Origin of the sequence: Paracoccus versutus (assembly GCF_000763885.1) — a bacterium.
Classification (GTDB): domain Bacteria; phylum Pseudomonadota; class Alphaproteobacteria; order Rhodobacterales; family Rhodobacteraceae; genus Paracoccus; species Paracoccus versutus.
The window spans coordinates 1-57,671 of the sequence record NZ_JRKO01000003.1 but is presented as its reverse complement, the minus strand read 5'-3'; the positions used below and the strand labels follow the sequence as shown (position 1 = coordinate 57,671).

Sequence of the window (57,671 nt, the reverse complement as noted above, 5' to 3'; positions counted from 1 at the left end):
AGCTTCCATCTGAAAACGAGATGGATCGATGACCGTATCGCTGGACCAGCTGGAAGCTTTCGTCGCCGCCGCGCAGCACGGCTCGTTCTCGGCCGCGGGGCGGGCGCTGCGCAAGGCGCAATCCGCGATCAGCACCCAGGTCTCGAACCTGGAGGACGACCTGGGCGTCGCGCTGTTCAGCCGCGAGGGGCGCAACCCGGTGCTGACCCCGGCGGGCGAGCGGCTGCTGGCCGAGGCCAGGGTGGTGCTGGACCGCCGCGAACACCTGATCGGCGTCGCCGCCAGCCTGACCGCGCATGTCGAGCATCGGCTGGCCGTCGCCATCGACGAGCTTTACCCCGAACAGCCGCTGGCCACGCTTTTCGCCGATTTCGCCGCGCATTTCCCGCATGTCGAGCTGGAGCTGCTGTTCCCGATGATGGAGGACGTCAGCCGGCTGGTGCTGGACGGCAAGGCCGACATCGGCGTGATGTGGCGCCAGGAAATCCTGCCGACCGAGATCGCCTTTCACACCCTGGGCTGGGTGCCCCTGAAGCTGGTCTGCGGCAAGGACCACCCGCTGGCGAACACGCTGGTCGATTGGGAGGAACTCAAGCGCCACCGCCAGCTGATGGTGGCGGTGCGCAGCGAGGGGCCGGAAAAGCAGCGCCTGCGCACGGCGGCCGAGGTCTGGTGGGTCGAAAGCCACTGGGTGATCCTGCAAATGGTCCGGCAGGGCATCGGCTGGGCGCTGGTCCCGGACCATATCATCGACAACTCTCCGGTCCGCGACGAGCTGGTGACGCCGCCGCTGCAATTCGACGGCGCCGACTGGCCGGTGGCGCTGGAACTGGTCTGGCACAAGCAGCGCCCCAGCGGCCCCGCCGCGCGCTGGCTGCGCGAGCGCTTTGCCGCCATGCGGATCAACGGCCTGCCGGGCCGGGACGCGGTCTAGCGGCCGCGCGCCCGGCAATCCCGATAAAAACCCAAGGTCAAAGCTTGACCCCGTCCCCGCCGGGCATTTACCTGCGCCCGACGATCCGCAGGAGGCAGGCATGTTTGGCAGATTGATCGCAGCGACCGCAACGGCGCTTGTCCTGGGGGCCGCGGCCTGGGCCCAGCCGATGACCATCGCCCATTCCCAGGGCGAAACGGTCCTGCCGGCGCCGCCCGAAAAGGTGCTGATCCTGGACATCAACGCGCTGGATATCGCCCATGCCCTGGGCGCACAGCCGGCCGGCGTGCTGGGCAGCAACCTGCCGGATTACCTGCAGGACTATGCCGACCCCCTGCCCAAGGTCGGCACGATCTTCGAGCCGGATTACGAGGCCATCGCCGCCTCGGGCGCCGCGCTGATGATCGTCGGCACCCGCACCGCACCGGCCTATGCGGAAATGTCGCGGATCCTGCCGACCGTGGACCTGAGCCTGGGCGACGACCTCTTCGCCTCGGTCCGCGGCAATGTCGAGACGCTGGGCCGGATCTTCGGCAAGCCCGAGCAGGCGGCCCGGATGGTCGAGGCGCTGGACGCCAAGATCGCGCATCTGAAGGAAATCGCGCCGGGGGCCGGGACCGCGCTGATCCTGGTCACGAACGGCGGCAAGCTGGGCGCCTATGGGCCCAAGTCGCGGGTGGGCTGGATCCACAGCCAGCTGGGCTTTGCCACCGTCGCCCCGGACATCGACGACCGCTTCCACGGCGGCGACGTGATCTCGTTCGAATATATCCTGGAACGCGACCCCGACTGGATCTTCGTCATCGACCGCGATGCCGGCGTGGGCGAGGCGGGCGCGGGCGCCCGCGCCGCGCTGGACAATCCGCTGATGGCGCGGACCAGGGCGGTGCGGGACGGGCATGTCGTGCATCTGGACCCGCATGCCGCCTATATCGCCTTCGGCGGCTATACCGCGCTGAACCGGCTGCTGGACCAGTTGACCGAGGCGCTGGCGGCGCGATCCTGAGATGTCCCGGCTTGCGGCAGCGGTGGCCCTGACCGCCGGGCTTGCGCTGGCAAGCCTGTTCGTCGGCATGTCCCATGTCAGCCTGCGCGGCATCCTGGCGGGGCAGGAGCTCGACTGGCTGGTGCTGGTCGAAAGCCGGCTGCCGCGGATGCTGGCCCTGCTGCTGTCGGGCGCCTCGATGGCGATCGCCGGGCTGCTGACGCAGATCGTGATCCGCAACCGCTTCGTCGAGCCGGCCAATACCGGCACGATGGAATCGGCGGGGCTGGGGCTGCTGGTGATGACGCTGGTCGCGCCCGGCGCACCGGTCATCGCCAAGATGGCCGCCGGCGCGGGCTTTGCCATGGCGGGCACGGCGCTGTTCCTGGCCATCCTGCGCCGCGTGCCGCTGCGCGACCCGATGCTGGTGCCGCTGGTCGGCATCCTGCTGAGCGGGGTGATCTATGCCGGCACCGCCTTTGTCGCCTATCGCTTCGACCTGATCCAGACCGTGCTGGCCTGGACCCAGGGCGACCTGTCGGGCGTGCTGCGCGGCCGCTATGAACTCTTGTGGCTGGGCGCAGCCATGGCCGCCCTTGCCTGGCTGGCCGCAGACCGCTTTACCGTCGCCGGGCTGGGGCGGGACATCGCCAGCTCGCTGGGCCTTGCGCATGGGCGGGTGGTGGCGCTGGGGCTGGCCATCGTCGCGCTGGTCACGGCGGTCGTGGTGGTGACGGTGGGGATGATCCCCTTCCTGGGGCTGATCGTGCCGAACATCGTCAGCCTGGCGCTTGGCGACAACATGCGCCGGGCGGTGCCCTGGGTCGCGGTCTCGGGCGCGGCGCTGGTCCTGGCCTGCGACATCCTGGGCCGGGTGATCCGCGCGCCCTACGAGGTGCCGCTGGGCACGGTGCTGGGCGTGCTGGGCAGCGGCGTCTTCCTGGTCCTGATCCTGCGGAGCCGCGACCGTGCCGCATGAGCGCCGCGCCAGGCTGGCCCTGCTGGTCCTGGGCCTGCTGGCCCTGGGCGCGATCCTGGCCTTCATGACGCTGGGCGCGCGCGGCAACTGGGGCTTCGTGCTGCCGTTTCGCGGCAGGAAACTGCTGGGCCTGCTGCTGGTCGGCCATGCCGTCGCCTGCTCGACCGTGCTGTTCCAGACCGTGACGGCGAACCGCATCCTGACCCCGGCGATCATGGGCTTCGATTCGCTTTTCGTGCTGTGCAGCACCGTGCTGGTGGCGCTGTTCGGCTCGGCCGCGGTGGCGGGGCTGGACCCGCGGCTGGTCTTCGGCCTCAACGTCCTGCTGATGGTCGGGGCCTCGATGGCGCTTTACCTGTGGCTTTTCGGCGGCGAGGAGCGCAGCCTGCACCGCCTGCTGCTGATCGGCGTGGTCTTCGGCATCTTCCTGCGCATGCTGGCGGAATTCGTCCAGCGCCTGCTGGACCCGAACGAGTTCATGGTGCTGTCCGACATGCTGTTCGCCAGCTTCGGCACCATCCCCCCGACGCTGCTGGGCATTGCCGTCGCCGCGGTCGCGGGGGTGACGCTGTGGCTGGTCCCGCGCCTGTCGCGGCTGGACGTCATCGCGCTTGGCCGGCCGGTGGCGGTGAACCTGGGCATCCGCTGGCGGGCCGAGGTGCTCTCGGTGCTGGCGGCGGTTTCGGTCCTGGTCGCGGTCTCGGCGGCGCTGGTCGGGCCGGTGCTGTTCTTCGGCCTGATCGCGGCCAGCCTGGCGCATCTGGCGGTCGGGCAATCGGCGCATCGCTACCTGCTGCCCGCCGCCTCGCTGGTCGGCATCATCATGCTGGTCGGCGGCCAGACCGTGCTGGAGCGGGTCTTTGCCTTCAACATCGCGCTTGGCATCCTGGTCGAATTCGCCGGCGGCATCACCTTCATCGCGCTATTGATCGGAAAGGGCCGCCGATGATCGAGATCAGCAACCTCTGCAAGAGCTATGGCGCGGCCCCCGTGCTGCACGATGTGTCGCTGAGCCTGCCAAGGGGCGGGATCACCTCGTTGATCGGGCCGAACGGGGCGGGGAAATCCACGCTGCTGTCGCTGATCGCCCGGCTGATCGCGCCGGATTCGGGCAGCGTGACGGTGGACGGGCTGGACGTGACCCGCGCGCCCGGCCCGGTGCTGGCGCGGCGGCTGGCGATCCTGCGGCAGGAAAACCACCTCGTCGCCCGGCTGACCGTGCGCGAACTGGTGGGCTTCGGCCGCTTCCCGCATTCCGCCGGCCGGCTGACGCCCCAGGACCGCGCCGCCATCGACCGGGCGCTGGACTATCTGGAGCTGGCGCCGCTGGCCGACCGCTTCATCGACCAGCTGTCGGGCGGGCAGCGCCAGCGTGCCTTCGTCGCCATGGTGCTGGCGCAGGACACCGACTATCTGCTGCTGGACGAGCCGCTGAACAACCTGGACATGAAGCACGCCCAGGCGATGATGCGGCTGCTGGCCAGCGCCGCGCGGGAACTGGGCAAGACGGTGATCCTGGTGCTGCACGACATCAACTTCGCCTCGTGCCATTCCGACCGCATCGTCGCCATGCGGCAGGGCCGCATCTTCGCCGCCGGCACCCCGGCCCAGATCGTCACCCCCGACCTGCTGGGCGAGCTTTACGAGATGCAGATCGCCGTGCGCGAGATCGACGGGCAACGCATCGCGCTTTTCTACGGATGAGTCTAAACATGCAGTTGCATGTTTAAGCCGGAACCGCTATCCGGCGGTGGAAAAGCCAGGGCCGCGGGCCTCAGCCAGCCTTTCCCGGAACGGAGCTTGCTGATGGCCGCACCCTTTTCCCCCCGCCTGATCATGGCCGCCACCGCGGCGCTTGCCCTGCCCGCCGCGGCCCAGGAGACGGCAGAGACCGTGGTCCTGCTGGACCCGATCACCCTGCAGGCGCTGGATGCCGACGGCAGCGCCGCCGACCGCGGCGCCAGCCAATATGTCGCTGCGGCCGAGCTGGAGCGGGCGCGGATGGGCGATCTGAAGGATCTGTTCACCGGCATCGCCTCGGTCTCGGTCGGGGGCGCGATCCCGGTGGCGCAAAAGATCTTCATCAACGGCGTGGACATGCTGAACCTGTCGGTGACGGTGGACGGGGTCGAACAGAACAACCGCGCCTTCCACCATGTCAGCGCCAATGCCATCGACCCCGGCCTGCTGAAATTCGTCCGCGTCGATGCCGGCGTCGCGGCGGCGGATGCCGGCCCGCATGCCGTCGCCGGCGCCGTGGTGATGGAGACGGTGGACGCCGCCGACATCCTCGAGGACGGGCGCAGCTTCGGCGGCAACATCCGCCTGTCCTATGGCGACAACGGCCGGACCTTCGGCCGTGCGGCGACGCTGGCCGGGCAGGCGGGCGGCTTCGAATGGCTGGGTTATCTGAAATCCGCGACCGGCGACGACTACAAGGCCGGCGGCGGCGACAGGATCACCGGCTCGGCCGCCGACCTGCAAAGCGCGCTGCTGAAGCTGGCCTACGAGACGCCCGAGGGCCACCGGATCGAGCTGTCCGGCCAGCGGCTGCACGACGATGCGCTGCGCCCCTATCGCGCCAACATCGGCCATATCGATGGCGGCCGCCCGGTCCCCGAGCTGCGCCGCTACGACACCTCCCGAACCAGCTGGTCGCTGTCCTATGAAAACACCCAGGCCAGCGGCTTCTGGGATCCCCGATTCGTCATCGGCCGCTCGGAAAGCCGGGTGCACGTCGACCAGCCGACCGCTGCGCCGCCCTATGTCAGCAAAGGCGACAGCGACACCTTCTCGGCCAAGCTGGAGAACCGCTTCCACCTGAACGACGCCGACAGCGTGACGGCGGGGATCGACTGGTACGACCGTTCAAGCACCTACAGCGATCCCGCCAGCGCGCTGGACGAGAACGCCCGCAACATCGGGCTTTACGCCCAGGCCCGGCTGGAGCCGGTCGAGCGGCTGGACCTGTCCTTCGGCCTGCGCTGGGACCGGCAGGAGTTTACCGGCACCAGCGGCTGGAAGGACCGGAACGCCGGCTTCAGCGGCAATGCCTCGGTCGCCTATGGCGTCACCGATGCGCTGGTGCTGCGCGCCGGGGCCTCGACCGTCTTCGGCGGCATCGCCATCGAGGACAACTACATCTTCAACGGCGCCTGGGACTACGACGTGCTGCGGCCGGCGCGGGCGCGCAACTATACGCTGGGCTTCGACTATCAGGCCGGCGACCTGCGGCTGGATGGCGAGCTGTTCCTGACCCAGGTCGACAATGCCCGCGGCGGGGCCTATGCCGGCATCGAGAATTTCGACTTCGAAAGCCGGGGCTACAACCTGGGCCTGGGCTATGGCTGGGACGGCGGCTATCTGCGCGCCAGCATGTCGGACAGCCGGGTCAGCGTGAACGGCGACCCGGCCTCCAGCTACCAGGCGCTGGATTTCGGCGCGCCGCTGGGCCGGGTGTTTTCCATCGAGGCGCAGCACACGCCGCTGGGCAGCCCCTTCACCTATGGCGGCAGCATCGAGGCGGCGGCGAAATACGACCGCATCGAGGGCGATTCCGACCGCACCATCCCCGGCTATGCCGTGCTGAACCTGTTCGCGGAATATGCGCCGACCGCGGTGCCGGGGCTGGTGCTGCGGGCCGAGGTCGCGAATCTCTTCGACAAGGATTACGCCGACCGCGCCACCTATGGCGGCGACTATGCCACCGTCACCCCGCTGCGCGAGCCGGGGCGCACCCTTTCGCTGGTGGCGACGAAACGGTTCTGACGGGCCGTCCCGCCGGTCAGCGGTAAAGCCGGTTCAGCACCCGCACCAGGTCATAGGCCTCGTCCGTGGTCAGGGCGGGGGCGAAGGCGGAGCGGATCTTGTCGGCATAGATCTGCCAGATCCGTGCCGGCAGGCCCCTGCCCGCCTCGGCGATGTAAAGGATCTGCCCGCGCCCGGCGCCACCCGCCGCGGCGCGCCGGATCAGGCCCGCCTTCTCGATCCGGGCGACATGGCGCGACAGCGCATATTGCGGCACGAACAGCCGCCGCTCCAGCACCTGCATCTGCACGCCGGCCTCGCCCGCCTCCTCGGTGGCAAGCAGGATCTCGTACCAGATCGGGTCGGCGATGCCGACCTCGCGCAGCGCCTTCTCGATCTGCGGCATCAGGGTGCGATGGATGCGCAGGATGGCGAAGAAGACCCGGTTATAGGCGGTCCGCGGGTCGTCGTCGCCGAATTGCGGCTGGGCGTCGGAGTTGGTCGTCACGGTCAGGGCAAGCTCCCGGAGGAATGGCGTCGGCTGCCCCTGCCTAGTCGAGAACACGGGGCCATGCCAACCGCCCCCTTCCCGCGCCGGGCCCGGCCCGCGGGCGCCCGCATCAGCCCTGGCCCGTCGCCTGCCGCCGCGCCGCAAAGGCCGCCTCCAGCCGCTTGCGGTGGGCGCGGGGCACGGTGACGGTGGTCCCGTTCCACAGCGTCAGCAGCAGCCGGCTGTCGGGCAGCGGCGCATGCTCGACGATGGCGTCGTAGCTCAGCCAATAAGAGCGATGCACCCGCATCCCCGCATCCTCGGGCAGTTGCGTGACCGCGTCCGACAGGCGATAGCGCACCAGCACCTCCTGCTCCTTGGTGACGACGCGGATGTAATGCTCCTCGGCCCGGATCAGCCGCAGGGCGGTGATGGGCCAGCTGTAGCTGCCGAATCGCACCGCGCGGGGCGGAGGCGGCACCGGCGGCTGCGGCGGCCGCGGCGGCTGCCGCAGTATCGGCACCGGCAGGTGACGCGTCATCGGCGCCGGCAGCGGTGCAGCCTGCGGCGCCGCGGGCGGCTGCGGGGCGGGCGGCTGCAGCACGACCTGCGGCGGCCTGGGCAGCGCCTCGGCCGGGTCGGCCGCGACCCGCAGCTCGGCCGCGGCCGGCGCTTCGCGTTGGGACTGGAGCTGGGTGGCCTGGATGAAAACCTTTGTATGCGGCAGCACGAAGATCGAGAACAGGATTTCCAGGTTCAGGATGACGAAATAGATCAGCACGAACTCTTCCGTCAGCGGCCTGAAGTTGGACCAGACCGGGCCGACCATGATCGGGTTGTAGACCCGCGCGAATCCCAGCGTCGCCAGCAGGGCGATCAGGGTGATCAACGGCACCGGCACGATCAGCCGCGGCCAGCGGCGGCAACACTTTTCTATCAGCAGCAATGTCCCGACCAGGATGCAGTAAAAGAACAGGGCCATGGCGGAAAACACGATCACGAACTCCCACCACGGCGGCGATGGCTGGAGCTGCACCGGGTAAAGATAGGTGATCAAGACGCTGGAAATCCCAAAATAGATCAGGAAATGCTGATCTGTCATTAGACGCCAAATCTGAATCGGCGTAAGCGAAAGCCTCCGCCCCGTCACCAAGACGAAATTGATCTGGGAATCGGCCGCCCGGCCGTTTCGCATGCTCCGTGCCGATCGATCCGCATTCGGCATGTCCGTCGTCACCCGGCCCGTTTTCTCATGAGTCATGGGGCGGCTGTTTAACCCATTTGTGCCGGCACTCAACCTATAGGCAGATTCGGCTGGGACCTGAGCCGGGGTCTTGGCCGGATTCGCAAGGGGATTCGCACCCGAATCTCTGGCGGCACCGTCGTTTGACGACAAGAGGCGGGACATCTTTCACCAGCATATACCATTTCACGTCACATGAACTGTAGCAGAAGAGTCTTTACCTACCGTTACCGTCATTCCATGACAATCGAACTGCAATCGGCGACATTTTAGTCATTCGGCATGTCGATCCACGGCTTCGCGCTGGGAAGCCCGCCCCCCCTCCGCTAGCAAGTTTTCATCATAGGCTGGACGCATCCCGAGTGCGGCCAGCTTTCATCGTGAAAACTGGTTGGAGCCCCTGCCGTGTCGGAAGTTGGTATTTTTTTCAGAGTTTTCAGACAGACCGCCCCCTCCTTGCCCGCTGTTCGTATTGCCGCGAGCCGGATCCATACCGGAGATGAGAAATGACAAACCGGATCAACAACGTCTTCTATATCGGAAACCGGCCGATCCTGGACACGGTCCAGGGCAATGGCGTCATGGAAGGCGCCGCAGATCTTCTGGGCCGTTACGACCTTGGCTCGGGTTTCACATATTACAACCTTCAGACCCAGCATGATCCAAGTGTTGTGGACGGGTTGCTGGCAACCAATGATTACGGCGCCACCGTGGCAAACCCCGGCGCCGGCTGGTATGATGAAGGCTTTGCCAATACGCCTTCCGGCGGCTATAGCCGACTGGACGAGGAGCAGCTTTATCGTGGCGATGTTCACTATCGGGACATCGACGGCCTTGAAAAGGTGTTGTCCAATGTTTCCTTCACCGCCTATCAGACCGAGAATGGCGATACCTTCGTCGTTCCGTCGGCCGAAATTGTGGGCGGAACTGGAAACGGTGTCTACGGGGATCCCGGCGAGCTTACGCCCAGCATACTGAGCGGCCTCGATATTCTCGGCTTTGAATTGCACACCGTGCGCAACGATGCGATCGGCCAGGATAAGCTCATTTATGACTGGGAATCCGTCCACGACACGGTCAAGACCTTCTATCTGGGCAACAAGTCGATCCTGGATACCGTGCAGGGCAACGGGACCATGGAAAACGCCGCCAACCTGCTGGGCGGGTATGACGCCACCAGCAGCACGCCGGGCGACAATCAGTTCAAGCTGCACACGCTTTGGGTCCGCCATGATCCGGCGGTGCGGGATGGGTTGCTGGCGACGAATGATTATGGCCGCGGTGCCAGCCACCCCGACGGCTATTATGACGAAGGCTTCGCCAACACCCCCTCGGGCGGCCAGGGCGGCACCAGCTTCAGCGAACTCGACTCGCAACAGCTGTTCTGGGGCAATGTCCATTACATCGACGACAATGGTCAGGCGCAGGTTCTGAACGATGTCGCGCTGAACGTCTATCAGCTTGAAAACGGCGATGTCTTCGCGGTGCCCACGCATGAAATCAAGGGCGGCGACGGGAAGTATGGCGATCCGGGAGAGTTGAAGCCCAGCCAATTGGCGGGCCTGAATATCTCGCGCATCGAGCTGGTGTCGCTGCGCGACAATGCCATCGGCAAGGACAGCCTGCTTTACGATTGGGAATCGCTGGATCCCGAGGGCGCCGAAGAATGGCAGGGCGGTCCGGGCGACGGAATCGTGGATGGCACCGACGGCGACGACACCATGGTCCCCGGCTATCGCGACGCCCAGGGCGATGAGATCGACGACGCCGACGGGCTAGACGATTTCATCAACGCTGGTGCGGGCCACGATTCCGTTAACGGCGGTGAAGGTGACGACAATATCGACGGCGGCACGGGCAACGACATCCTGGAAGGCGGGGCCGGCAATGACGTCCTGTTCGGCCGCGAGGGCGAGGACTTCATGTATGGTGGCGCCGGCAACGACATGCTGGACGGTGGCCTTGACGGCGACGTCATGTGGGGTGACGAGGGCAACGACCTGCTGAATGGCGGCGAGGGCGACGACATCCTGGTGGGCGGGACCGGCGAGGACACGCTGCTCGGCGGCGCCGGCGCGGATGTCCTGTCCGGCGGCGAGGACGACGACCTGCTGGACGGCGGCGCAGGCGACGACTCGCTTGACGGCGGCAACGGCAATGACACGCTGCTGGGCGGCGACGGCAAGGACACGTTGTTGGGCGGCGAGGGCGACGACTCGCTGGACGGCGGTCTGGGCAACGACTCGCTCGAAGGCGGCGAAGGCAACGACACGCTGGACGGCGGTGCCGGCCATGACAGCCTGTTTGGGAGCCACGGCAACGACGTCCTGGAGGGTGGCGACGGCAATGACACGCTGATCGGTTGGGGTGGCAACGACACCTTGGAAGGCGGCCTGGGCGATGACTTGCTGGACGGTGGCGCCGATCAGGATCTTCTGAAAGGCGGCGACGGAAACGACACCCTGTTGGGTGGCGCGGGCAGCGATACCCTCGACGGCGGCCATGGCGACGACCGCCTGGAGGGCGGCGAGGACAACGATACCCTGGTCGGCTGGGGCGGAAGCGACACCCTGGTCGGCGGCCTGGGCGACGACTCGCTGGAAGGTGGCGCCGATGACGACGTCCTGGAAGGCGGCGAGGGCAACGATACCCTGTTCGGCGGCGATGAGAACGACCTGCTCGATGGCGGCGCCGGGGATGACTCCCTGCTCGGCGGGTTCGGCAACGACACCCTGTTGGGTGGCGCGGGCAGCGATACCCTCGACGGCGGCCATGGCGACGACCGCCTGGAGGGCGGCGAGGACAACGATACCCTGGTCGGCTGGGGCGGAAGCGACACCCTGGTCGGCGGCCTGGGCGACGACTCGCTGGAAGGTGGCGCCGATGACGACGTCCTGGAAGGCGGCGAGGGCAACGATACCCTGTTCGGCGGCGATGAGAACGACCTGCTCGACGGCGGCACCGGGGACGATTCCCTGCTGGGCGGAAACGGCAACGACACCCTGCTGGGCGGCGCGGGCAGCGATGCGCTCGACGGCGGCCATGGCGACGACCGCCTGGAGGGCGGCGACGGCAACGATACCCTGATCGGCTGGGGCGACAAGGACACTCTGATCGGTGGCTTGGGCGACGACTCGCTGCACGGTGGCGCGGATGACGACCTTCTGGAAGGCAGCGAGGGCCACGACACGCTGCTTGGTGGCGATGGCAACGATACCTTGCTTGGCGGCGAGGACGACGACGTGCTCGATGGTGGCAAGGGGGATGATTCCCTCCACGGCGGCTACGGCAACGACGCCTTGGAAGGCGGAGACGGCAACGACACGCTGATCGGATGGGGCGGCAACGACACCCTGGTCGGCGGCCTGGGCGACGACTCGCTGGACGGCGGCGCCGATGACGACGTCCTGGACGGCGGCGAGGGTAACGACACCCTGTCCGGCGGCGATGAGAACGACCTGCTCGATGGCGGCGCTGGGGATGACTCCCTGAGCGGTGGATACGGCAACGACACCCTGCTGGGTGGCGCGGGCAGCGATACGCTCAACGGCGGCCATGGCGACGACAGCCTGGAGGGCGGCGAGGACAACGATACCCTGATCGGCTGGGGTGGCAACGACACCCTGGTCGGCGGCCTAGGCGACGACTCGCTGGACGGTGGCGCCGATAACGACGTCCTGGACGGCGGCGACGGGGACGATTCCCTGTTCGGCGGCGATAGCGACGACACCCTGCTGGGCGGCGCGGGTAACGATACCCTCGACGGCGGCTACGGCGATGACCTTCTGGAGGGCGGCGAGGGCAACGATACCCTGATCGGCTGGGGCGGCAAGGACACCCTGATCGGTGGCCTGGGCGACGACTCGCTGCATGGTGGCGCGGATGACGACCATCTGGAAGGCGGCGAGGGCCACGACACGCTGCTTGGTGGCGATGGCAACGATACCTTGCTTGGCGGCGAGGGCGACGACGTGCTCGAGGGCGGCCTGGGCGACGATTCGCTGGTGGCCGGCGAGGGCAAGAACACCCTGGTGGGCGGCGCCGGCAACGACACGCTGATCAGCGGCAACGACGACGACGCGCTTTACGGCGGCGAGGGCAACGATTCCCTTGATGCCGGCCATGGCAACAACCTCATCGATGGCGGGGACGGCGACGACTACCTGATCGGCCGCTCGGAAAACGACACGCTTTACGGTGGCGCCGGCAACGATACGCTGCTCGCCGGCACCGGCGACGACCTCCTGGAGGGCGGCGAGGGCAACGACAGCCTGGAAGCCAGTGCCGGCACCGACACCCTGCTGGGCGGCGGGGGCAACGACACGCTGCATGGCGGGGCCGGCGACGACCTGCTGGATGGTGGGGCCGGCGCCGATAGGCTGACCGGCGGCCAGGGCATCGACCGCTTCGTCGTCGATGCCGGGGGCGATGTGATCACCGATTTCGACGCCAACACCGGCATGGGCGACGGGCAGGCCAACAACAACGAATTCGTCGATCTTGCCGCCTTCTACAACGAGACCACGCTGGCCGCCTGGAACGCCGCCAATCCGGGGCAGACCTACAAGAACGCCCTGCATTGGCTGCGCGCGGACCAGGGCGACGGTGTGCTGGATGCGGTCGGCGGGCTGCGCATTCTGGACGGCACCGGCAATGCCGTCCAGGCCGACAAGCTGACCACCGAGAACACCGGCGTCGTCTGCTTCCTGCGCGGCACCCTGATCAAGACCGAGGATGGCGAGGTTCCTGTCGAGAAGCTGGAACCGGGCATGAAGGTGATGACGCTGGACCACGGCTACAAGGAGCTTTCCTGGATCGGCAAGCGCGTGCTGTCGGCCGCGGAACTGGCCGAGCAGCCCAAGCTGCGCCCGATCCGCATCCGCGCCGAGGCCCTGGGCGAGAACCTGCCCGAGCGCGACCTGATCGTCTCGCCCCAGCACCGGGTGCTGCTGCGCTCGGTCGTGGCGCGGCGGATGGTCGGCGAGGCCGAGGTTCTGCTGGCCGCGCGCCATCTGATCGGGCTGGAAGGCGTCGAGGTGGTCGAGGACATGCAGGAGGTGGAATACTGGCACTTCATGTTTGACCGGCACGAGGTGGTCTTCTCGAACGGGGCGCCCACGGAAAGCCTGTTCACCGGCCCCGAGGCGATGAAGGCGCTTGGGGCGGAGGCTCGGGAAGAGATCTTCACGCTCTTCCCGGAACTGGCCGAGCCCGAACGCGAGGTGCCCGTCGCGGCCCGGCTGCTGTTGCGCGGCCGGCAGGGGCGGCACCTGGTGCAGCGCTTGGTCGTCAATGGCAAGCAACCGTTCACCTGGGGCAAGGTGGGCTGATGCCGACCGGGGCGCGGGCCCAGCGCCACGCCCCGGACCATGGCGACCTGGCGGGCGGATGGGACGGAAACAACCGTCGCGCCGACCGCAAGGCCCTGGCGGTGGCCGAGCAGCGCCGACAGGGCCCCAATCACCGAAGCGGCAGGGGCATCTTGCCGCCTGGACCAGGAAGGCCGGCAGCACCGCCCCGCGCGGGGCGGTTCTGGAACGGCTGCACCAAAGCGTCACGGTGCGAACCGGCTGCGGCACGCTCCTCGCATCGCCTTGCGGCGGAGACCGGCGCGGCGCGGCAGACCGTGGCTGTCACGGAACAGATCCGCAGAGCCGATACGGAACCGGAGGCCGACATGCTTGCAGAACACACCCCCGTCCAGATCCGCCGCAGCGGGGCCATGGTGCCCGTGCAATCCCTGCGCGCCGGAGATGTCCTTTACGACCCGCTGTCCGACGATCATGTCGAGATCCTGGGCATTTTCGGCTGCTGCTCGCTTGAGGCGCAGGGCCTGCTTTTCGGCGTCGCGCAGGGCCGCCTGGGTCCGGGCTGCCCCACGCACGGGCTTGCGCTATCGCGGCGCCGGCCGATCCTGGTTCCGGGAGCGCCGGAGGGGAATGAGGACCAGCCCCGCCTTGGCCCGCCGACCGCCCAGCGGATCGGCATCCCGCTGCCAGAGGACGCCATGCTGTTCGCCATCTTTCCCGAACGCGACCGCTTCGTGATGTCCTGCGGGTTCTGCCTGCGCGTCCTGGCGCCCTGTCCATCCCATTTGCATTGAAGGAGCCACCCCATGGAAAAGGTCATGCGCGATGAATTCTGCCGATTCGACAGCGATCACGCGGGCGGCTTTCCGATGGGGACCGTCATCCTTGCGGTTCTGACGGCCCTTGCGGCCGGTGGACTGGCCTGGTGGATGGGCTGGGGGCTGGTATGGATCATCGCCGCCTATTGCCTGACCGGCTCGGCGACGTTGGTGGCGCTTGCCTGGCACAACGCGAACCATGTCCCCGACGATCATGCCGGGTGCTGCGGGCGTCTTTGCGCGGGAGAGGCCGAAGAGCCGGCCCGCCCCGCCGTCGCAGGAAGCCGGTTGCGATAACGTCCCGCAAGCAGGGCCGCGACAGCGGGGGCGCGCCGACTGCGCAACGATACCGCCTGTTGCCTGGCCCGCCAGACGCGCAACGGGGCGCCCCTTGGTCGTCACCCGCAAGCCCTTCGGCAGCCCGGCCCAGGCGCCGGTCGAAAGGGTCCGCCCAACATCAACATGGCTATGCGGTCCTGCGTGCCGCCGCAGCCGGCGCCGTCGTCGCGGCGGGGCTGCATCCCGCCGCATCGGGCACGCGCGCGCCAAGGGCGATGTCCAGATCTTGCGCCTGGCGAACCGCCGGTGTCCGGGACAGGCGGCGGCCCCTCGCTTTTGCCGGGCTGAAATTTGCCTTGGCGATCCCGGAACTTCATGGGCTCGGCCTTTGCCGCAGCCTGAGTTCCCGGTGAGGGTCGAAGGGCGGCGATCCGCCCTTTCAGCCCCCCGAAGGGCAAGACAGTGATTGCGGGGGCGGCGGTGAAATCATAACATTCCTGCCTATCGACAGGATTGCCTTGGTCTTCGCTCATGACAATATGGACCCCCGACCCCAGCGCCTTGCATCGCCCGGCCTATCTTTCCTTGGCCGAGCAATATGCGCGGGCGATCCGCGATGGCCAATTGCCCGCCGGAACCCGCCTGCCGCCCCAGCGCCGGCTGGCCGACGATCTGGGCCTGTCGGTCCAGACCGTCTCGCGCGCCTATGAGGAGCTGATCCGCCGCGGCCTGGTGGTGGGAGAGGTCGGGCGCGGTTCCTTCGTGCTGCCCCCCGGCTCGGAAAATACCCCGCCCTACCTGGCCGAGCGGCTGGGCGAGCTGGTGGACCTGTCGATCCTCAAGCCCGTCACCGAGCGGATGCATGTCGAGACCTTTCGCGAGGGGCTGCATTGGGTCGCCGAGAACCTGCCCGTCCCGGCGGCGTTGTCGTTCCGGCCGAACTCGGTCCTGCCGCAGCACCGGCAGATCGCCGCGGACTGGCTGCGCCGCAAGGGGATCGAGGCGGCGCCCGAAAACATCACCCTTACCGACGGCGCCACATCCGCCATCACCACCGCGGTGATGAGCGCGGTGCCCGCGGGCGGCACGCTGGCCGCCGCCGCGCTGACCCATCACCTGCTGATGCCGCTGTGCAAATACCTGGGCCTGCACCTGGAAGGGCTGCCGGTGGACGAGGACGGCATCGTGCCCGAGGCGCTGGACCACCTGGCGCGCAAGGGCAGCCTGCGCGCGCTTTACATGCAGCCGGCCGCGATCAACCCCATGGCGATCATGAGCAGCGCCGAGCGGCGCGCCGAACTGGCCGCCATCGCCCGCCGCCACGACCTGCTGATCGTCGAGAACGACATGCTGAACGCGATGATCCCGGACCGGCCGCCGCCCATGGCGGTGCTGGCGCCCGAGCGGGTGCTGCATATCAACGGCTTCACCAAGACCACGCTGCCGGGGCTGCGGGTGGCCTGGCTGCTGTCGCCGCCGCGGCTTGCCTCGGCCACCGCCAACCGGCACCTGGTGACGAACTGGATGGCCACCCCCGCCATGGTCGAATTGCTGAGCCATTGGATCGGCGACGGCACCGTGGACCGGCTGATCCTGTGGCAGCGCGAGGCGCTGGCCATCCGCCATGGCATCGCGCGCGAGGTTCTGGGCGCGGCCCCCTTCCGCAGCCATCCGCAAAGCCTGCACATCTGGCTGGAACTGCCCCCCGGCCGCGACGAAGAGGAATTCGTGGCCCAGGCCCGACAGCGCGGCGTCGCCGTCGCCTCGGGCCGCGCCTTCCGGCTGAGCGAGCGGGGTCGGCGCGACGCGGTGCGAATCGCGCTGGGTTCGACCGGGACGGAAGAGCTGCGCCGCGGCCTTGCCCTGGTGGCCGAAACCCTGGGCGGCAGCGCGGAACCCCTGCTGCCGCTGATTTGACAGGCAGATTGCCCCGGAAAATTGTCATGATATTATTTAAATATTGACCTGATTTAATCTCGCTGCAAAGTTCCTCTGGACAGCAAGGGGGACGCTTTTGGACCAGCCGATCATTCGCATCCAGAACCTGCGAAAGTCCTTCGGGACGCTGACCGTCATTGACGGGCTGAACTTCGACGTGATGAAGGGCGAAAAGCTGGCGCTGATCGGCCCCTCGGGCTCGGGCAAGACCACCATCCTGCGCATCCTGATGACGCTGGAGGACATCTCGGGCGGGCGCATCGAGGTCTGCGGCGAGCCGCTTTACCACATGCAGCGGAACGGCGCCGAGGTGCCGGCGGACGAGGCGCATCTGCACAGGATGCGCCGCCATATCGGCATGGTCTTCCAGCATTTCAACCTGTTCCCGCACAAGTCGGTCTTGCAGAACATCACGCTGGCGCCGATGCTGACCAAGGGCGAGGCCCGCGCCGCGGCCGACAGGCGGGCGCGCGATCTGCTGGACATGGTGGGGCTGGCCGACAAGGCGGATTACATGCCAAGCCAGCTTTCCGGCGGCCAGAAGCAGCGCGTCGCCATCGCCCGCGCCCTGGCCTTGCAGCCGCAGATCATGCTGTTCGACGAGGTGACTTCGGCACTCGACCCCGAGTTGGTCGAGGAAGTGCTGGAGGTGATGAAGCGCCTGGCCGCCGAGACCGACATGACCATGCTTCTGGTCACGCATGAGATGGGCTTCGCCCGTGATTTCGCCGACCGCGTCCTGTTCTTCGACAAGGGCCGCATCGTCGAACAGGGCCCGCCTGCCCAGCTATTCACCGCGCCGCAAGAGGACCGCACGAAGTCCTTCCTGCGCAAGATCATCGCCGCCGGACAGCGCGTGTGATGCCAACCCGACAGGAGAGAACGATGAAGAAATGCCTGATTGCCGTGGCCTTGCTGGCCGCACCGCTGCCCGCCATGGCCGACAAGCTGGAAGACCTGCAAAAGCAGGGCTATGTCCGCATCGCCATCGGCAACGAGCCGCCCTATACCGCCGTCGCCTCGGACGGCAAGGTCTCGGGGGCGGCGCCGGACGTGGCGCGCGCGGTGTTCGAAAAGCTGGGGATCAAGGACCTAGAGGCCTCGATCGCCGAATATGGCGCGATGATCCCCAGCCTGCAGGCCGGCCGCGTCGATGCGATCACCGCGGGCCTGTTCATGAAGCCCGAACGCTGCAACGCGGTCGCCTATTCCCAGCCGATCCTGTGCGATGCCGAGGCGCTGCTGGTGCCCAAGGGCAATCCCAAGGGCTTCAAGTCCTATGCCGACATCGCCAACGACGCCTCGGCCAGGATGGGCGCCCCCGGCGGCGGGACCGAGGAAAAGCTGGCGCTGGATGCCGGCGTGCCGCGCGACCGGCTGGTCGTGGTGCCCGACCCGCAATCGGGGCTGAAGATGGTGCAGGACGGCCGCATCGACGCCTATTCGCTGCCGGTCCTGTCACTGAACGACCTGCTGGCGAAATCGGGCGACGCCAACCTGGAAGTCTTTGCCCCGGTCGAAGGCGCCCCGGTCTATTGCGACGGCGCCGCCTTCAACAAGAAGGACACCGCGCTGCGCGACGCCTTCGACGTGGAACTGGCCAAGCTGAAGGAATCGGGCGAATTCGCCCAGATCGTCGAGCCCTACGGCTTCTCGGCGGCCGCGGCCATGTCCACCACCCGCGACGCGCTCTGCGCCGCGCAGTAATATCCGGGGCGGGGGCCGACCCCGCCCATCCCGACAACGGCAAAGGCAGGCTTCGGCGCATGGGCGACTGGGCAGGATATCTGACACTCATCCTTATGGGGGCCTGGGTCACGGTCAAGCTGACCCTGATGGGTTCGGCCCTGGCGTTGGTCGTGGCCTTCATCGCCGGGCTCGGCCGCATCTCGCGCCACGCCTGGGTCCGCTGGCTCGCGACCGCCTATATCGAGTTCTTCCGCGGCACCTCGATCTTCGTGCAGCTGTTCTGGATCTATTTCGTGCTGCCGATGACCGGCGCGGAACTGACGCCGATGCAGGCCGGGGTGATGGCCCTAGGGCTGAACGTCGGCGCCTATGGGGCCGAGGTGGTGCGCGGCGCCATCCTGGCCGTGCCGCGCGACCAGCACGAGGCCTGCGTGGCCGTCAACCTGACCCGGTTCCAGCGCATGCGCCACGTCATCCTGCCGCAGGCGCTGCCCCTGATGCTGCCGACCTTCGGCAACAACGCCATCGAGCTTTTGAAGGCTACCTCGGTCGTGTCGCTGATCTCGCTGTCGGACATGACCTTCCAGGCGCAGGTGGTGCGGTCGCAGACCGGCAGCACGCTGATGCCCTTCGTCACCATCCTGCTGCTGTATTTCGCCATGTCCTCGGCGCTTTCCTTCGGCATGCGCCGGCTGGAGCGGCGGGTGACGCGCGGCCTGGACGGGGTGCGCTGAGATGGAATGGGATTGGGATTTCGCCTGGTCGATCATGCCGACCCTGCTGGCCGGCTTTCGGATCACCCTGATCGCCACCGCGCTTGGCGCCGTGGTCGCTGCCGTGCTGGGGCTGGTCTTCGCCATCCTGCGCCGCTCGGCCAACCGCGCCGTCGCCCGCACCACCGGCTTCGTGGTCGAGTTCATCCGCGGCACGCCGCTGCTGGTGCAGCTTTACTTCATCTTCTACGTGCTGCCCGACCTGGGGCTGCGCCTGCCGGCGCTGACTGCGGGCGTGATCGGCATGGGCCTGCATTACGCCACCTATGCCGCCGAGGTCTATCGCGGCGGCATCGAGGGGGTGCCCCGCGGGCAATGGGAGGCGGCCAAGGCCACCAACCTGACCACGCGCCAGACCTGGCTGCACGTGGTGCTGCCGCAGGCGGTGCCGCCGATGATCCCGGCGATGGCCAATTATCTGCTGGCCATGTTCAAGGAAACGCCGCTGCTGTCGGCCATCACCGTGCTTGAGCTGATGAACCAGGCCAAGTCGGTGGCCAACAGCTCCTATCGCTATGTCGAGCCGATGACGCTGGTCGGCGTGATGTTCCTGGTCGTCAGCCTGATCTCGGTGGTGGCGCTGCGCTGGCTGGAACGCCGTTATGGGAGGATTTCGCGGTGACTGTCCTGTCCGTTCCGGTCGCGCTGGACGACCGCCCCCTGCCCCGCCGCCTGGGCCTGGTGACGCTGGCGACCGACCACACGACCGAAGTCGATTTCGCCGCCCTGCCGGCGCATGGCGTGGGCGTCTATGCCAGCCGCATCCCCTTTGCCAACCCGGTGACGCCCGAGACGCTGGCCGCCATGGCCAAGGACGTGACCGCGGCGGCGGCGCTGATCCTGCCGGAAGAGGATCTGGATGCGGTGGTCTACAGCTGCACTTCGGCCTCGGTGGTGATCGGCGACCAGGCGGTGCGCGACGCGATCCGGCTGGGCAAGCCCTCGGCGGAACCGATCACGCCGATCTCGGCCGGCTTCGCGGCGCTGCGGGCGCTGGGGGCGGACAGGATCACCCTGCTGACGCCCTATACCCCGCGCACCACCCAGCCGATGGCGGAATGCTTCGAGGCCGGCGGCTTTGCCCTGCAGGGCGTCTCTTGCCTGAACCTGACCGATGATCGCGAGATGGCGCGGATCTCGCACGCCACCATCATCGAGGCGGCGCGTGCCGCGCTGGTGCCGGGCAGCCAGGCGCTGTTCATCGCCTGCACCGCCGTCCGCGCTTGCGCGATCATCGACCGGATCGAGGATGCGGTCGGCGTGCCTGTGGTCTCGGCCAATTCCGCGACGCTCTGGGCCGCCGCGCGGGCCTGCGGCGTGACCGGGCCGGTGGCTCCGGGCCAGTTGATGAGGCTGGCATGACCGTGACCCTGGACGACATCCGCGCCGCCGCCGAACGCATCCGCGGCCATGTGGTGGAAACGCCGCTGCTGCGCGATGAGCTGCTGTCGGCGCGGCTGGGCCAGCCGGTCTGGCTGAAATGCGAATACCGCCAGACCACCGGCGCCTTCAAGCTGCGCGGCGCGACCAATGCGATCCTGTCGCTGCCGCCCGAGGCGCTGACGCGCGGCGTCGTCACCGCCTCGACCGGCAACCATGGCCGGGCGCTGGCCCATGCCGCCCGCGCGCTGGACGTGCCGGCCACCGTCTGCCTGTCGCGGCTGGTGCCGGGCAACAAGGTGCAGGCGATCCGAGATCTGGGCGCGCAGGTCCGCATCGCCGGCGCCAGCCAGGACGAGGCCATGGCCGAGGTCGCCCGCGCCGTCGCGCAGGAAGGCATGACCGAGATCCCGCCCTTCGACCACAAGGCGGTGGTGGCGGGCCAGGGCACCATCGGCCTGGAAATCGGCACGGCCGAGGCGGTGCTGGTGCCGCTGTCCGGCGGTGGCCTTGCCGCCGGGGTCGCGGTGGCGATCAAGGCGCTGGCCCCCGGCACGCGGGTCATCGGCCTGACCATGGAAAACGGCGCCGCCATGGCCGCGAGCCTGGCCGCCGGCCATCCGGTCGAGGTCACGGAAACCGCCAGCCTGGCCGACAGCCTGGGCGGCGGCATCGGCTTGCAGAACCGCGTGACCTTCGCGCTCTGCCGCGCGTTGCTGGACGATGTGATCCTGCTGACCGAGGCCGAGATCGCCCAGGGCATCCGCCATCTCGGCCGCGCCGGCCATGTCGTCGAGGGTGCGGCCAGCGTCGGCACCGCCGCGCTGCTGGCGGGCAAGGTCGTCCCGCAGGGCCCGACCGTCTGCATCCTTTCCGGCGCGAATATCGACCCCGCGCTGCACGCGCGCATCATGGCGGAGGCCGCATGAGACCGCCCGTAACCATCCTGACCGAGACCGATCTGCGCGCCCTGGTGCCGCTGGACGCCGAGGCCGTGGCCTGCATCCGCGACGCCTTCGTGGCGCTGGCGACCAAGGCGGTGGCGATGCCGCCGATCCTGCGCCTGGACATCCCCGAACACCGGGGCGAGGTCGATGTGAAGACCGCCTATGTCCCCGGCCTCACGCATTTCGCGATCAAGATCTCGCCCGGCTTTTTCGGCAACCCGGCGCTTGGCCTGCCCTCGACCAACGGCATGATGGTGGTGCTGTCCGCGACGACCGGGCTGGTCGAGGCGCTGCTGCTGGACAACGGCTATCTGACCGACGTGCGCACCGCCGCCGCCGGGGCGGTGGCCGCCGATGCGCTGGCCCGGCCGGATGCGGCGACGGCGGCGATCCTGGGCGCCGGGATGCAGGCGCGGATGCAGCTGCAGGCGCTGGCGCTGGTGCGGCCGCTGGCCGGCGCGCGGGTCTGGGCGCGCGATCCCGCCAAGGCGCAAGCCTTCGCGGCCGAGATGACCGCCGCCCTGCGCATTCCGGTGATCGCCGCCGCGACTGTGGCCGGGGCTGCGCGCGGCGCAGATCTGGTAGTCACGACCACGCCCGCGGAAAAGCCCATCCTGGCCGCCGCCGATGTGGCGCCCGGCACCCATGTCACCGCCATGGGCTCGGATGCCCAGCACAAGAACGAGATCGCGCCGGACCTGATCGAGCGTGCCTATTATGTCGCCGACCGCCTGTCGCAGACCCGCGAGCTGGGGGAACTCCACCACGCGCCGCTGGCCGGGCAGGATTTCCCCGAGCTGGGCCAGATCCTGGCAGGGCAGCGCCCCGGCCGGACCAGCCCCGAACAGATCACCCTGGCCGACCTGACCGGCACCGGCATCCAGGACACCGCCATCGCCACCCTGGCGCTTGCCCGCGCGGGCAAGGCCGGGGCCGGCCGCAGCTTCACCCTGTAAGAGAAACCGCCATGACAGACGTCGCATTGAAGTTCACCCGCGAGGAATATGCCGACCGCCTCGCCAAGACCCGCCGGGCGATGGACAAGGCGGGGGTCGATCTGCTGATCGTCACCGATCCGTCGAACATGAACTGGCTGACCGGCTATGACGGCTGGTCCTTCTATGTCCATCAATGCGTCGTGGTGCCGCCGGATGGCGAGCCGATCTGGTATGGCCGCGGACAGGACGCGAACGGCGCGAAGCTGACGGCCTATCTGAAGCCCGAAAACATCATCGGCTATCCCGACCATTACGTGCAGAACCCCCAGATGCACCCGATGGACTACCTGTCCGGCATCCTGCGGGACCGCGGCTGGGGCACGAAGCGCATCGGGGTCGAGATGGACAATTACTGGTTCACCGCCGCCGCCTTTGCCAGCCTGACCCGGAACCTGCCCGACGCGACGCTCAGCGATTGCACGGCGCTGGTGAACTGGCAGCGCGCGGTGAAATCGCCGCAGGAGATCGCCTATATGCGCAACGCCGCCCGCATCGTCGAGGCGATGCACGCCCGCATCCTCGACAAGGTGCAGGTCGGGATGCGCAAATGCGACCTGGTCGCGGAAATCTACGACGCCGGCACCCGCGGCGTGGACGGGATCGGCGGCGACTATCCGGCCATCGTGCCGCTGCTGCCCTCGGGGCGCGATGCCTCGGCCCCGCACCTGACCTGGGACGACAGGCCGATGAAGGCCGGCGAAGGCACCTTCTTCGAGATCGCCGGCTGCTATCACCGCTATCACGTCCCGCTGTCGCGCACGGTGTTCCTGGGCCAGCCGACGCAGGCCTTCCTGGACGCCGAAAAGGCCACGCTGGAGGGGATGGAGGCCGGGCTGGCCGCCGCGAAGCCCGGCAACACCTGCGAGGACATCGCCAAGGGTTTCTTCGACGTGCTGGCGAAATACGGCATCGTCAAGGACAACCGCACCGGCTACGGCATCGGCGTCAGCTATCCCCCGGACTGGGGCGAGCGCACCATGTCGCTGCGCCCCGGCGACCGCACCGTGCTGCAACCCGGCATGACCTTCCATTTCATGACCGGGCTCTGGCTCGAGGACATGGGGCTGGAGATCACCGAGTCGATCCTGATCACCGAGACCGGCGTGGAATGCCTTGCCGATGTCCCGCGCCAGCTGTTCGTGAAGGACTAGCGCCATGTTGCAGATGCAGCTTGCGCCCTCGCCCATCGCGGCGACGGTGGATTTCGCGGCGCCGGGGGTGCAGCACGGCTTCCTGCGCCTGCCCTATTCGCGCGACGATGCGGCCTGGGGGTCGATCATGACCCCGATCACCGTGGTCAACAACGGCGAGGGGCCGACGGCGCTGTTGACCGGCGCCAACCACGGCGACGAATACGAGGGGCCGATCGCGCTTTTCGACCTGGCCGCGACCATCCGGGCCAAGGACGTCACCGGCCGCATCATCATCGTGCCGGCAATGAACTACCCGGCCTTCGCGGCCGGCACCCGCACCTCGCCCATCGACCGCGGCAACCTGAACCGCAGCTTTCCGGGCCGGCCGGACGGCTCGGTCACGCAGAAGCTTGCGGATTATTTCCAGCGCGTGCTGCTGCCGATGGCGGATGTGGTGCTGGATTTCCATTCCGGCGGCAAGACGCTGGATTTCCTGCCCTATTGCGCCGCCCATATCCTGCCCGACAAGCGGCAGGAGGCGGCGGCCTTCGACCTGGTGCGCGCCTTCGGGGCGCCCTGGTCGGTCAGGATGCTCGAGATCGACGCGGTCGGCATGTATGACACCGCGGCCGAGGAAATGGGCAAGACCTTCGTCACCACCGAACTGGGCGGCGGCGGCACCGCCACCGCCCACACCGCCGGGATCGCCCGGCGGGGGTTGCGCGACCTGCTGGTCGCGGCCGGGGTGATGCGCGGCGAGGTCGAAGCCCGGCCGACGCGCTGGCTCGACATGCCCGATGCGGATTGCTTCACCTTTGCCGAGGATGGCGGGCTGATCGAGTTCCTGGCCGACCTGGGCGATGCCGTGGAACAAGGCCAGCCCGTCGCCCGCATCTTTCCGGTTACGCGCACCGGCCTGGCCCCGGTCGCGGTCCATGCCCGCCGCACCGGGCTGATGATGGCGCGGCATTTCCCCGGCATCGTGAAACCCGGCGATTGCGTCGCCGTCATCGGCGAGGAGGTTCAGCCATGATCACCGACAAGACCCTGATGCGCGAGGATGCCTTCGTGAACGGCGCCTGGGTGGGCGGGGCGCGCTTTGCCGTCACCGATCCCGCGACCGGGCAGCCGGTGGCGCAGGTGGCGCGGCTGAATGCGGCGCAGGCCCGCGCGGCGGTCGATGCGGCGCAGGCGGCCTTTGCCGGCTGGTCGGCGCTCTTGCCGCAGGAACGGGCCGCCGTGCTGATGCGCTGGCACCGGCTGATCGTCGATGCGCGCGAGGATCTGGCGCGGATCATGACCGCCGAGCAGGGCAAGCCCCTGTCGGAATCGCGCGGCGAGATCGACTATGCCGCCAGCTTCGTCGAGTTTTATGCCGAGGAAGCCAAGCGCCCGAACATCGAAAGCGTGACCTCGCATCTCTCGACCGCCGAGATGGAGCTGTGGCGCGAACCGCTGGGCGTCGCGGCACTGGTCACGCCCTGGAACTTTCCCTGCGCCATGATCACCCGCAAGGCGGCGGCGGCGCTGGCGGCGGGCTGCACCGTGGTCGTGCATCCCTCGGCCGAGACGCCGCTGTCGGCGACCGCGCTGGCGGAACTGGCGGATCGCGCGGGCTTTCCGGCCGGCGTCTTCAACGTGGTGACGGGCGAGGCGCCCGAGATCGTGGGCGCCTGGTGCGCCGATCCGCGGGTGCGGGCGCTCAGCTTCACCGGCTCGACGCAGGTCGGCAAGCTGCTCTATCGCCAAAGCGCCGAGACGGTGAAGCGGCTGGTGCTGGAGCTGGGCGGGCACGCGCCCTTCATCGCCTTTGCCGATTGCGACCTCGACCTGGCGGTGGACGAGGCGATCAAGGCCAAGTTCGCCACCTCGGGCCAGGATTGCCTGGGCGCCAACCGCTTCCTGGTCGAGCGGCCGGTCTATGACGAGTTCTGCCGCCGCTTCACCGCCGCCGCCGCCGCGCTGACGCTGGGGCCGGGGGGCGAGGATCGCGACCTCGGCCCGCTGATGAACGAAGGCGCGGTCAGGAAGCAGGAGGAGCATGTCGCCGACGCGCTGGCCCGCGGCGCGCGCCTGCTGACCGGCGGCAGCCGCGATCCGCAGGGGCCGCTGTTCTATCGCCCGACCGTTCTGGCCGACGTGCCGGCCGAGGCGCTGATCTTTCGCGAGGAAACCTTCGGCCCCGTCGCCGCCATCGCCCCCTTCGACACCGAGGACGAGGCGGTGCGCATCGCCAACGCCACCGAATACGGCCTTGTCGCCTATGTCCACAGCCGCGACCCGCGCCGCATCTATCGCCTGTCCCGCGCCCTGGAGTTCGGCATGGTCGCGGTGAACCGCACCAAGGTCACGGGCGCGCCGATCCCCTTCGGCGGCATGAAGCAATCGGGCCTGGGCCGCGAGGGCAGCCGCCACGGGCTCGAGGCCTTTACCGAGATCAAATACGTCTGCCGCGACTGGGCAGAGACAAGGAGAGCGTGATGCTGACCAATGACGAGCTGTCCAGATGGGACCGCGAAAGCCTGTTCCACCCCTCGACCAACCTGGGCCAATTCGCGCGCGGTGAAGGTCCGCAGCGCATCATCGCGGGCGCGGAAGGCGTCCATATCATCGACCGCGACGGCAACCGGCTGCTGGACGGCTTTGCCGGGCTCTATTGCGTGAACGCAGGCTATGGCCGGACCGAGATCGCCGAGGCCATCGCCGCGCAGGCGCGCGAGCTGGCCTATTACCATGCCTATGCCGGACATGGTTCGGAAGCCTCGATCACGCTGGCGAAAATGGTCATGGACCGGGCGCCGAAACACATGGCGCGGGTCTATTTCGGCCTGGGCGGCTCGGACGCCAATGAAACCAACGTCAAGCTGGTCTGGTATTACAACAACATCCGCGGGCTGCCGCAGAAGAAGAAGATCATCTCGCGCTGGCGGGGCTATCACGGTTCGGGGCTGATGACCGGCTCGCTGACCGGGCTGGAACTGTTCCACAAGAAATTCGACCTGCCGCTGGCGCAGGTGATCCATACCGAGGCGCCCTATTACTATCGCCGCAAGGACGCCGGCATGTCCGAGGAACAGTTCAGCGCCCATTGCGCCGAGGAACTGGAGCGGCTGATCGCGGCCGAGGGCGCCGACACCATCGCCGCCTTCATCGGCGAGCCGGTGCTGGGCACCGGCGGCATCGTGCCGCCGCCCAGGGGCTATTGGGATGCGATCCAGAAGGTGCTGGCGCGACACGACATCCTGCTGATCGCGGACGAGGTGGTGACGGGCTTCGGCCGGCTGGGCAGCATGTTCGGCAGCGATCACTATGGCATGACCCCCGACATCATCACCTGCGCCAAGGGCCTGACCTCGGCCTATGCGCCGCTGTCGGGCAGCATCGTCGGGCAGAAGGTCTGGGACGTGCTGATGCAGGGCACCGACGAACATGGCGTGCTGGGCCATGGCTGGACCTATTCCGCCCATCCCATCGGCGCGGCGGCGGGCATCGCCAACCTGCGGCTGATCGATGAGCTGGGGCTGGTCGAGAATGCCGGCCGCGTCGGCCGCTACCTCAACGACCGCATGCGCGGGGCGCTTGGCGATCACCCGAACGTGGGCGAGATCCGCGGCGAGGGCATGCTCTGCGCCGTCGAGCTGGTCCGCGACCGCGACACGCGCGGCTTCTTCGACCCGGCCGAGGGCATCGGCGGCAAGGTCGTCGCCGCCATGCTCAGGCGCGGGGTGATCGCGCGGGCCATGCCGCAGGGCGACATCATCGGCCTGGCCCCGCCGCTTTGCCTGACCGAGGCCGAGGCGGAGGTGATCGTCGATGCGACCGCCGAGGCGCTGCGCGAAACGCTTGGCTGAACCTGCCGGCGGGCGGCGGCCTATGCAGCTGCCCGCCGAATGCGCCGCCCGCAACCCATGCGGCCGCGGCCGCGACGATGTCGCCTTGCAAGAATTTCGCGCCCGCCTTCACCCAAACGGGTGACGACAGTCCCCTGCCCCCGGCCCTGTAATCGGAACCGGGCCTTGCGCCCGTGATTTCAGGCTTTCTTGGAGGGTTCCATGCAGACGGGCAAGATCTTCGGCAGCGTCCTGGCCGCGTCAATCACGCTGGCGCTGGCAGGTTGCGGCGGTAGCAGCGGGTCTGGAGGCGGCGGCGTGCCGGGTGGTGGCGGCGGCACAGCGGACGGCCAGACCTTTCTGGAACATGACGGGCCGTTGATGGAGATGGAGGGCCGCACCGCAGCCCTTGCCCCGACCAGCACCGCCGCCATGCCGACGACGGGCAGCGCCACCTATGACGGCTATGCCTTCGTCGAAATGAACATGACCGGCGGCCCGGTCGCTGTCGGCGATCCCGGATACGAGGCCGCGAACGCCAAGATCGCGCTCAACGCGGATTTCGCCAGCAGCAGCGTTTCCGGGCAGATCCACGAGGTCGGCGTCGAGGACGGCCCCACCCTGACCGGCAGCCTGCCGATCACCGGCGGCAGCATCAGCGGCAACGGCATGACGGGCCGCGCGGCGGGCACGCTGGGCGGCGGCGACCGCGGCGACATCGGCCTCGACCTCGCGCTGGACGGGACGTTCAGGGGCAGCGCCGCCGAGGCCGTGCGGGGGACCATCACCGGCACGGTCGAATATGACGGCGCCACGGGCGCGGTCTTCGGCGACAGCGGCTTCGCCGCCGAACGCTGATCCCGCCGAATGCTGCCCGCATCATGGAAGGCGGGCTGGCGGGCCCGGGTCTTCGCCAGCCTGCTGCCCTGCCTGGCCTCGCCCGCCTGGGCAGAGCAGCCCGACCGGACCCAGGCGGCGCTGATGTCCGGCTCGCCCCGGCTGGCGGGTTTTGCGCTGATGCGCGACCGTCCTGCCGGGCGGGCGCCGTTGCTGGCGCGGCTGCTGCATCACGAAGGGATGCTGCGCGACGGCCGCCCGCAGCCGGTCCTGCTGTCGCGGCACCTGACCGCCCGGCCGCTGCTGCGATGGGACGACAATATCAACGGCGGCATCCCCGGCGAAAGCCTGACGGTCGGGGGCATCGACCTGACGGTCAGCCCGGAAAGCCGCGCCCGCGGCGGGCTGGTGCTGGGCCTTGCCGCCTCGGCCGGCGCAAGATACCGGCTGGCGCCGGGGCGGGTTCTGCGGCTGGCGGGCCAGGCGACGGCGGTCTATTCGCCGCGGCACGATCTTTCGCGCCAGGATCTGGGGCTCGGGGCCTGCCTTGCGCAGCACCTGGGCGAATGGCGCTTTGTCGACCTGTGCGGCGGCTACGCCTTTGGCCGGACGGATCTGTCCGAAAGCCATCTGGCCTGGACCGGCCTGCGCGGCACCAGGCTATTCGAGGCCGCGGGCGCCCTGCACGAGATGTCCCTGGGCCTGCGGCAGACCTGGCGCAAGGATTATCGCCAGGCCTTCGCGGACCTGTCGCTCGGCAGCGCCGTTTCCGGGATCGGCGCGGTCGGGCTTCAGCTTTCCGCCGGCGAAAGGGTCGCCGGCCACAACGCCATCCGCTATCGGGCGGGGCTGTCGCTGACCCGCCCGGTCGGCAACCGCCCCGTGACCCTCGGCATCGGCTGGCAACGGGAAGAGGGCTCTGCCGTCTTCGGCACCCCGCGGCGGGACGATGTCCGCACCCTGGGCATCGAGGTCGCCCTGACGCCGAAATTCACGCTGCTGCTGGCGGGGCAGCATCGGTCGTCGACGGTCCCGATGTATGACGAAAACCGGGTCATGCTGGATGTCCGCTGGCGCTGACCGCACGGCGCGGCAGCCCCTCAATTGAAAAGCCGCCGGCGCCAGTAGCCCAGGAAAACCCTGGCCCGTCGCAGCAGGGGTTCCCGGCGCTGCATGTAGTATCGCGCATTTTCGTAAAGGTAATCGTCCTGGTATCCCCGAAGGAATGGGGAGATCCTGTATCCCTTGCGAAAGGAATCCCGGATGCGAAGCAATCGCAATCCCCATTCCTGGCAATGAAAGATGCGAATGTCCTCGCCATTGACAAGACGCAGCCCCCAAAGGCCGTTTTCCGCCACATAATCCTCGGCCGCGCCTTCGACCAGGAACCTGCCGTATTTCGACTCGGAATCTTGGGTTCCGGCCTGGAGCGTCCTCCAGATTTCCGGCTCGATCACCAGGAAGCAATTGCTGATGCTTTGCGTCAGCATGAATTCCGGCCTGGGCGTAGGCCGGTCCGCGCGATAAGGCAATGTGCTGCCGGTCATGAAACAGGCACCTGTTTCCTTCATCAATGCAAGGGCCGCGTCCTGCCAGGTCACATTCCGGGCGCGATAGGGAATGGTATCCAATCGCACCACGCATCCAAGATCGGCCGTTACCGCATCGAACTGCTTTTCCAGAAGCTGCTGTTCCGAATCGGTGGTTTCCCGCGGCGTCGTCCTGCCCATGTCATGCAGGCGAATGCCATGCGCTTCGCATAGCTGCCGGACGCGGGTTTCTATGCCGGGATCCTTGCCCAGATGCACGACCAGCTCGGCAATCGGATGGTCGAAAAAGGCAATCCAATCTTCAAGGATCACGCAATGATGCTCTTCAAGCACAAAGGTCAACAGCGCGACTGACGGAGCCTCGGGCGCCTTGTCAGATATCAGCATGCAGCATTTCCAGTTTGCAGAAACAATTACCCCGGCCGATCCTAAGGATACCGGCACGGAATGCGAGCGAAAAGAGGCTTCGCCGTAAATCTGCGCCCATCGCCTGCCCCCTTCGCCGCGGATTCCTGCGCCCCTGGACGGCCCGCCGGCCTGCACGCGGCGCCGTCTGCTGCGGTATCCACATACCAAGCATGCCCGGAAAACCCGGCTGCGCCGTCAAGTGCTGCGTTGACACCCGTGGCTTTCTTCAACATGTTTCCTGGAAATCAGCTTTCCGGGTGCCATGGTGCGTCGCTATCTTTTCCTGTGTCCCGACACGCAAACGGCATCGGGCGGGATTGCCGTCATCTATGACACGGTGGCAGCGCTGTGCCGGGCGGGCTATGAAGCCGCCATCCTGCACAACAGCCCCGCCGCCGGCTATCTGGACCATCCCGACAAGCCGCCGCTCTGCTATACCTATGACTATTATATTGCCCGGCAAAAACAGGGACTGGACGGTCGGCGCGCCCGGCTCATGTCGCCCTTTATTCTCATGGGCGAAAAACTTCGCGGCGGGCCCCTGAAACCCTGGCGGCCGGGGGTCGAGGATATTCTGGTCATACCGGAGTTCATGATCACCGCGGCAATGACGGCTTTTCCGCAGTCCCGGCTTGGCGTTTTCGTGCAAAACCCGTTCGCCTTCCAAGAGGCACATGCGGAAGCCATGGAAAGGGGGCTCGACATCCGCGAACGCACGGACTGGTTCCTGGGCGTTTCGCAAATATGCCTCGATCAGTTCGAACTTCTGAATATCCAGACCGGCCATCACCTTCCCGTCTCGATGAAGCCCGAGGATTTTCCCTTTCGCGAGGAAAAGGAGCGGCTGATTACCTATATGCCGCGCAAACGCTCGGCAGAGGCACGCCAGATCGTCGATACGCTGGAGCGCCGGGGGAAATTGAAGGGATACCGGATTCAGGAACTCGACAATATGCCGCGGCTGGATGTCTCGGATCATTTGCAACGCAGCCAGTTCTTCATTTCGCTGCTGCGCATGGAATCGATCGGCTTCCCGGCGGCAGAAGCAATGGCGGCGGGCTGCATCGTGGTCGGCTACACCGGGCTTGGCGGGCGGGAATACTTCACCCCCGAAACCGGGGTTCCCGTGACCGAGGACGATACCCTGGGGCTTGTGCATGCGCTGGAGGCGGCGGTGGCGGAATATGCCGCCGCGCCGGCGCGTCTTGATGCCATCCGCCGCCACGCAAGCGCGGTGGTGAATGCCAATTACAACAGCGATACCTTTGAAACGGCGCTGCTGAAGATCTGGCGCGAACTCGATGCGGCGTAGGGGCCGCCGTCCAGAGGACGGCCTGGCCGAGGTAAGGCTGGCCCGCAACCCCTTTTCCGGGCAGCAGCACCCTGCGAATGCGGGGGCAAGGTCGGGGTATCGGCGCCCGCAGATGAAGGCCCGCTTCAGTCCTGGGGGAAATAGCCCGGACGGTTCTACCGGATCGCCAGCGTGATGGATTGCCGCAAGGATCGCAGCAGGAACAGCCCCACCGCCATGACAAGAATCGCGCCCATTCCACCCAGGGAATATGCCAGGAAAACGCCCAAAAGCGACAGGTTCAGGAAAAGTGCCAGGCTGACCCCCATCAGCCCTCCGGCTATCGCTGCCAAGATATAGATGACCAGCTCTCCGCCTGTAGAGCCGCAGTCATGGTCGAATGCTTCGCTGCTGGCAGTTTCGGAAAAACGGCACTTCGTCAACATGGCTACTCCTCGTCATATTCTGCCTTGGGCAAATGCGGATTGGTCGGCACGTTTCGAAAGGGCCGGGGCGCAAGCCCCGGTTCACTGCTGCGCGCTGGCCCGCCCCTTGAAGGGAATGAGGCAGGCGGTCGCCTTGATCGGCTCGGGTTCGGGCTGCGCCGCCGGCGCGATGCGGCCGATCTGGTCGCGCAAGCCGCTGAGCTGCCGCAGAAGCCCGCGGATATGCCATTCCAGATCGTCTATGTCCTCGTCGCGAAAGGCCTTGCCGTCGGCATAGGCCCGGCAATAGGCGATCTTGGCTTGGGCCTCGGAAAGCTTGCGTTCCAGGATCTTCGTGACCTTCGCCGGCGGCACGCCCGGCTGGTTCAGGTCCATGTCCTGCACATCCTCGAGCCCGAGTTCCCGGATGAAGCCGGCCAGGAATTCGGCGCTGTTGCCGAATTCGTAGAATGCGCTTTTCTGCGGCAGGTTATCCAGGGCGTATAGGCCGACCCGGCAATTCGGGTTCCTGTCCGTCAGCTCTATCGCCATGGCCAGCAGATCCGCCGAGTCCTTGCGGTGCCGCGTGCGGATCGCGATCATCATCGCGGAATCGACAATTCCAACCATTGTTTCCTCGGGATCGAACGGCCGGCCGCCTTGCGCGTCCTTCGCAGCCTTGCCGCCGGATTGCTGGGGGGCGGCGGGCGCGCCCGGCCTGGGCGCGCCCGCGTTTTCGTGCGTCAGGCGCCGTGCTCGTCGTTGAGGCTGCCGAGGCCGGCCAGCAGGCCGCCGCCCAGAAGCCCGTCGACGGCATCGCCCAGCGGCGCCAGCAGATCGCCGGCATTGCCGCTGCCAAGCAGCCCGCCAAGCGTATCGCTCACCCCGCCCAGCAGGTCGCTTTCGCCGCCCAGCAGCCCGTCCAGGGTATCGGCGACGCCGGCAATCAGGTCGTCGCTGCCGCCCAGCAGGTCGTTCAGCAGGCCGTCGGGATTGTCGCTGTCCTCGCCCAGCAGGCCATGGCCGGTCAGCTCGCCCAGCAGCCCGTCCTGGCCGGTAACGGGCGCAAGCGCCCCCTGATCGCCAACCACGTCGCCCAGCAGGCCGTTCGAGCCGCTGATGTCGCCCAGGGTGCCGTTGTTGCCGGTCAGCTCGCCCAGCAGCCCGCCATCGGCGAGGACCGGATCCAGCAGGCCATCGCCGGGCGCGACACCCAGCAGGCCCGTCAGCGTGTCGCCGACATTGCCCAGCAGGTCGCCTCCGAGGAGGTCGCCCAGCAGGTCGCCCTGGCCACCCAGGAGCCCGCCCAGCAGATCATCGCCGCCCAGCACGCCGCCGACAACACCGTCGAGCGTCCCGGTCACGGTGTTGAGCAAACCGCCTTCGCCGCCAAGCAGACCGCCCAGCAGGTCATTCCCACCAAGCACGCCACCCACGACGCCATCAAGCGTCCCGGTCACCGTATCCAGCAACCCGCCCTGGTCGCCCAGCAGCCCACCCAGCAGGTCGTTCCCGCCAAGCACGCCGCCGACAACACTGTCGAGCGTCCCGGTCACCGTATCCAGCAACCCGCCCTGGCCGCCAAGCAGACCGCCCAGCAGGTCATTCCCGCCAAGCACGCCGCCGACAACGCCGTCGAGCGTCCCGGTCACCGTATCCAGCAACCCGCCCTGGCCGCCAAGCAGACCGCCCAGCAGGTCGTCCCCGCCAAGCACGCCGCCGACAACGCCGTCGAGCGTCCCGGTCACCGTATCCAGCAACCCGCCCTCGCCGCCAAGCAGACCGCCAAGCAGGTCATTCCCGCCAAGCAAACCGCCGACCACGTTGTCCAGCGTTCCGGTCACGGTGCCCAGCAACCCGCCTTGGCCGCCAAGCAGGCCGCCCAGCAGGTCGTCCCCGCCAAGCACGCCGCCGACAACGCCATCGAGCGTTCCTGTCACCGTATCCAGCAACCCGCCCTGCCCGCCAAGCAGGCCGCCCAGCAGGTCATTCCCGCCAAGCAAACCGCCGACCACGTTGTCCAGCGTTCCGGTCACGGTGCCCAGCAATCCGCCCTCACCGCCGAGCAGCCCGCCAAGCAGGTCGTCCCCGCCCAGCACACCACCCACGACGCCGTCGAGTGTCCCGGTCACGGTGTCCAGCAACCCGCCCTGGCCACCAAGCAGGCCACCCAGCAGGTCATTCCCGCCAAGCACGCCGCCGACCACGTTGTCCAGCGTCCCGGTCACGGTGCCCAGCAAGCCGCCTTCGCCACCCAGCAACCCACCAAGCAGGCCGCCCTGGCCGCCCAGCAGCCCGCCGAGCAGGTCGTTGCCGCCCAGCACGCCGCCAAGCAGACCCGAGAGGCCGTTGGACCCCTCGCCGGCCGCCCCGTCCTTCAGCAGGCCGGTGCCGGTCAACTCACCCACAAGCCCTTGCGAGCCGGTGACGGAGCCCAGCAGCCCCTGGTCGCCGATCAGATCGCCCAGCAGCCCCTCGGAGCCGGTGATCGCGCCCAGCAGGCCGCCGTTGCCGGTAAGATCCCCCAGAAGCCCGCCATCGGCCAGAACCGGATCGAGAACGCCGGCGGAACCGTCCACCCCGTCACCCAGGAGGGGAACGCCCAGCAGGCCACCCCCCAGCCCGCCCAGCAGCCCATCCTGGCCCAGCAGGTCGCCCAGCAAGCCGTCCGAGCCGGTGATTGCGCCGAGCGGGCCGTCATTACCCGTCAGGTCGCCCAGAAGCCCGCCGTCACCCAGGATGGGATCAAGGAAGCCCTGCACATGGTCCGCGCCATCCGTCGGATCGGTTCCATCGGTCGGATCCGTGCCATCCGTCGGATCGGTCCCGTCAGTCGGGTCAGTGCCATCCGTCGGGTCGGTTCCATCGGTCGGGTCAGTGCCGTCCGTCGGGTCGGTCCCATCGGTCGGATCCGTGCCATCCGTCGGATCGGTTCCATCGGTCGGATCCGTGCCATCCGTCGGATCGGTCCCGTCGGTCGGGTCAGTGCCATCCGTCGGGTCGGTCCCATCGGTCGGATCCGTGCCATCCGTCGGGTCGGTTCCATCGGTCGGATCCGTGCCATCCGTCGGATCGGTCCCGTCGGTCGGGTCAGTGCCGTCCGTCGGGTCGGTTCCGTCAGTCGGATCAGTGCCATCCGTCGGATCGGTCCCGTCAGTCGGGTCAGTGCCATCCGTCGGGTCGGTTCCATCGGTCGGATCCGTGCCATCCGTCGGATCAGTCCCGTCAGTCGGGTCCGTGCCATCCGTTGGATCGGTCGTATCCGTCGGATTCGACGAATCGCCCGAGTTGCCGATGATGGTGCCGCCGCCGATGGCCGCCAGGGCGGCGGAACCCAAGGCCCAGACGCTGGCGGCGCCATCGTCGAACATGCCGGCGCCAAGGCCGGCCGCCGCCTCTTCGTCGCCATCCGCCAGGATGACCGTGCCGTCGCCCAGGACCAGCCGATGGGCCGTGCCGTCGGCCGCGGCCATGTAGAAGTCCTTGATCAGGAACTCGTCGCCGCTGTTCATCCGCACGATCAAGTCGCTGCCGGACCTGAGATAGCCGCCGACAGCCGCCGGTAACGCCGGAATGGTGACATCGATCAGCGTGCCAGCCTGAATGATGCTTTGAGCCATGGAATCATCCTTTTGGGGGCGGCCCTGGAGCAACGCGGGCCAAGGTAGAGATTTGGTATAGGGTCATATACGATAGTATGTGCCAATAACACATACTAAAGGACAGTCAAGCCACGACGGATCGCTTTCGACGATTCGCTGCCGGACAGGGGGAAGGCGCGCGATCCGGTCGCTCTTGCCGCGCCATCGCCCTTTGGCCAGAATCGCGTCGTTGCCGGGTTCACGAGGAAAGACATGACCGAGATTGCCGATACCGAGGGCCAGGAACCGGGCGAGCTTGCCCCGCTGCCGGCGGGGATGCGCAAGGATCTGGCCAATTCGGTTCGCCCCATCCTGCAGGCCCTGGCGCGGGTGATCGCCACCGACAGGCGCGCGGTGGTGCTGGCCAACCAGCGGGGCGAGATCCTGCTGGCGAATCGCTCGGCCCAGCAGCTGGGGATCGGGCAGGACGAACTGACCGCGCGGCTGGATTGGGCCGGGGCCTGCGCCCGCGCCCGGCGCTCGGGCAGCGTCTCGGCGCAATGGACCGAGAACGGCCAGAGCTTCGCGGGCGAGGTGGTGCATGTCCCCCTGGGCCCGGCCGAGGGCTATCTGCTGCGGCTGGCCGAAAGCGACCAGGAATCGACCTGGCTGCGCAACCGCGCGCGCTCGGCCATGCTGATGCGGGTGGCCCATGACCTGCGCACGCCGATCCAGTCGCTGCTGGCCTCGGCCGAGGCGCTGATGCAGGGGCCGGGCGGGGCCGCAGCGCCCGAGGACGCCGGCGCCAGGATGCGCCGCGCCGCCGAACTGGCGCTGGACCATATCAGCAACGTGCTGGCCGTGATCCGCGGCGAACAGAACCCGCGCGGCATCCAGCCGGACGAGGATTTCCGCATCGTCGAGGAAGTGGGCAGCCTGGTTGCCCTGGTCGAGCCGATCGCCAGCGCGCGCGCGACCGAGGTGCAGCTGACCGTCGACGCGCCGCCCGACCTGACGCTGCGCGGCCCGCTGCGCTTCGTGCGGGCGCTGTGCCAGAACCTGATCGACAACTCGGTCAACCATGGCGGCGGACGGGTGGAATTGCGGCTGTCCTGCGCGCCTCTGGCCGATCCGCTGCCCGGCGACGAGCCGGCGGCCGAGATCTGGCGCGTCGGGATCGAGCTTCTGGACGAGGGGGGCGGGCTGCCGCCGGCGCAAAAGGCCCGCCTGGCCAAGGCGCTGGGACTGCCGCTGGACGAGGCGGCCGTGCCGGCGACGGCCCCGGACAAGCGCCCCTCGGCCGGGCTGAACGTGCTGGCCCATGCGCTGAAACAGCTGGGCGGCCGGATCGAGATCCAGGATCGCGGCAGCGACGGCCTGGCCCTGCCGCCCGGAAGCCCCGGCCGGGTCATCGGCACCATCTTCCGCGTCAGCTTCAGCCTGCCGCGCGCCCCGGACATGCGCCGCCAGCCGCTGGCCGAGCCGGCGCAGCCCCAGCAGGCGCTGGCGGGCCGGATGCTGATGCTGGTCGAGGACAGCCCGGCCAGCCGCGACTGGCTAAGCCATCTTCTGCACAGCTTCGGCGCCGAGGTGGTGGTGGCGGGCAGCGGCCCCGAGGCACTGGCGATGCTGTCGCGCGACGAGCTGGCCGGCCGGGTCGAGCTGGTGCTGACCGACGTCACCCTGCCCCGGATGAGCGGGATCGAGCTCGCCGCCCGGCTCAAGGCCGGGGATCCGGCCTCGGCGGCGCGCTGGCAGGGCAAGGTGGTCGGGCTGACCGCCCATGCCGACGACCGCATCAAGGAGGCATGCCACCAGGCGGGGATGGTCTGCGTGCTGGAAAAGCCGATCCGGCCCGACACGCTGCGCGACGCCCTGGCCGGGATCCTGGCGGGCGCGCCGTCGCGGCAATCCCCCGGCGCGGCGCCGATCCGCTGCGAGGACGCGGCCGTCGACCCGGCCGCTGCCGCCGATCTTGCCGAGCGCGTCGGCCGCGAGGCGGCGCGCGGCTTCATGCTGCGGGCCCTGGCCGAGGCGCAATCCGTGCTGGACGAGCTGCGCCAGGAAGGCGTCGGCAAGGATACCGGGCGGCGGCTGCACGCCGCCACCGGCGCCAGCGGCCTGACCGGGCTGGTCCTGGTCGAACGGCGCCTGCGCGCCATCGAAAAGGCGGTCGAGGCGGGCCAGCCGGACCTGGAGCCGCTGTTCGCGCCCCTGGACGAGGCGCTGATGCAAAGCCGCCGGTCGGTCGAGGAGATGGCGTGAACGGGCTGTTCTCTGCCCGCGCGATGGGATACCTTGATCCTGCCGTGGGTAAGGGGGATGTGATTGCACCGGCATCACGCCGTTTCTGGATGTCACTCGACGGACCGCCGCCCCTGGGCGGGCGGCGATGCCGAAAGCAGAAACCATGAATGAACAACAAGAAAACACATTGCGGGTGCTGATCGCGGACGATCACGCCATGATCCTGGAAATGCTCGAGATGTATCTGACCGGCGTCCCGGACATCGAGGTCGAGACCGTGCCCGACCTGCCCGCCGCACTGGAGGCCATCGACCGGCACGGGCCGTTCGATCTGGTGCTGGTCGACCTGGACATGCCCGGCATGGATGGCGTCGCCGGGCTGGGCAAGGCGCTGGAACACAATGGCGGCAAGCCGGTCGGCATTCTGACCAGCAACCCCCCGCCGCGCGTGGTCGAAGAGGTCATGGCGCTTGGCGGGGCGGGGATCGTGCTGAAGACCACCTCGCTCAAAAACCTGGCCAACGAGATCCGCTTCATGGCCGGCGGCGGGCGCTATCTGCCGATCGAACTGGTGAAAACCCGGCAGCAGGCGCAAGAGGACCAGGGCGCGCTGCTGTCCCGCCGCGAATCCGAAGTGCTGGGCCTTCTGGCCGAGGGCAAGCTGAACCGCGAGATCGGCGTGGCGCTGAACCTGGCCGAACCCACGGTCAAGATGCATGTCAAGGCAGTCTGCAAGAAGCTGGGCGTCAGCAACCGGACGCAGGCGGTCATCGCCGCGCGCGACCGCAAGCTGATCTGAGACCGCCAACTCCATGCCAAAGCCCGTCATCGTCTTTGCCGGCGCCGTCTATCCGGGCCAGTTCGGCCCGCTTTGCGACTATCTGCGCAAGGCGGGCATGGCCGAGACCTATTTCCTGACCACGCCCGGCCATCGCCAGCGCCATCAGGACAAGGGCGCCCATATCCTGGCCTTCCAGCCCGACGGTCCCATCACCGGCGCGCAAAGCTATTACTACACCGCCAAGCTGGAACGCTCGGCCCGGATCGGGCGCGGGCTGCTGCTGGCGCTGCGCGAATTCCAGAAAAGCCGCCCCATCGACGTGGTCGTGGCCCATTCGTTGTGGGGCGCGCCGCATTTCCTTTATGACGAGATCGACGCGGCCATCGTCAGCTATGTCGAGTTTCCCAGCTTCCATGCGCATGGCTGGGATCCGGCCTATCCGCCCGACCTGTCGCAGCGCATGAGCGACAAGAACACCGAGATGCTGCATTTCCACCAGGCGCTGCGCAGCGACCTGGTGATCTGTCCCAGCCATCATGCCAAGACGATGTTCCCCCCCGCCCTGCGCGGCAATATCGAGGTGCAGCTGGAAGGGCTGGACTTCGGCCCGGCCTTTGCGCCGCCCCCCGGCCCGCGCCCGTTCACCATCGGCTTTTCGGCGCGCGACCTTTCCAGCGCCAAGGGGTTCGATAGCTTCGTGCGGATCGTGGACCGGCTGGCGCGCGAAGGCTTCGATGCCCGGTTCATCGCCCTGGGCGGGGCGGACGGATCGACCTATGGCTACGAGCAGCAATGGGTGCAGCGCCGATATGGCGGCGAGGTGGCGGATTTCTGCACCCATCTGATGCGGGAATTTCCCGCCGCCGCCGCGGTGCTGGAACGGCCCGGCAAGCTGCCCTACCAGGATTTCGTGCGCGAACTGTCGCAGATCGACCTGTTCCTTTATCCGCTGCGCCACGGCGTGGCGAATTGGGGATTGCTGGAAATCCTGGGCCGGGGCGGATGCGTGATCGCGCCCGACCGCGGCTATCCGGCGGAACTGATCCGCGACGATGTCAACGGCATCCTGCTGCCCGACGACATCGGCCGCTGGCTGGACACGATCCGGGCGCTCAGGGACGATGCCGCAAGGCGGGCGCGGCTTGGCCGGGCAGCGCGCGTCCTGGGCCAGGCCCATACGCTGCAATCCGTGGCGCCGCGCTACATGACGCTGTTCCGGCAGGCGATGGACAATCGCACCCGCCGGCTTGGCGCGGCGTCAAAACCTTGCGTTGACGGATAGGCCGAAGACCTGCCGCTCATCCTGGGGCTGGTGCCGGACCGGCACCGCGGCATAAAGCGAGACCGGCGTGCTGGCCACGTCGAAGGTCAGCGACAGGCCGATGCTGCTGCGGATATGCGCCTTGTCGTCGATGCGCCCGCCCAACGTATCGTCGAGCCCCCAGACCGAGCCGAGATCGGCGAATATCCCGCCGCGCAGGGCGGTGCCCATCACCTTGCCCAGCTCGTGCTGCACCTCGGCCGAGAGGATCAGGTGGCGGTTGCCGCCCAGGAAATCATCGCCATCGGCCGGACCGATGCCGCGCGGGGCGAAGCCGCGAAAACTGTCGCCGCCCGGAAACACCCGGTCCAGCGCGGTCGTGTCGTTGCCGGACAGCCCGGCGACGATGCCGCCGTCCAGCCCCAGCATCAACACGGTGCCGCCCGCCAGCACATGGCGCGCATCCAGTTCCAGCCGGGTTTCCGAGATCGGGCTGGATGTGCCCAGGTTCCACAGGAATTGCTCGAACTGCACGAACAGGCCGCCGGTTTTCCCCCCTGCCCGGTCGCCATGGCTGAAGCCCAGGCGCAGGAAGGGCGCGTCAAGCTGGCCTTGTTCCCGTTGCAGCAGCGGGCTGGCATCGGCATCCAGCCCGAACAGCCTGTGGTCGCGCCAGCCGATGCCGTATTCGATGCGCGTGGCCTCGTCCGGCGTCGCGGCCAGGTAGAACTCGGCCTGGTGGCTGCGCATGGAGAACGCCAGGTCGCTGAAATTGCTGCGCTGGCCCAGGATGTCGATGCCGAAATGCAGCCCCGGCCGGAAAGCGTCGGCGCGATAGAGGCTGATGTCGAAGCTTTTGGCGTCGCGGCTGAAATCGCCATGCACGGCGGCGAAGGTATCGGGCAGCAGGTTGTATTGCTCATAGGACAGGCTGCCGGTCAGGCTGCGGTCGTTCACCCATGAGATCGCCGCCTCGATCCGGCCCGGCCTCTGCTCGACCTCGGTCACGTCGATGACCAGCGCATCCCCCTGTCCGCTGACCGAGACGCGCTCGAACACGCCGGTGGACATCAGGCAGCGCTCGACCCCGGCCAGGTCCGCCGCCTCCAGCGCAATGCCGTCAAGCGCCCCGCAGGCGCGGCGGATGTCGTCCTGGGGGACGAACTCGGCGCCGCGCACCTCGACCCGGTCATAGACCCGCGCCGCGGCGGGCAGGGTCAGCGCGCCCAGAAGCAGGGTGGCGGCTAGGGATGTCCTGGACAGGCGGGTCGGATCATGGCGCATGGGAAAATCGCATCGTTTCAAGGGTTAGCGCAGCCTTGCGCGCAGCAGGGGGCGGATCAGGTAGCTGAGGATGGATTGCTTGCCGCTTTCGATGTCCACCTGCGCCACCATGCCGGGGCGGATCGGGTATTCTTCGCCGAACCGCTCCAGATAGCTGCGCTCGGTCTGGACCATGACGCGATAGAAGTCCTGCGGGCCGGTCGCGGTTTCCTCCTCGACCGTATCCTCGGAGATCTGCGTGACGCGCCCGCGCAGGTCGCCATAGACCGCAAAGTCATAGGCGGTGATCTTGACGCTGGCCGGCATGTCCGGGGCGATGAAGGCCACGTCGCGGGGCAGGATCTTGGTCTCGATCAGCAGCTGGTCGTCGATGGGCGTGATCTCCATGATCGCCTCGCCGGGCTGGACGACGCCGCCCAGGGTGGTGATGGTGATGTTGTTGATCCGCCCCTCGACCGGGGAACGGATGACGGTGCGGCGCAGCTCGTCCTCCTTGCGCACCAGATCCTGCTGCAGCTGGGTCAGCTTGGCCCGGCGCTCGGCCAGGTCGCGATAGGCGTCCTGGACATAGCCGTTGCGCGCCTCGCTGATCTTGCCGTCAAGCTCGGCGCTTTTCTGTCGCAGTTGCAGCAGGTCGATGCGGCTGACCGAGCCGCTGGCGGCCAGCGGCTGAAGGATGTCCAGCTGTTCCTGGACCGAGACGCGCTCCTGCTCCAGCGCGGCAAGCGAGGATTCCAGCCGGGTGCGCCGGGCCTTGAACAGCCGCAATTCGGTCTGCTGCGTCTCGGTCGGATCGGGGCCGAAATCCAGCACCGGCTTTTCCAGGACTTCGGCCTCCAGCCGCGCCACCTCGGCCTCCAGGGCCTCGATCTCGGATTGCACGGCCAGGAAGGCGGCGCGCGGGCGCGTCGCGTCCAGATGGGCGATGACCTGGTCCTGCCGGACCACGTCGCCTTCGGCGACCAGCAATTCGGCGAGAATGCCGCCCTCGAGGCTCTGGATCGTCTGCAACCGGCGCAGCGGAATGACCCGGCCGTCGCCGCGGGTGATCTGGTCGATCTGGGCCAGGGCGGCCCAGACCACGGCGACGATCACCGCCAGAAAGACGATCTGGATGGTCCATCTTGCCTGCCGCAGCACCAGCCGCCGATAACTTCCGTCGATATGGTTGGCGCTGACGGAATCGTCACCGTTCATGTCACCACGTGAACGGGCGCCTGCTGCACCCTGTTCGCCCTGGCCGCATTGAGGATCTGCATCAGATCCCCGTCACGGACGACCCGCCCGTCCTTCAGCACCACCGCCCGGCTGGCCAGCCCCAGCACTTCGCGCTTGTGGGTCGAGATGATGGCCGTCCGCCCCTCCAGCCATTCCCGCAGGAAGGCGATGACCTTGGCCTCGGTCACATGGTCGAAGGCCGAGGTCGGCTCGTCCAGCAGCACGATGCGCGGATCCTGCAGGATGACCCGCGCCAGGCCGATGGCCTGCTTCTGGCCGCCCGAGACATTGGCATTGCTGTAGATCTGCAGGTCCAGGCCGCGGACATGGCGGCGGACATAGCCGCCAAGCCCCACCGCATCCAGCGCGGCCAGCAGTTCCTCGTCGCTGTGCAGGCCGTGATCCAGCAGCAGGTTGTCGCGCAGGGTGCCCTGGAACAGCGCGACGTTCTGCGGCAGGTAGCCGATCTGCCGGCGGCGGTCGATCGGGTCGATCTGGCTGAGCGCAAGGTTGTCGACCAGCACCGCCCCGTCCTGCGGATCGGTCAGCCCGGCCAGCAGGCGCAAGAGCGTGGACTTGCCCGCGCCGTTCCCGCCCAGAAGCGCGATCTTTTCCCCCGCCGCCAGGGTCAGCGCCGGAATGCTGACGACCGGCGCGGCCTCGGGGTCGTGGCGATAGCCGACCTCTTCCAGCCGGTATTCGCCCGACAAGGCCGGGGCGCGGACGTAATGGCGGTCGGCGGGACGCTCGACCGGGGTCTTCATGATCTCGTCCAGCCCCTCCATCGCGGCGCGGACATGCTGCCAGCGCGCCAGAAGCCCCGCGACCTGCCCCATCGGCGCCAGCGTGCGGCTGGACAGAAGCGTGCAGGCGATCAGGCTGCCTACCGTCAGCTCGCCCGAACTGATCAGGTAGACCCCGACGATGATGATGCCGGCATAGGCGAATTTCTGCACCGAGCTGACCAGCTGCGTCATCAGGTTGGTCAGCCCGCGGGTCTTGACCGCCGTCGTCGCCATGGTCGCGGTCAATTGCGCATAGGCGCGCTGCAACCGCCCCTCGGCCCGCGCCGCCTTGACGGTTTCCAGGTTCGAGACGGTTTCCAGCAGCAGCCCGTTCAGCGCCGCCGCCTCGCGGGTGCTTTCGCGCGAGGCGCGGCCCAGGCGACGCTGCAGCACCAGGCCGGGTAGGACGGTCAGCACCACCGCCGCCACCACGACCAGCGCCAGCGCGCCGCCCAGCCAGGCCAAGACGCCGATGAAGATGATGACGAAGGGAATGTCGCAAAGCGCCGTGACGGTGCCCGAGGTGAAGAATTCGCGCACCGTGGCAAAGTCGCGGACCTGGTTGGCGAATACGCCGGTCGATTTCGGCTGATGCGCCAGCCGCAGGTTCGACACCCGGTCGAAAAGCTGCGCCGACAGCCGCAGGTCAAGGTCGCGCCCCGACACGTCGATCAGCGAGGCGCGCATGATCCGCAGCAGGATCTCCAGCACGATGGCGATGCCCACGCCGCTGGCCAGGATCCACAGGGTGTCGAACGCCTGGTTCGGCACCACGCGGTCATAGACCTGCATCGAGAACAGCGCCGTGGCGATGGCCAGCAGGTTGGCAACGAACGAGGCGATGATGACATCGCGATAGATCGGCCAGTTGTCCAGCACCGGGCCGATGATCCAGTGCCGCTTTTCGCCATCGGTCTTGTCCAGCCGGTCTGCGACGATGTCGATGGGCTTGGACACCAGGATGCGCCCGTCATGGCGTTCGGCCAGTTCCTCGGCCGTCCAGACCGCCCGGCCGCCGCCGGTGGCGGGCAGGATCAGGCTGGCCTGGCCGTCGTGCATGGCCTCGAGGATGACGGTGCTGCCGTCGCGCAGGAACAAAAGCGCGGGCAGGCCGTGTTCGGGAAAGCCGGCCAGGGGCTCGTTGCTGATGCGGCAGCTCATGTTGGCGCGGCGCAGGGCCAGCGCGGCAAGCCGGGGCGGCAGGCTTTCGCCGCGGGCGCGGGGCAGCCCGTCGGTCAGCCGCTCGGCCGAGGCCGAGACGCCATGGACGCGGCAAAGCTCGACAAGACCCAGGACCAGGGGGTCCGTCGCCGGGGATTGGGGGTCATGCTTGGATGCGCTCAACGGTTTCAGCCTCCCGCGGAATTGGCGAGGATGAGCGTGCCAAGCACGCCGAGGTCATGTGCCGCCTGGTATTCGGTGCGCTTTCTGGCGTCATAGGTGGCAATGCTGTCGATCTGCGCGTCGTAGAGGTCGCGCCCGGTGGTCAGCAGGTCGATCAGTTCCCGCTGGCCGCCGACGAATTGCTCTTCATAGCTGTCCAGCACCTGCTGCGCCTGCGCCAGCTGCCGGGATTGCGACGCCTCGCTGGCCCGCAGCACGCGCACGCGCTCGACCGCGCTTTGGGCGCCGTTGGCCAGGTTGCGCCGGATCGCCTCCATGTTGGAGCGCGCCGCATCCGCCTCGAGCTGCGCCGACTGGATCTGCCGGCCGCTGAAGCTGCCCGCGTTCAGGTCGACGCCGGCGGCCAGCCCGACCGCGGTGCGGCTGCGCCCGCCATCCAGGTCGGCGCGGCCCTGCGCTTGCAGGCGGATCACCGGCAGCCGTTCGGCCCGCGCCAGGGCGATCCCGGCCTCGGCCACGCCCAGCTCCGCATTGGCGGCGATGAAATCCGGCGACAGGCGGACCGCCGCCTCGACCGCATCGGCCTTGGCGTAGCGGCCGGCAAAGCCCAGCTCCGGCGGCTTGGCGATGCTGCCCGGCGCCCGCCCCATCAGGAAGGCAAGCTGCGAAAGCGCCAGCCCGCGCTCGCTGGTCAGCTGGTCCAGCCGCTCCTCGGTCCGGGCGATTTCCAGCTCCGCCCGCGCGACCTCTCCGCTGTCGCCCAGCCCGCCCTGGGCGCGGGCCGCGGCATGTCCCGCGATCCGCTGGGCAAAGCCCAGATAGTCGCGGGTGCGGGCGATCTTCCTGTCCAGCACCTCGATGTCGAGATAGAAGTTCGAAACCTCCAGCGTCAGCTGCTCGATCCCCATCTTCAGTTCGGAGACGGATTTCACCCGCTCCTGCGAGGTGCTGGCGATCAGGTTGCGCACCCGGCCCCAGTCATACAGCACCTGCGAGACCGTCAGCGTCACCCCGGCGCCGTTGGCATCGGTGGTGTTGGTATCGGCCGAAATGCTGAACTGCGGATAGCGCTGGTCCCTGGCCGCCTCGATGTCGACCGAGCGGCGCGCGACCTGCTGGCGCATCGCCGTGATCCCCGGATCGCGTTCCGAAGCGACAAGCACCGCCTGGGGCAAGGTGGTGGCCTGCACGGCGGCGGGCGTGCCGCCCAGAACGGCAAGGATCAGGGCCAGGGCCGCAACGCCGCGCCTTCTGGAAAAGAACCGGGTTTCAAAGCCGCTGGGCAGCGCAAGGCGCGACAGATTATGTCTTATAAGAATCATGGATGGCATCCGCCGGATCTTCTTCGCAAGGCCGCGCATGTCGGCGGTTCTGTGGCTTTACTTCGGACAAAACAGTTCGTTGTGGCAAGAGGGCAGCGCCAATATGCACAGGATGAACGGCTCGTCCATTTGCCTTAAAAGACTAATTTACGCATTATCTCCGCGCTGCGTATGCTCGCAGGTCGGCTGTCAGTGGTTGTCGTCGTCGCCCGGGAACAGGCCAAGCTGGCCCAGCAGCCCGCCGCCGCCCAGAAGCGACGAGGCGGCTTCGCTCTCGACCGCATCTTCTCCGAACAGCGTGGCGAGCGCGTTTTCGACGGCCGCATCCGCCGCAAAAAGCCCTCCCTCGCCGATTTCCGCGCCGATCGGGTCCAGCAGCGCCGCCAGGGGGTCGGTCACGCCGCCCGTCGCCCGTTCGCCGCTGTCGATGATCTCGTTGAGCAGGCTGTCCACCTCGGGATCATGCCCGGCCAGGGCGTCGCTGGCCGCCGCCTGGGGCTGGGCCAGGGCCGCTTCCAGCCCGACCACGCCCAGAAGGCCGCCCACCAGGTCGTCGGTCAGGGGGGGCTCGGCCGCGGGGTCGATGCCGAAGACATCCTGGTCCGAGAGCAATTCATGGAACAGCAGGTCCGTCACCATGTCCGATGCGTCGAACACCGCGCCGGCGATGGACGGATCGCCGCCGATCAGGCTTTCCAGGAAGCCGTCGTCATCGCCATGCTCTTCCCCGGTCGGGGCCCCGGCCGAAAGCTGCGGTTCCTGGCCGGCGCCTGCTCCCAGCAGCCCGGTCAGCTCGTCCAGCAGGCCGCCGGCCAGCGGCAATGCCGGATCCGAGCCCGCAGCCGGCTCTGGCGCGGCTTGCCCGGCGATCCCGGTCGCGATTCCCCCCAGCAGGCCGCCCTCGCCGGCGACAGGGCCAAGAACGTCCTGCACCAGGTCAAGCCCGGCGGATAGCGCGCCATTCTCGTCCAGGATCGGGTCGCCGGTCCCCACCGCATCGGCGACCGCGCCCAGCACGCCCGTCGCCAGAGCGCCTTCCTCCGACACGGGTTCAGCCAGCGAAGCGGCAAGCGCGCCGGGTTCTTCCAGAACCGGCGCAGGCGATGCCTGGGCCGGGACCGTGGCGCTTGACGCGCTTCCCCTGCCCAGCAGGCTGCCGGTCAGGCCGCCCAGCAGACCGCCCGGTCCAAGGATCGGACCCAGCAGACCGCCCTCCCCCAGGATCGGGGCCGTGATGCCGCCCAGCAACCCGTCTTCGGCCAGGATGGGCGCCGTGATGCCACCCAGCAGCCCGCTTTCACCCAGGATCGGCTCCAGCAAGCCTTCCTGGACGACCCCCACCACGCTGCCGAGCGCACTGTCCTCGCCCAGGATGGGGTCAAGGACCGCGCCCAGCAAGCCGTCGGGACCAAGGATGGGATCGACCAGCGAATCCGTCACCGTGCCCAGCAGCCCCTCGGGGCCAAGGACGGGCGAGACGAGGCTGTCGACCAGCCCGCCCTGGCCCAGAAGGGGATCAACCACGCTTCCCAGCAGCCCGTCTTGGCCCAGCACCGGCTCGAGCACGCTTTCCTGGACGACGCCCACCACGCTGCCGAGCGCACCGTCCTCGCCCAGGATGGGAGCCAGGACGTCGCCCACCAGCCCATCAGGCCCCAGAATCGGATCGAGCAGCGAATCCGTCACCGTGCCCAGAACCCCATCGGAACCGAGAATGGGGGAAACGAGGCTGTCGACCAGTCCATCCTCGCCCAGGATGGGGGCCAGGGCTTCGCCCACCAGCCCGTCGGGCCCCAGGATCGGATCGAGCAGCGAATCCGTCACCGTGCCCAGCAACCCGTCGGGGCCGAGAATGGGGGAAACAAGGCTGTCGACCAGTCCATCCTCGCCCAGGATGGGGGCCAGGGCTTCGCCCACCAGCCCATCAGGCCCCAGGATCGGATCGAGCAGCGAATCCGTCACCGTGCCCAGCAACCCGTCTGGGCCGAGGATGGGCGAGACGAGGCTGTCGATCAGGCCGCCCTCGCCCAGGATGGGGGTGACGAGATTGCCCAGCAGCCCGTCCTTGCCCAGAATCGGCTCGAGCAGGCCCTCCTGGACGACGCCCACCACACTGTCCAGCAGGCCATCCTTGCCCAGGATGGGGTTCAGCAGATCGCTCACCAGCCCGTCCGGGCCAAGGATCGGGTCGACCAGCGAATCCGTCACCGTGCCCAGCAGCCCGTCGGCGCCGAGGATGGGCGAGACGAGGCTGTCGACCAGCCCGTCCTCGCCCAGAAGCGACCCGTCCGCCTCGGAAGGCGCATCTTCGGCAGCCGTCCCGTCCTGGGCGACAGGGCCCGCATCGGCCGCCGCAGCCGTCGGCCCATCGCCCGCAACGACGCGCGAAGGCGCAGCGGCCAGGCGATCCGTGACCGGCGCGGCAGCCGGCGGCTCCGCCGCGGGCAAGGTGGTGTTGACGGCCGCGCGAATCGACAATTCGCCCGCCTCCTGATCGCCGATCCTGCCCAGGGGCGGCGCAAAGGCGGCCACGCTGTCGGCAGCCGGCGTGCCGCCGCCGGATGCTGCGGCATCAGCCTGCGGCACCTGCGACGCGCCCGCCGGCACGGCCGATTGCGCCACGGCGAACGCGCCGGCGGGCGCCATGCTGGCGAAGGTTTCCGCCCCCGCAACCGCCCGGTCGCCGGCAAGGTCCGGGGCTTTGCCGGGCTCCTCGGCGGCCTGGGACAGCAGGTCGGATTGCCCGGCATGGGTCGCGGTCTGGGTGGCAAGCCCCATGCCGATCGCGCTGAGGCCCAGGGCGGTGCCGCCCGCCCCCTCGGCATGGATGCGCGGCTGGGCGTCCCGAGGGGCGGCGGCAGGGGCGGCCGGGATATTCGTCTCGGACCCGTGCCGCGCTGCGGCCTTCGTGGGGTCGGGCTTCTTTGCCGCCATTCCATCCTCGTTCAGCTCCGGCGGGCTTGAACTGCCCAAAGGTTTGGGCGCGCCGGGGCCGGGCAGGTAAGTCACATACTATAGTATGCAGACATTCCATTAGGATGGCAATGCGATTCCGCGCCCCCCTGGCGCGGGAGGCGGCGCATGGGCCAAGGACGCTGGCCATGCCGGGAAACGGCACCCGACAGCGCCCGGAACGGGCGGGCATGGGCGCGCAGACGACCGGGGCCAGCGCCAAGCCGACGGCATGGAGGTCGAGCGCTATCCGCGCCGCGCCGGCGGAACCGTTCGGCATGTCCGGCAACCGGCGCGGGCCTTGTCGCCCGGATCATCCACGGCTCGCCGGGCGTCAGGCAAAGCCGAACCAGTCCCCGCGCGAGCTGCCCGCGCCGCTTGGGGCCGCGCAGCGGGAAGCCTTGGCCGTAGTGTCCGGGCGCAGCCTGGTGGTGTCCCAGCCTTCCGCCCGCTCGTCGCGCCGCGCAAGGCCGTTCGCCGCCAGCGCGACCGTCCTGATCAGGAAATGCGCCCGCGGCGGCCCGGTCCGCCCAATCCGCGGCAGGACCGACATCCTGCTGCTGGATCAGGGACACCCAGCATGCCGTGGAGCAGCGGGTCCAGCGGGCGCGAGATGCGGTCGGTCCAGAGGATGCCGGCGCTGGCGGGCTCGACCCGCTCGATGCTGGCAGCCAGCATGTGCCCGGACAGCTCCAGCGTGCCGGTCAGGATGGAACGGGCGCCAAGGCGCGCCGATTGCCTGAAAGTCAGGCCCGGCCAAAGCGGAACGAAGAGTCCCGCGCGATCACCGCAAGCCAGCGCAGGCGCGACAGCGCGCGCAGGATCTCATGCGGCAGGGCCTCGGTCAGGATGGCGTGGTCATGCGACTAGCCGGAAGGGCGGAACGGCAGCGCCGCCAGCGCGGGGCCCCGTCGCGGCGGCGACCTGCGCAAGCGAACGGCGGGCACCAGCCGGAAACCGCGGCCGTGAACGGTGCGGACGATGTCCTGCCGCTCGCCATCGTCCCCGAGCGCAGCCCATGCGGCGCGGATGCGGGTGGCGGCGCCGGCGTCGGCGTCGGACACGACCCTCAGAGGACATCCACCATTCGCCCTTGCCGACCAGCCGCCCGCCAGCCCGCAAAAGCCCGCGCAGCACCAGGAACCCCTGTGGCTCCAGCCGAACCGCTCCGCCGCAGCTCGAATTTCTGGTCATCCCGCTCGAAGTCGCCGAAGATGTGGATCATGCGCAAGCCTATCGCAAAGCGGGGGCACCTGCACGACTTCTTCATGGTTCGATCAAGCATTCCGATCGCCGTTGGACCATGATCGCTTCATCTTTAGCCAAGGGAATCGGACCATGACGACGCAAGGCACAAGGACGACCGCCGGTCGCGGGCGGCTCTATGACAGCATCCTGGACACGGTGGGCGACACGCCGGTGATCCGCGTCAACAACCTGGCGCCCGACGGGGTGGATCTCTACGTCAAGGCAGAGTTCTTCAACCCCGCCGCCTCGGTCAAGGACCGGCTGGCGCTGAACATCATCGAGGCGGCGGAACGCTCAGGCGCGTTGAAGCCGGGGCAGACCGTGGTCGAGGCGACCAGCGGCAACACCGGCATCGGGCTGGCCATGGTCTGCGCGCAAAAGGGCTATCCGCTGGTCGTCACCATGGCGGAAAGCTTCTCGGTCGAGCGGCGGCGGCTGATGCGGCTGCTGGGGGCAAAGGTGGTGCTGACGCCCCGCGCCGAAAAGGGCACGGGGATGTACAACAAGGCCGTGGAACTGGCGCAGAAACACGGCTGGTTCCTGGCCCGCCAGTTCGAGACCGCGGCCAATGCCGACATCCACGAGGCGACCACGGCGCGCGAGATCCTGGGCGATTTCGCCGGGCGCAGGCTCGACTGCGTGGTGACGGGCTATGGCACCGGCGGCACCGTCACCGGCCTGGCCCGCGTCCTGCGCAAGGAATGCCCCCAGACCAGGATCGTGCTGGCCGAGCCGGCCAATGCCGCCCTGGTCTCCAGCGGCATCGCGCAGCAACGGGGCGCGGCGGATGCGCCGGCGGCCAGCCATCCGGCCTTCGAGCCGCATCCGATCCAGGGCTGGACCCCGGACTTCATCCCCTTCGTGCTGCAGGAGGCGCTGGACAAGGGCGGCTATGACGAGCTTGTCACCGTGCCCGGCGCGGATGGCATCGCCTGGGCGAAAAAGCTGGCCGCGCGCGAGGGGATCCTGACCGGCATCTCGGGCGGCGCGACCTTTGCCGCCGCCATGGGCATCGCCGAAAAGGCCGTGCCCGGCACGGTGATCCTTGCCATGCTGCCCGACACAGGCGAGCGCTACCTGTCCACCCCGCTGTTCCAGGACATCCCCGAGGACATGGACGACGAGGAACGCGCGCTTTCCGAATCCACCCCCGGCTACCGGATGGGATGAGCGCCAGGGCCGCGCGCCCGGAGACGCTGGACCCGGAGGACTGGGGCACGCTCGCCTGCATCGCCCATGCCGCGGCGGGACGCCATCGCCCGCACGGCAGCCCCGCGCGACCGCCCCGTCCGGCGCCCGATGCCCCAGGCGGTGCGAAAGCCCTGCACCACGCGGATTTCGCGCATTGAAGATATGGATGATGCTCAAGGAACAAGGCGCGCAGGTTTCGGGCGCAACATCGACCGGCTCCACCGCCTTGCCGCGAGGATCGACGCCGAGCCGCGGTCCGCTGCCTGTCGCCCGTCACGCTGGACATCCTCTGCTTCCGCTATGATCCGGGCGGGCTGGACACGACTGCGCTGGCAGCGCTGAACGCCGAGATCATGATGCGGCTGCAAGAACAGGGGGCGCCGCCTTCTCGGATACCTGGGTGCATGGCGAACGCGGGCCGCAGGCCGCCTTGTGCCATCACCGGACCACGGACGCGGATCTGGACCTGGCGATGGCGCGGCTCTGCGCCTGGGCAAGGCGCTGGCGTGATGCCGGAACGCCCGAGGGCGGGAAACAGCCGCCGGCCGATGACCGCAGCCCGGTCGCGTCGGATTGCAGCCTTCCCGAAGCGGTCAGCCGCAAGCTGCCCCTTGTCGGCCTGATGCGAGAGCCCGCCTTGGCAACTTGTAGGCATGGCCGCCTGCGCCTTCACGCCGTCGCCCGGCAGCCGGCGCAGAGCCCGGTTCCCGGCGATGTCATTCCTTCCCTTCGATGCCGTCCAGGAACCGCAGCACCTCGGGGCCCAGCCCTTCGACGATCCGCGCCACGCCCGCGGCATTCGGATGCAGCCCGTCGGGTTGCAGATAGGCGCCCAAGCCCGCGGGATCGCCCGTGCCTTCAAGCAGCGGCGCAAGGAAGCTGCCCGCCAGCGGCACGTCATGCGCCTGGGCCAGGTCCGGGTAGATCGCGTCGAAGGCCCGGCGGTATTCGGGGCCGTAATTGCCCGGCGCCTCCATCCCCACCAGCAGCACGGGCACGTCCTGCGCGGCCGCCTCGGCCAGGATCGCGTCCAGGTTGGCGCGGCTGACCTCGGGCAGGATGCCGCGCAGAAGATCGTTGCCGCCCAGCGCCACGATCATCGCATCCGCCCCATCGGCCAGCGCCCAGCCGACCCGCGCCCGCCCGCCCGCGGTGGTGTCGCCCGAGACCCCGGCGTTCAGCACCGTCACCTCGCGCCCTTCGGCCCGCAGCCAGCCCTCCAGCTGCGGCACGAAGCCCTGGTCCGGCGGCAGGCCGTAGCCCTGCGTCAAACTGTCGCCCAGCGCCACCAGCCGCAGCGGCCCTGCCGCCGCCGGCAGCGCCAGCAGCGCCAAACCGATGAAGACCACGGACATCATCGCCATCATGCGGTTGCGGAAATCCCGCCCGGCCCCATATCCCGAGGCAGGACGGTCAGGTGAAGGACGGGTGATGACGGAGCCGGTGGTTTCGCTGCGCGAAGCGCGGCTGACGTTGATGGGAAACGCCGGTCCGGTGGAAATCCTGAAAGGCATCACCCTCGACGTGGCGCAGGGCGAGACCTTGGGGCTGGTGGGTCCGTCTGGTTCGGGCAAGTCCTCTCTCCTCATGCTCATGGGCGGGCTCGAACGGGCCACGGGGGGCAGCGTCCGCGCGCTGGGTCGCGATCTGACGGCGCTGGACGAAGATGCGCTTGCCCGGTTCCGCAGGGGGAATATGGGCGTGGTCTTCCAGTCCTTCCACCTCATCCCGACGATGACGGCGCTGGAAAACGTCGCCGTGCCGCTGGAGCTGATGGGCGCGAAGGATGCTTTCGAACGCGCGGCCGCCGAACTGGCGGCCGTGGGGCTGGAGAAACGCGCCGGGCATTATCCCGCGCAGCTGTCGGGGGGCGAGCAGCAGCGCGTGGCCTTGGCCCGCGCCGCGGTGACGCGCCCCGCGATCCTGCTGGCCGACGAGCCGACCGGCAACCTGGACGGAAGGAACGGCCGGGCGATCATGGACCTGCTGTTCGGTCTGCGCGACCGGCACGGCGCGACGCTGATCCTCGTCACCCATGCGCCCGAACTCGCGGCGCGCTGCGACCGGGTGGTGCATCTGGCCGACGGCCGGATCGAGGATGAGGCGGCCGGACAGAGGGCGGCGGAATGACGGCCCGGTCCCCTTGCCGCCCGGCGCGGGTGCCGGGCCGAAGCGCCCCCTGCCCCGCGGTCCGGCCATGAGCGCCCGCACGGCCCTGCGCCTTGCCCGGCGCGAGCTGCGCGGCGGGTTGCGCGGCTTCCGCATCTTCCTGGCCTGCCTGGTCCTTGGCGTCGCGGCCATCGCTGCGGTGGGCATCGTGCGCGCCTCGATCCAGGCGGGGCTGGCCGACCAGGGCGCGATCCTGCTGGGCGGCGATGCGCAGATGCAGTTCACCTATCGCCATGCCACCGAGGCCGAGCGCGCCTTCATGGATCGCGTCGCGCTGCGCACCTCCGAGGTAATCGACTTTCGCTCGATGGCCGTGGTGGGCGAAGGCGACGTGGCCGAGCATGGCCTGACCCAGGTGAAGGCCGTGGACGGCGCCTATCCGCTGGTCGGCACGGTCGATCTGGACCCGCCGATGCCGCTCGATCAGGCGCTGGCGGACAAGGACGGCCTGCCGGGCGCGGTGATGGACCGGGTGCTGGTCGACCGGCTGGGCCTTGGCATCGGCGACAGGTTCCGGCTGGGCCTGCAATCCTTTCGCCTGGAGGCGGTGCTGGTGGGCGAACCCGACAGCGCCTCGGGCGGCTTCGGCCTTGGCCCGCGCACGCTGGTCGCCAGCCCGGCGCTGGCGGATTCGGGGCTGATCGGGCCGGGCACGCTGTTCGACACGCAATACCGCATGCTCCTGCCGCCTGGGACGGACCTTGACGCCCTGCGGCAAGAGGCGATGGCCGCCTTTCCCGACACCGGCCTGCGCTGGCGGGACAGCCGCCGCGCCGCGCCGGGGATCGAACGCTTCGTGGACCGGATCGGGGCTTTCCTGGTGATCGTCGGGCTGGCCGGCCTGGCGGTGGGCGGGGTCGGCGTCTCGGCGGCGGTGCGCGCCTATCTGGCGGGCAAGACGGCGACCATCGCCACGCTGCGCACCCTTGGGGCCGATCAGCGGGTGGTGTTCCTGACCTATCTGTTCCAGATCGCGGCGCTGACCGCCCTGGGGGTCGGGGCTGGGCTGATCCTTGGCGCAGCCATTCCCCTGGCGCTCGCGCCGATGATCGGGCGGCTGCTGCCCGTGCCGGCGGTCTTTGCGCCCTGGCCCGCACCGCTGGCCGAGGCGGCGTTCTACGGCATCGCCACCGCGCTGCTCTTCACGCTCTGGCCGCTGGCGCGCACCGCCCGCATCCGGGCGGCGGCGCTTTACCGCGAGGCGGCGGGCGCGGCGCCCGGCTGGCCCCGGCCGGTGTGGTGGGCGGTGTCCGCGGCACTATCGGCCGTGCTGATCGGCGGGGCGGCGCTGTTTTCCGGCGTGCCGCAACTGGCGCTGGGGGCGGCCTTCGGCATCGTGGCGGCGCTGGGGGTGCTGGTCCTGTCGGCCGTGCTGGTGCGCCGCGCGGCGCGGTTCCTGGCGCGCAGGCCCGCCCTGCGCGGGCGGCCGACATTACGGCTGGCGCTGTCGGCCATCGGCGGGCCGGGACAGGAAACCACCTCGGTCATCCTCTCGCTGGGGCTGGGCCTTGCTGTGCTGGCCAGCGTGGGACAGATCGAGGCCAACCTGCGCGCCGCCATCGACCGCGACCTGCCGGCCCGCGCGCCGGCCTATTTCTTCCTCGACATCCAGAACGACCAGATGGCGGCGTTCAATGCCCGGCTGGATGCGGACCCCGGCGTCGAGCGGGTGGAGAGCGCCCCCATGCTGCGCGGCATCCTGACCCGCATCAACGGCCGGCCCGCCGCCGAGGTTGCGGGCGACCACTGGGTGCTGCGCGGCGATCGCGGCGTCACCTATTCCGAAGCCCCGCCCGAAGGCACCACGGTGACTGCCGGCACCTGGTGGCCCCAGGGCTACGATGGCCCGCCACAGGTCTCGTTCGGGGCCGAGGAGGCCGCGGAACTGGGGTTGACGCTGGGCGACCGGATCACGGTGAACATCCTGGGCCGCGACATCGAGGCCCGGATCACCAGCTTCCGCGCGGTCGATTTCTCGACCGGCGGCCTCGGCTTCGTCATGTCGATGAGCCCGAACGCGCTGAGCGGCGCGCCCCATACCCATATCGCCACGGTCTATGCCGGGACCGAGGCCGAGGGCCGCATCCTGCGCGATCTGGCGCGCGCCTTCCCGAACGTGACCGCCATCCGGGTTCGCGATGCGGCGGACCGGGTGGCCGAGGCGCTCGGCGCCATCGCCTCGGCCGCCGCCTGGGCGGCGGGGGCGACGCTCGTGACCGGGTTCATGGTGCTGATCGGCGCCGCCGCGGCGGGCGAGCGGGCGCGGCTCTTCGAGGCGGCGGTCCTGCGCACGCTGGGCGCGACGCGGGGCCGCATCCTTGCGTCCTTCGCGCTGCGCTCGGCGCTGATGGGGGCCGCGGCAGGCCTCGTCGCGATCCTTGCCGGCGGGGTCGCTGGCTGGGCGGTGATCACCTTCGTGATGGAGACGCGCTACGTGTTCGAGCCGGTCTCGGCGGTGGCGATCGTCCTGGGCGGCGTGGTTGCGGTCATGCTGGCCGGCATCGGTTTTGCGCTGCGCCCGCTGTCGGCGCGCCCGGCCCAGGTGCTGCGGGCGCAGGACGGCTAGGGGGCGAGCCGCCCCGGCTTCGTGCCCGCCGCACCGCGCCTATGTCTATCGGGCCCTCGCACTGGCATGATCGCCGTCGGCGAATACCGGGAAGGCCGGGCCCCTTGCAGCCCTTCAGCCTTTCCCGAGCAATGGGTACCTGCTGATCCGCGCTTTCGTGAAGGAGGTTTGCCCAGGCGGAGCGGCTGGCCATAGGTCTGGGTGTTTCGATCCACGCCTCCGTGTATGGAATCGCAAAGATAATCCGGCGATGCCCGTGGCCTGCGGCATGGTCCAGCGCAAACCCCAGCGAGGCCAGCGTCTTGCCGCCGCCGGTGGGCACGGTCAGGGTGAACAGTCCCGGCGCCATGGCCGCGCCGCGCCGGACATGGGCCAGGATATCGGCGCGCAGGCGGTTGATCCGGCCATCGCGGTCGAATTGCGCCATATGCGTGTCTAAGGCGCGTCTCCAGTCCGGCAACAGATCGGCCAGGGCCGGCTAGTCAAGATCCGGCCGCGTGCCGTTCAGCCCGGCATAGAAGGCCTCGGTATCGCGGAAAACGCCATGCGCGCGGCGCCCGGCAGATCGAAACCGCAGGAGGCCGGCCGCATCTAGCGCCGCCAGTTCCCTGGCGACGGGACCGAAATCCGAACCGGCCGCCGCCGAGATTTCCGGCGCAATCGGATCGCGGAAAGCGTCGAGCCGGCGCTCCATGCTGTTGTCCGCGCCATAGCGGTCGGGCAGGCCCGCATGTTGGCCCAGGATGGCATGGCCGATCACCTCGGCGCAGGGGCGCAGGCCGGCGGGTGACTGGGCGTAAAGCAGGGCGGCGCCGGCCGTCGAATGTTCCCCCCGGACATTCTGACCGTCGAGAAGGCGGCCGAAGGCAGGGTCATACTTGCCGAAGTCATGAAAAAGACCGGCCACATGCGCTACGGCCTGCAACCCCAGGGGCGCGCCGCGCGCCGCAGCCAGCGCGGCCGTGTTCCGAAGCTGATCGGCCGGCAATTGCCAGTCGGCGCGATCCTTGCGGCTACCCGTATGCGCGCAATAGTTTGCCATCGCTGTTCCCGCCCGACCCCGCTGACTGGTTCACAGACCGACTCGTCAGCATCAGCCAGCATTCCGCGGGGCAGCCGTAACCCGCAAGCCATGGATCCGATTGGCAAACTCCTGCTCCAGATGGCGTCTGCCGGCAGCACCGCTTCGACGGATTGAACGGGCTTTTCCCGCCGCGGGAAATGGGTCGCGGCCGGGAGTCCCGATCAGGTGGCGATGCGCACGGGGACGGATTTCGCGGCGGGCGTTCCGGTGATGTGGTCGTGGTAGTCGAGCGGCATGAGCGGGTTCAGCTCCGGGTAATATCCCGCGACCGAGCCGCTCGGCATCGGATAGGCGACGACCGTCAGCCCCGCGACCCGCCGGGGCCGGCCGTCGCGGCTGATCGTCTCCAGCGCCACCGCCTGGCCGTCGGCAAGCCCGCGCGCGGCGATGTCGCCCGCATTCATGAACAGCACCATGCGGTCGCCGTGGATGCCCCGGTAACGGTCGTTGTAGCTGTAGATCGTGGTGTTGAACTGGTCGTGCGAGCGGATCGTGGACAGCCGCAGCATCTGCGGATCGTCCACCGGGTCGTTGACCTCCAGCCCCGGCAGCGGCAGGAAATTCGCCTTGCCGTTCGGCGTGGCCCAGACGCGCCGGCGCGGCGGCACATCAAGGTGAAAGCCGTGCGGCGCCTTGATGCGGCTGTTGAAATCGG

Annotated in this window: 47 protein-coding genes; 32 read left to right on the top strand and 15 right to left on the bottom strand. The window is 68.6% G+C overall.

Going from position 1 to position 57,671, the window contains the following annotated elements:
• Nucleotides 1-28 precede the first annotated feature (28 nt).
• The 6 genes from IT40_RS02005 to IT40_RS01980 all read left to right on the top strand — a co-directional run bounded on the left by IT40_RS02005 (nucleotide 29) and on the right by IT40_RS01980 (nucleotide 6,666).
• The gene (locus IT40_RS02005) at nucleotides 29-934 is read left to right on the top strand and encodes a LysR family transcriptional regulator (RefSeq protein ID WP_036749878.1); all 906 of its coding nucleotides are present in this window, start codon (nucleotides 29-31) and stop codon (nucleotides 932-934) included.
• A gap of 100 nt (nucleotides 935-1,034) precedes the next feature.
• The gene (locus tag IT40_RS02000; RefSeq protein WP_036749876.1) at nucleotides 1,035-1,940 is read left to right on the top strand and encodes a siderophore ABC transporter substrate-binding protein; all 906 of its coding nucleotides are present in this window, start codon (nucleotides 1,035-1,037) and stop codon (nucleotides 1,938-1,940) included.
• Nucleotide 1,941: 1 nt separating this feature from the next.
• Nucleotides 1,942-2,898, top strand: coding sequence for an ABC transporter permease (locus IT40_RS01995; RefSeq protein ID WP_036749875.1), 957 nt, complete (start codon nucleotides 1,942-1,944; stop codon nucleotides 2,896-2,898).
• Nucleotides 2,888-3,847, top strand: coding sequence for an iron chelate uptake ABC transporter family permease subunit (locus IT40_RS01990; RefSeq protein ID WP_036749874.1), 960 nt, complete (start codon nucleotides 2,888-2,890; stop codon nucleotides 3,845-3,847). Before IT40_RS01995 ends, IT40_RS01990 begins: the two co-directional genes overlap by 11 nt.
• Nucleotides 3,844-4,602 carry an iron ABC transporter ATP-binding protein gene (locus tag IT40_RS01985; protein WP_036749872.1) on the top strand — a complete coding sequence of 253 codons (759 nt, stop codon included), beginning with the start codon at nucleotides 3,844-3,846 and terminating at the stop codon, nucleotides 4,600-4,602. The genes IT40_RS01990 and IT40_RS01985 overlap by 4 nt, the downstream gene beginning before the upstream one ends.
• Nucleotides 4,603-4,704: 102 nt before the next feature.
• Nucleotides 4,705-6,666 carry a TonB-dependent receptor plug domain-containing protein gene (locus IT40_RS01980; RefSeq protein ID WP_036749870.1) on the top strand — a complete coding sequence of 654 codons (1,962 nt, stop codon included), beginning with the start codon at nucleotides 4,705-4,707 and terminating at the stop codon, nucleotides 6,664-6,666.
• A gap of 16 nt (nucleotides 6,667-6,682) precedes the next feature.
• Here IT40_RS01980 and IT40_RS01975 read toward each other — a convergent pair whose 3' ends face one another.
• Together IT40_RS01975 and IT40_RS26585 are read right to left on the bottom strand one after the other, a co-directional pair.
• Nucleotides 6,683-7,153 (bottom strand): MarR family winged helix-turn-helix transcriptional regulator, encoded by a 471-nt coding sequence (locus IT40_RS01975; protein WP_036749867.1) that lies wholly within the window; start codon nucleotides 7,151-7,153, stop codon nucleotides 6,683-6,685.
• A gap of 112 nt (nucleotides 7,154-7,265) precedes the next feature.
• The gene (locus IT40_RS26585; RefSeq protein WP_147307268.1) at nucleotides 7,266-8,192 is read right to left on the bottom strand and encodes a LytTR family DNA-binding domain-containing protein; all 927 of its coding nucleotides are present in this window, start codon (nucleotides 8,190-8,192) and stop codon (nucleotides 7,266-7,268) included.
• Between the two features lie 692 nt (nucleotides 8,193-8,884).
• On the opposite strand from IT40_RS26585, the gene IT40_RS26580 reads away from it, so the two are divergent.
• The 17 genes from IT40_RS26580 (at nucleotide 8,885) to IT40_RS01885 (ending at nucleotide 29,389) form a co-directional block, all read left to right on the top strand.
• A complete protein-coding gene (locus IT40_RS26580) occupies nucleotides 8,885-13,708 on the top strand; it encodes a Hint domain-containing protein (protein ID WP_052095684.1) in 4,824 nt (1,607 codons plus the stop codon).
• A gap of 347 nt (nucleotides 13,709-14,055) precedes the next feature.
• Nucleotides 14,056-14,481 carry a hypothetical protein gene (locus tag IT40_RS01960; RefSeq protein WP_114536359.1) on the top strand — a complete coding sequence of 142 codons (426 nt, stop codon included), beginning with the start codon at nucleotides 14,056-14,058 and terminating at the stop codon, nucleotides 14,479-14,481.
• A gap of 12 nt (nucleotides 14,482-14,493) precedes the next feature.
• Nucleotides 14,494-14,802 carry a hypothetical protein gene (locus IT40_RS01955; protein WP_036749861.1) on the top strand — a complete coding sequence of 103 codons (309 nt, stop codon included), beginning with the start codon at nucleotides 14,494-14,496 and terminating at the stop codon, nucleotides 14,800-14,802.
• A 513-nt stretch (nucleotides 14,803-15,315) separates the two neighbouring features.
• Nucleotides 15,316-16,701: a MocR-like ectoine utilization transcription factor EhuR gene (gene ehuR, locus IT40_RS01950; RefSeq protein WP_036749858.1), complete on the top strand. Its 1,386-nt coding sequence runs from the start codon at nucleotides 15,316-15,318 to the stop codon at nucleotides 16,699-16,701.
• Between the two features lie 97 nt (nucleotides 16,702-16,798).
• A complete protein-coding gene (gene ehuA, locus IT40_RS01945) occupies nucleotides 16,799-17,584 on the top strand; it encodes an ectoine/hydroxyectoine ABC transporter ATP-binding protein EhuA (RefSeq protein WP_036749854.1) in 786 nt (261 codons plus the stop codon).
• Nucleotides 17,585-17,607: 23 nt separating this feature from the next.
• Complete coding sequence (ehuB, locus tag IT40_RS01940) at nucleotides 17,608-18,429, top strand: ectoine/hydroxyectoine ABC transporter substrate-binding protein EhuB (RefSeq protein WP_036749852.1); 822 nt, start codon at nucleotides 17,608-17,610, stop codon at nucleotides 18,427-18,429.
• A gap of 59 nt (nucleotides 18,430-18,488) precedes the next feature.
• On the top strand, nucleotides 18,489-19,145 hold the full coding sequence (ehuC, locus tag IT40_RS01935; protein WP_036749849.1) for an ectoine/hydroxyectoine ABC transporter permease subunit EhuC: 657 nt from the start codon (nucleotides 18,489-18,491) through the stop codon (nucleotides 19,143-19,145).
• A gap of 1 nt (nucleotide 19,146) precedes the next feature.
• Nucleotides 19,147-19,806 carry an ectoine/hydroxyectoine ABC transporter permease subunit EhuD gene (gene ehuD, locus IT40_RS01930; protein ID WP_036749846.1) on the top strand — a complete coding sequence of 220 codons (660 nt, stop codon included), beginning with the start codon at nucleotides 19,147-19,149 and terminating at the stop codon, nucleotides 19,804-19,806.
• Complete coding sequence (locus IT40_RS01925; protein WP_036749844.1) at nucleotides 19,803-20,546, top strand: aspartate racemase/maleate isomerase family protein; 744 nt, start codon at nucleotides 19,803-19,805, stop codon at nucleotides 20,544-20,546. The genes ehuD and IT40_RS01925 overlap by 4 nt, the downstream gene beginning before the upstream one ends.
• Nucleotides 20,543-21,493, top strand: coding sequence for a hydroxyectoine utilization dehydratase EutB (gene eutB, locus IT40_RS01920; protein ID WP_036749841.1), 951 nt, complete (start codon nucleotides 20,543-20,545; stop codon nucleotides 21,491-21,493). The genes IT40_RS01925 and eutB overlap by 4 nt, the downstream gene beginning before the upstream one ends.
• Nucleotides 21,490-22,467, top strand: a complete 978-nt coding sequence (locus tag IT40_RS01915; protein WP_036749838.1) for a cyclodeaminase — start codon at nucleotides 21,490-21,492, stop codon at nucleotides 22,465-22,467. Before eutB ends, IT40_RS01915 begins: the two co-directional genes overlap by 4 nt.
• Nucleotides 22,468-22,478: 11 nt before the next feature.
• Entirely contained in the window at nucleotides 22,479-23,660 is a 1,182-nt protein-coding gene (gene doeA, locus IT40_RS01910; RefSeq protein ID WP_036749836.1) for an ectoine hydrolase DoeA, read from the top strand.
• A gap of 4 nt (nucleotides 23,661-23,664) precedes the next feature.
• Nucleotides 23,665-24,675 (top strand): N(2)-acetyl-L-2,4-diaminobutanoate deacetylase DoeB, encoded by a 1,011-nt coding sequence (gene doeB, locus IT40_RS01905; protein ID WP_036749833.1) that lies wholly within the window; start codon nucleotides 23,665-23,667, stop codon nucleotides 24,673-24,675.
• Nucleotides 24,672-26,123, top strand: a complete 1,452-nt coding sequence (locus IT40_RS01900) for an NAD-dependent succinate-semialdehyde dehydrogenase (protein WP_036749831.1) — start codon at nucleotides 24,672-24,674, stop codon at nucleotides 26,121-26,123. Before doeB ends, IT40_RS01900 begins: the two co-directional genes overlap by 4 nt.
• On the top strand, nucleotides 26,123-27,493 hold the full coding sequence (locus IT40_RS01895) for an aspartate aminotransferase family protein (protein ID WP_036749829.1): 1,371 nt from the start codon (nucleotides 26,123-26,125) through the stop codon (nucleotides 27,491-27,493). Before IT40_RS01900 ends, IT40_RS01895 begins: the two co-directional genes overlap by 1 nt.
• Nucleotides 27,494-27,694: 201 nt before the next feature.
• Nucleotides 27,695-28,330, top strand: a complete 636-nt coding sequence (locus tag IT40_RS01890; protein ID WP_036749826.1) for a transferrin-binding protein-like solute binding protein — start codon at nucleotides 27,695-27,697, stop codon at nucleotides 28,328-28,330.
• Between the two features lie 9 nt (nucleotides 28,331-28,339).
• Nucleotides 28,340-29,389, top strand: a complete 1,050-nt coding sequence (locus tag IT40_RS01885; RefSeq protein ID WP_036749823.1) for a hypothetical protein — start codon at nucleotides 28,340-28,342, stop codon at nucleotides 29,387-29,389.
• Nucleotides 29,390-29,409: 20 nt separating this feature from the next.
• Here the strand turns inward: IT40_RS01885 and IT40_RS01880 are convergent, their stop codons facing one another.
• Nucleotides 29,410-30,246, bottom strand: coding sequence for a hypothetical protein (locus IT40_RS01880; RefSeq protein WP_036749821.1), 837 nt, complete (start codon nucleotides 30,244-30,246; stop codon nucleotides 29,410-29,412).
• Between the two features lie 283 nt (nucleotides 30,247-30,529).
• Here IT40_RS01880 and IT40_RS01875 point away from each other — a divergent pair, with 283 nt between their 5' ends.
• A complete protein-coding gene (locus tag IT40_RS01875; protein ID WP_036749817.1) occupies nucleotides 30,530-31,579 on the top strand; it encodes a glycosyltransferase family protein in 1,050 nt (349 codons plus the stop codon).
• 155 nt (nucleotides 31,580-31,734) lie between these two features.
• On the opposite strand, the gene IT40_RS01870 is transcribed toward IT40_RS01875, so the two are convergent.
• The 3 genes from IT40_RS01870 to IT40_RS29860 all read right to left on the bottom strand — a co-directional run bounded on the left by IT40_RS01870 (nucleotide 31,735) and on the right by IT40_RS29860 (nucleotide 35,603).
• Nucleotides 31,735-32,004, bottom strand: coding sequence for a hypothetical protein (locus tag IT40_RS01870; protein ID WP_036749813.1), 270 nt, complete (start codon nucleotides 32,002-32,004; stop codon nucleotides 31,735-31,737).
• 81 nt (nucleotides 32,005-32,085) lie between these two features.
• Nucleotides 32,086-32,613 (bottom strand): hypothetical protein, encoded by a 528-nt coding sequence (locus IT40_RS01865; protein ID WP_147278972.1) that lies wholly within the window; start codon nucleotides 32,611-32,613, stop codon nucleotides 32,086-32,088.
• 113 nt (nucleotides 32,614-32,726) lie between these two features.
• Complete coding sequence (locus tag IT40_RS29860) at nucleotides 32,727-35,603, bottom strand: BapA/Bap/LapF family prefix-like domain-containing protein (protein WP_052095682.1); 2,877 nt, start codon at nucleotides 35,601-35,603, stop codon at nucleotides 32,727-32,729.
• Nucleotides 35,604-35,837: 234 nt separating this feature from the next.
• Here IT40_RS29860 and IT40_RS01855 point away from each other — a divergent pair, with 234 nt between their 5' ends.
• From IT40_RS01855 to IT40_RS01845, 3 genes are all read left to right on the top strand, one after another.
• Nucleotides 35,838-37,829 carry a hybrid sensor histidine kinase/response regulator gene (locus tag IT40_RS01855; RefSeq protein WP_052095681.1) on the top strand — a complete coding sequence of 664 codons (1,992 nt, stop codon included), beginning with the start codon at nucleotides 35,838-35,840 and terminating at the stop codon, nucleotides 37,827-37,829.
• Between the two features lie 145 nt (nucleotides 37,830-37,974).
• Complete coding sequence (locus tag IT40_RS01850) at nucleotides 37,975-38,610, top strand: response regulator transcription factor (protein WP_052095680.1); 636 nt, start codon at nucleotides 37,975-37,977, stop codon at nucleotides 38,608-38,610.
• A gap of 13 nt (nucleotides 38,611-38,623) precedes the next feature.
• Nucleotides 38,624-39,874, top strand: a complete 1,251-nt coding sequence (locus tag IT40_RS01845) for a glycosyltransferase (protein ID WP_036749807.1) — start codon at nucleotides 38,624-38,626, stop codon at nucleotides 39,872-39,874.
• Here IT40_RS01845 and IT40_RS01840 read toward each other — a convergent pair.
• The 6 genes from IT40_RS01840 to IT40_RS01815 form a co-directional block, all read right to left on the bottom strand.
• On the bottom strand, nucleotides 39,851-41,137 hold the full coding sequence (locus IT40_RS01840) for a BamA/TamA family outer membrane protein (protein ID WP_052095679.1): 1,287 nt from the start codon (nucleotides 41,135-41,137) through the stop codon (nucleotides 39,851-39,853). The two genes, IT40_RS01845 and IT40_RS01840, sit on opposite strands and share 24 nt — an antisense overlap.
• Before the next feature lie 24 nt (nucleotides 41,138-41,161).
• Entirely contained in the window at nucleotides 41,162-42,334 is a 1,173-nt protein-coding gene (locus tag IT40_RS01835) for a beta-barrel domain-containing protein (protein WP_036749805.1), read from the bottom strand.
• On the bottom strand, nucleotides 42,331-44,484 hold the full coding sequence (locus IT40_RS01830; protein WP_036749802.1) for a type I secretion system permease/ATPase: 2,154 nt from the start codon (nucleotides 44,482-44,484) through the stop codon (nucleotides 42,331-42,333). The genes IT40_RS01835 and IT40_RS01830 overlap by 4 nt, the downstream gene beginning before the upstream one ends.
• Nucleotides 44,485-44,489: 5 nt before the next feature.
• Nucleotides 44,490-45,806, bottom strand: a complete 1,317-nt coding sequence (locus IT40_RS01825) for a TolC family protein (protein WP_052095689.1) — start codon at nucleotides 45,804-45,806, stop codon at nucleotides 44,490-44,492.
• A 189-nt stretch (nucleotides 45,807-45,995) separates the two neighbouring features.
• Nucleotides 45,996-48,740 carry a hypothetical protein gene (locus IT40_RS01820; protein ID WP_036749799.1) on the bottom strand — a complete coding sequence of 915 codons (2,745 nt, stop codon included), beginning with the start codon at nucleotides 48,738-48,740 and terminating at the stop codon, nucleotides 45,996-45,998.
• A gap of 352 nt (nucleotides 48,741-49,092) precedes the next feature.
• Nucleotides 49,093-49,311 carry a hypothetical protein gene (locus tag IT40_RS01815; protein WP_036749797.1) on the bottom strand — a complete coding sequence of 73 codons (219 nt, stop codon included), beginning with the start codon at nucleotides 49,309-49,311 and terminating at the stop codon, nucleotides 49,093-49,095.
• Nucleotides 49,312-50,096: 785 nt separating this feature from the next.
• Here IT40_RS01815 and IT40_RS01805 point away from each other — a divergent pair.
• A complete protein-coding gene (locus tag IT40_RS01805) occupies nucleotides 50,097-51,176 on the top strand; it encodes a PLP-dependent cysteine synthase family protein (protein WP_036749792.1) in 1,080 nt (359 codons plus the stop codon).
• Nucleotides 51,173-51,355, top strand: a complete 183-nt coding sequence (locus IT40_RS28240) for a hypothetical protein (protein WP_139294040.1) — start codon at nucleotides 51,173-51,175, stop codon at nucleotides 51,353-51,355. Before IT40_RS01805 ends, IT40_RS28240 begins: the two co-directional genes overlap by 4 nt.
• Nucleotides 51,356-51,913: 558 nt before the next feature.
• On the opposite strand, the gene IT40_RS01800 is transcribed toward IT40_RS28240, so the two are convergent.
• Entirely contained in the window at nucleotides 51,914-52,555 is a 642-nt protein-coding gene (locus tag IT40_RS01800) for an arylesterase (RefSeq protein WP_036750050.1), read from the bottom strand.
• Between the two features lie 73 nt (nucleotides 52,556-52,628).
• Here IT40_RS01800 and IT40_RS01795 point away from each other — a divergent pair, with 73 nt between their 5' ends.
• From IT40_RS01795 to IT40_RS28235, 3 genes are all read left to right on the top strand, one after another.
• Nucleotides 52,629-53,327: an ABC transporter ATP-binding protein gene (locus IT40_RS01795; protein WP_036749790.1), complete on the top strand. Its 699-nt coding sequence runs from the start codon at nucleotides 52,629-52,631 to the stop codon at nucleotides 53,325-53,327.
• Between the two features lie 67 nt (nucleotides 53,328-53,394).
• Nucleotides 53,395-55,932 (top strand): ABC transporter permease, encoded by a 2,538-nt coding sequence (locus IT40_RS01790; protein WP_036749787.1) that lies wholly within the window; start codon nucleotides 53,395-53,397, stop codon nucleotides 55,930-55,932.
• A gap of 250 nt (nucleotides 55,933-56,182) precedes the next feature.
• Nucleotides 56,183-56,371, top strand: coding sequence for a hypothetical protein (locus IT40_RS28235; RefSeq protein WP_116171090.1), 189 nt, complete (start codon nucleotides 56,183-56,185; stop codon nucleotides 56,369-56,371).
• A gap of 39 nt (nucleotides 56,372-56,410) precedes the next feature.
• Here the strand turns inward: IT40_RS28235 and IT40_RS26575 are convergent, their stop codons facing one another.
• Both IT40_RS26575 and IT40_RS01780 read right to left on the bottom strand, forming a co-directional pair.
• Nucleotides 56,411-56,974 (bottom strand): CRISPR-associated endonuclease Cas3'', encoded by a 564-nt coding sequence (locus tag IT40_RS26575; protein WP_084196779.1) that lies wholly within the window; start codon nucleotides 56,972-56,974, stop codon nucleotides 56,411-56,413.
• 203 nt (nucleotides 56,975-57,177) lie between these two features.
• Nucleotides 57,178-57,671 (bottom strand): molybdopterin dinucleotide binding domain-containing protein (locus tag IT40_RS01780; protein WP_036749784.1); only part of this gene is annotated, 494 nt, incomplete at its 5' end.

Excerpts from the sequence above, each read along its gene's own strand:
- ehuR (WP_036749858.1), top strand. The coding sequence starts at position 15,316 with ATGACAATATGGACCCCCGACCCCAGCGCCTTGCATCGCCCGGCCTAT.
- IT40_RS02005 (WP_036749878.1), top strand. The coding sequence starts at position 29 with ATGACCGTATCGCTGGACCAGCTGGAAGCTTTCGTCGCCGCCGCGCAG.
- doeA (WP_036749836.1), top strand. The coding sequence starts at position 22,479 with ATGACAGACGTCGCATTGAAGTTCACCCGCGAGGAATATGCCGACCGC.
- IT40_RS26575 (WP_084196779.1), bottom strand. The coding sequence starts at position 56,974 with ATGGCAAACTATTGCGCGCATACGGGTAGCCGCAAGGATCGCGCCGAC.
- IT40_RS26580 (WP_052095684.1), top strand. The coding sequence starts at position 8,885 with ATGACAAACCGGATCAACAACGTCTTCTATATCGGAAACCGGCCGATC.
- IT40_RS01880 (WP_036749821.1), bottom strand. The coding sequence starts at position 30,246 with ATGCTGATATCTGACAAGGCGCCCGAGGCTCCGTCAGTCGCGCTGTTG.
- ehuC (WP_036749849.1), top strand. The coding sequence starts at position 18,489 with ATGGGCGACTGGGCAGGATATCTGACACTCATCCTTATGGGGGCCTGG.
- IT40_RS01825 (WP_052095689.1), bottom strand. The coding sequence starts at position 45,806 with ATGATTCTTATAAGACATAATCTGTCGCGCCTTGCGCTGCCCAGCGGC.
- IT40_RS01835 (WP_036749805.1), bottom strand. The coding sequence starts at position 42,334 with ATGAACGGTGACGATTCCGTCAGCGCCAACCATATCGACGGAAGTTAT.
- IT40_RS01875 (WP_036749817.1), top strand. The coding sequence starts at position 30,530 with ATGGTGCGTCGCTATCTTTTCCTGTGTCCCGACACGCAAACGGCATCG.
- IT40_RS01855 (WP_052095681.1), top strand. The coding sequence starts at position 35,838 with ATGACCGAGATTGCCGATACCGAGGGCCAGGAACCGGGCGAGCTTGCC.
- IT40_RS01800 (WP_036750050.1), bottom strand. The coding sequence starts at position 52,555 with ATGATGTCCGTGGTCTTCATCGGTTTGGCGCTGCTGGCGCTGCCGGCG.
- IT40_RS29860 (WP_052095682.1), bottom strand. The coding sequence starts at position 35,603 with ATGGCTCAAAGCATCATTCAGGCTGGCACGCTGATCGATGTCACCATT.
- IT40_RS01850 (WP_052095680.1), top strand. The coding sequence starts at position 37,975 with ATGAATGAACAACAAGAAAACACATTGCGGGTGCTGATCGCGGACGAT.
- IT40_RS01865 (WP_147278972.1), bottom strand. The coding sequence starts at position 32,613 with ATGGTTGGAATTGTCGATTCCGCGATGATGATCGCGATCCGCACGCGG.
- IT40_RS01790 (WP_036749787.1), top strand. The coding sequence starts at position 53,395 with ATGAGCGCCCGCACGGCCCTGCGCCTTGCCCGGCGCGAGCTGCGCGGC.
- IT40_RS01820 (WP_036749799.1), bottom strand. The coding sequence starts at position 48,740 with ATGGCGGCAAAGAAGCCCGACCCCACGAAGGCCGCAGCGCGGCACGGG.
- ehuB (WP_036749852.1), top strand. The coding sequence starts at position 17,608 with ATGAAGAAATGCCTGATTGCCGTGGCCTTGCTGGCCGCACCGCTGCCC.
- IT40_RS01805 (WP_036749792.1), top strand. The coding sequence starts at position 50,097 with ATGACGACGCAAGGCACAAGGACGACCGCCGGTCGCGGGCGGCTCTAT.
- IT40_RS01985 (WP_036749872.1), top strand. The coding sequence starts at position 3,844 with ATGATCGAGATCAGCAACCTCTGCAAGAGCTATGGCGCGGCCCCCGTG.
- IT40_RS01980 (WP_036749870.1), top strand. The coding sequence starts at position 4,705 with ATGGCCGCACCCTTTTCCCCCCGCCTGATCATGGCCGCCACCGCGGCG.
- ehuD (WP_036749846.1), top strand. The coding sequence starts at position 19,147 with ATGGAATGGGATTGGGATTTCGCCTGGTCGATCATGCCGACCCTGCTG.
- IT40_RS01885 (WP_036749823.1), top strand. The coding sequence starts at position 28,340 with ATGCTGCCCGCATCATGGAAGGCGGGCTGGCGGGCCCGGGTCTTCGCC.
- IT40_RS01895 (WP_036749829.1), top strand. The coding sequence starts at position 26,123 with ATGCTGACCAATGACGAGCTGTCCAGATGGGACCGCGAAAGCCTGTTC.
- IT40_RS01890 (WP_036749826.1), top strand. The coding sequence starts at position 27,695 with ATGCAGACGGGCAAGATCTTCGGCAGCGTCCTGGCCGCGTCAATCACG.
- IT40_RS01915 (WP_036749838.1), top strand. The coding sequence starts at position 21,490 with ATGAGACCGCCCGTAACCATCCTGACCGAGACCGATCTGCGCGCCCTG.
- IT40_RS01795 (WP_036749790.1), top strand. The coding sequence starts at position 52,629 with ATGACGGAGCCGGTGGTTTCGCTGCGCGAAGCGCGGCTGACGTTGATG.
- IT40_RS01815 (WP_036749797.1), bottom strand. The coding sequence starts at position 49,311 with ATGTCGGTCCTGCCGCGGATTGGGCGGACCGGGCCGCCGCGGGCGCAT.
- IT40_RS01995 (WP_036749875.1), top strand. The coding sequence starts at position 1,942 with ATGTCCCGGCTTGCGGCAGCGGTGGCCCTGACCGCCGGGCTTGCGCTG.
- IT40_RS01845 (WP_036749807.1), top strand. The coding sequence starts at position 38,624 with ATGCCAAAGCCCGTCATCGTCTTTGCCGGCGCCGTCTATCCGGGCCAG.
- IT40_RS01870 (WP_036749813.1), bottom strand. The coding sequence starts at position 32,004 with ATGTTGACGAAGTGCCGTTTTTCCGAAACTGCCAGCAGCGAAGCATTC.
- IT40_RS28240 (WP_139294040.1), top strand. The coding sequence starts at position 51,173 with ATGAGCGCCAGGGCCGCGCGCCCGGAGACGCTGGACCCGGAGGACTGG.
- IT40_RS01900 (WP_036749831.1), top strand. The coding sequence starts at position 24,672 with ATGATCACCGACAAGACCCTGATGCGCGAGGATGCCTTCGTGAACGGC.
- doeB (WP_036749833.1), top strand. The coding sequence starts at position 23,665 with ATGTTGCAGATGCAGCTTGCGCCCTCGCCCATCGCGGCGACGGTGGAT.
- eutB (WP_036749841.1), top strand. The coding sequence starts at position 20,543 with ATGACCGTGACCCTGGACGACATCCGCGCCGCCGCCGAACGCATCCGC.
- IT40_RS01960 (WP_114536359.1), top strand. The coding sequence starts at position 14,056 with ATGCTTGCAGAACACACCCCCGTCCAGATCCGCCGCAGCGGGGCCATG.
- IT40_RS01955 (WP_036749861.1), top strand. The coding sequence starts at position 14,494 with ATGGAAAAGGTCATGCGCGATGAATTCTGCCGATTCGACAGCGATCAC.
- IT40_RS28235 (WP_116171090.1), top strand. The coding sequence starts at position 56,183 with ATGCCCGTGGCCTGCGGCATGGTCCAGCGCAAACCCCAGCGAGGCCAG.
- IT40_RS01840 (WP_052095679.1), bottom strand. The coding sequence starts at position 41,137 with ATGCGCCATGATCCGACCCGCCTGTCCAGGACATCCCTAGCCGCCACC.
- IT40_RS02000 (WP_036749876.1), top strand. The coding sequence starts at position 1,035 with ATGTTTGGCAGATTGATCGCAGCGACCGCAACGGCGCTTGTCCTGGGG.